This window comes from Polynucleobacter sp. 30F-ANTBAC (assembly GCF_018882385.1).
GTDB lineage: Bacteria > Pseudomonadota > Gammaproteobacteria > Burkholderiales > Burkholderiaceae > Polynucleobacter.
This window is the reverse complement of the sequence record NZ_JACVON010000001.1, coordinates 454,970-512,640: the sequence shown is the minus strand read 5'-3', so window position 1 is coordinate 512,640 and position 57,671 is coordinate 454,970. Positions and strand designations below refer to the sequence as shown.

Below are 57,671 nucleotides of genomic sequence, written 5' to 3'. Positions count from 1 at the left end.
ATTGCTTCACTCTTAGATAAAGCGCTTCAAGCAAAACCTGAAGTAGTGGGTTTAGCAGAAAAATGGGCGGGTTATTTTGTAGTCTTTTTAATGACTGTTTCACTCTTTACTGCACTCACTTGGTTTTACTTAGATGCCAGTCGCGCATGGGAAGTTGCAGTGGCGGTTTTAGTAGCCAGTTGTCCCTGTGCTTTATCTTTAGCAACTCCTGCAGCCATGGCGGCAGCGCAAGGGGCTGTCACAAAATTAGGCTTGTTGGTGGTGCGTGGGCATGTCATGGAAACACTTGCTAAAGCGACAGATTTGGTGCTTGATAAGACGGGCACTTTAACAACCGGTAAGCCTCAGCTTCAGCAAATCCTGCAAGTGCGTTCGGATTACACCCCAGAAGGAGCGCTTGCTATTGCGCTTGCTATGGAGTTGGGCCAAAAACATCCGCTGGCTTTTGCTATCCAACAGGCGGCAGAGAATCAACAAGTCGCACCCGCGATCTTGAGTGATGAGTGTGTCAGTGAGTTGGGTAAGGGGTTGCGTGCGGGAGCTTTACGTTTAGGAAGTCGTGCTTGGGTTGGTTTGGATGCGTCCACACTGACTCGTGATTTAGAAAAGTATCAGCAATCTAGCTTAGTTTATTTAAGTGATGAAAAAGGTTTGATTGCCCTATTTGCTTTATTGGATACGCCACGTGATGGAGCTCAAGAGCTGATTGATGCGGCTAAAAAAAGAGGTATGAAAGTTCACTTGGTGTCGGGTGATGACCCTCAGACAGTAGCTTGGTGGGCTGGTTACTTTGGTATTGATGATTATGTGGGCGGCGCCTTACCGGAAGATAAATTAAGGTTTAGCGAGAAGTTGCAAGCAGAGGGTCAAACAGTTTGGGCTGTTGGGGATGGTGTGAACGATGCGCCATTTTTAGCCAAGGCCAATATCTCCGTGGCAGTTGGAAGTGGTGCGCCATTGGCCCAAGCAGGTGCTGATGCCGTGTTGACAGCAGAGTCATTGAAACCGTTAACTCAAGCTTTAGCGCTTGCCGATAAAACACGCATCATCATGCAACAAAATCTCGCATGGGCATTTGTTTATAACGTTGTGGCCATACCTATTGCCATGATGGGTTGGGTCAATCCATGGATAGCAGGTATTGGGATGTCGTTGTCATCACTTGCAGTGACCTTGAACGCATGGCGTTTAAGAAAACCGGTTAATTAGACTAGACTATCGGTATGGAAAGTCTTTATTTACTCATCCCCATGTCACTCGTTGTGGTGGCGTTTATTGTTTTTGTACTTTATTGGTCTGTGCGAAGCGGGCAGTTTGAGGATTTGGAAGGTCCCGGTCATGCGATCTTGATGGATGATGACAATCCCAAGCCCAAACCTCAGTCAAACTCAAACTCACTATCAAAAGACAACTAAGTCATCCTTCTGTTCTAGACAAAGCGAGACGGCGTAAAAATGAGGTGCTAAGGCCTTCATTAAGCTTAATAAATCGCCACTTCTTCGGTCAAACTTGACCTATATCAAATTCACTTAGAGGCCAAAGTTCGATAATCGCAGAAGGATAAATCGGCCTTCAGGCTTGTAAGGAGAAACCATGGGACTAACCGTGGGTAATACGCAAGACAACTTTAACTATAAAGTTGTTCGCCAATTTGCTTTAGTAACAGTGCTTTGGGGCATTGTGGGCATGTTGGTGGGGGTGATCTTGGCAGCTCAATTGATCTGGCCGGATATCACTTTCAATATTCCATTTTTGAGCTATGGCCGTTTGCGTCCATTGCACACCAATGCGGTTATCTTTGCTTTTGGAGGTAGTGCGCTATTTGCAACTTCTTATTACATCGTTCAGCGTACCTGTCAGGTACGCCTCTATTGCGACAAGTTAGCCTCGTTTACTTTCTGGGGATGGCAAGCTGTGATTGTGGCTGCAGCGATCTCATTACCCCTAGGGTTTTCAACTTCCAAAGAGTATGCAGAGCTCGAGTGGCCAATTGATATTTTGATTACATTGGTTTGGGTGGCTTACGCGGTGGTTTTCTTTGGCACTGTCGTGAAGCGCAAAACAAAACACATCTATGTGTCTAACTGGTTCTTTGGTGCTTACATCTTGACCATTGCCATGTTGCATATTTTCAATAACTTAGAAATGCCAGCTAGCTGGTTCAAGTCCTACTCGGCTTATGCAGGTACTCAGGATGCGATGGTTCAGTGGTGGTATGGTCACAACGCAGTGGGTTTCTTCTTGACGACGAGCTTTTTGGGCATGATGTATTACTTCATTCCTAAACAAGCTGAGCGCCCAATTTACTCCTACCGTTTGTCTATTGTTCACTTTTGGGCTCTGAACTTTACGTACATGTGGGCGGGTCCTCATCACTTGCAACACACAGCATTGCCTGATTGGACGCAGTCTTTAGGTATGGTTTTCTCATTGATCTTGTTGGCTCCATCATGGGGTGGCATGATCAACGGCATCATGACTTTGTCAGGTGCTTGGCACAAGCTACGTCGTGATCCGATCTTGAAGTTTTTGATCACAGCATTGTCTTTCTACGGTATGTCGACTTTCGAAGGTTCAATGATGTCGATTAAGACAGTGAATAGCTTGTCACATTACACCGATTGGACTATTGGCCACGTGCACTCTGGCGCTTTAGGCTGGGTGGGTATGATCACGATTGGTTCGATGTACTACTTGATCCCGCGTTTAGTAGGTGAAAAAGAAATGTACAGCACCAAATTAATCGAATTGCATTTCTGGATTTCTACGATTGGCGTGGTGTTATACATCGCTGCTATGTGGATTGCTGGTGTGATGCAAGGTTTGATGTGGAGAGCTTTCCAGCCTGATGGCACATTAACTTATAGCTTTGTTGAATCTGTTAAAGCAACGTACCCGTTCTATGCAATTCGTTTATTAGGTGGGTTGTGCTACTTAAGCGGTATGTTTGTGATGGCATACAACGTTTACAAAACGATTCAATCGAAGAAGTTTGTTGACGCACCAATTCCAACAGCACAAGCTGCTCACTAAGCCTAGGAGAAAAACATGTCTGAAAAAAATAAATTCTTCTCCCACGCAACGCTTGAAACGAATGTGGGTTGGTTGATTGTTTTAACTGTTTTTGTTGTGGCAATTGCTGGTTTGGTACAGATCGTGCCATTGTTCTTCCAGCACTCAACGACAAAGCCAGCTGAAGGTGTAACGCCGTATTCAGCGTTGCGTTTAGCAGGTCGTGATGTCTACCAACGTGAAGGTTGCGTAGGCTGTCACTCTCAGCACATCCGTACATTGCGTTCTGAGACAGAGCGTTATGGACCTTACTCAACTGCTGGTGAATCTGTTTTTGATCACCCATTCTTATGGGGCTCAAAGCGTACAGGTCCTGACTTGGCGCGTGTCGGTGAGCGTTATTCTGATGATTGGCATCGTACCCATTTACGTAATCCACGTGATGTGGTGCCTGAGTCCAATATGCCAGGCTACCCATGGCTGCAATTTGCCGCGGCTACTAACGTAGGCGATATCTCAGCTCATATGAGAGCTTTAGGTCGCTTAGGTGTACCGTACACAGAAGAGCAAATTGCAAATGGTCCTAAAGAGTTAGAAGGTAAAACTGAAGAAGACGCTTTAATTGCCTATTTGCAAGGATTGGGCACCAATCGTCGTGCAGTTGAACCGGCTAAGACAGTTAGCAAATAACGAATAGCAAAGATCTTATGGAAAATTTAGCACCGTATCTCTCAGCCATATCAACCGTCTTAGGTTTGGTATTTTTTGTAGGGATTGTTTGGTGGGCGTGGTCTTCTAAGCGTAAAGCAGCCAATGAAGAGTCAGCCAATTTGCCATTTGATCTACCTGATGAATTTACGAAGGACAAATCATGAGTGACTTTTTTAGCAGCGGGTGGGGTATCTACATTGCGGTAGTGAGTGGTGTGGGCATCATTTGGTGTTTATATCTTTTATTTTCGCAACGAAAAACAAACGTAACTTACGAGGCTGATGGCAGCGTTGCTGACACTGGTCATGTATGGGATGAAGACTTACGCGAACTGAATAATCCATTGCCACGTTGGTGGATGTGGATGTTTATGCTCTCTTGTTTTTTTGCAATTGGTTATTTGGTGCTTTACCCAGGTATGGGTAGCTATCAAGGCACATTGGGTTACACAACCACTGGTGCGCATGAAGCATCTGTCACGCAAGCCAACCAACAACTCAAGCCTATTTACGCTAAGTACATGGAATTGGATGTTAAGCAAGTGGCAGCCGATCCTCAGGCTCGCGAGATGGGGCAGCGTTTATTCTTGAACTATTGCGCTCAGTGCCACGGTTCAGATGCAGGTGGTTCAAAAGGTTATCCAAACTTAGCCGATCAAGATTGGCTATACGGCGGTGAACCTGACAATATCAAAACAACCTTGATCGCTGGACGTGCTGGCGTGATGCCGGCTTTCAAGCATCTTGAAGGTACTCAAATTCCAGACGTGGCTAACTATGTTCGTAGCTTGTCAGGTTTGGCAGCTGATCAATTGAAGTCAGCACGCGGCGCAGAAGTTTTCAAAACCAATTGTGCGGCTTGTCACGGTGGCGACGGCAAAGGCAATATTGCGATGGGTGCACCTAACTTAACTGACAGAGTTTGGTTATACGGTGGTTCAGAGGCAGCTATTGTTGAAACTTTAAACAAAGGCCGCAATGGAAAAATGCCTGCTCATGAATCAATTTTGACGCCTGAGAAGATCCATTTATTAGCTGCTTATGTTTGGAGCTTATCGAACGTTAAAGATAAAGCAATTAATAAAGCTAGCAACTAATGTCAAAAGATATCATCGATATAGATGCAGACGGCTCACAGGAAACTGTTGAGCTATCTCTCTACGAAGTAAGACGCAAAATCTATCCCCGCTCAGTGAGTGGGGTTTTTGCCAAGTGGCGCCTCTACCTTGTGTTGTTTACTCAAATCTTATTTTATGGCTTGCCTTGGGTCCAGTGGAATGATCGTCAAGCTGTATTGTTTGATTTGGTATCCCGTAAGTTCTATATTTTCGGTTTGGTTCTTTGGCCGCAAGACATTATTTATTTGACGCTATTATTAATTTTGTCTGCTTTAGGATTATTCCTATTCACAGCAGTCGCTGGTCGTCTATTTTGCGGTTACGCTTGTCCGCAAACCGTATATACAGAAGTATTTATGTGGATCGAGCGCAAGATCGAAGGCGATCGTTTTGCGCGTATTCGCTTAGATGGTGAAGAGTGGCCTTGGGGTTTCCGTAAGTGGCGTATCAAGTTAACCAAACACGCACTTTGGATCATCATTGCTCTATGGACTGGCTTTACTTTTGTTGGTTATTTCACGCCAATCAAATTACTTGGTGCTGAAACTTTAGCCTTGACCTTGGGTCCATGGCAGGCTTTTTGGTTATTCTTTTATAGCTTTGCAACTTGGGGTAACGCAGGATTTATGCGTGAACAAGTTTGTAAGTACATGTGTCCTTATGCACGTTTCCAAAGTGTAATGGTCGATAAGGACACCTTTGTGGTGACTTACGATAAAACCCGTGGTGAAAATCGCGGCAGTCGTGCAAAGGCAGCAGATCACAAAGCCTTAGGTTTGGGCGATTGTGTTGATTGCAGTATTTGTGTTCAAGTGTGTCCTACCGGGATTGATATCCGTGATGGCTTGCAATACATGTGCATTGGTTGTGGTGCTTGTATTGATGCTTGTGACCAGGTGATGGATAAAGTGGGTTACGACAAAGGCTTGATTCGTTACACATCTGAACGAGCCATGCTCGAGCACATGGACAACAAGAAAGCCCGACACTACATTTTGAGACCTCGTGTTTTGATTTATATCGGCATCTTATCGGTCTTGATGACAGCATTCGTGGTCTCCTTGTTCTTGCGCAATCCATTGCGCTTGGACGTGATGCGTGACCGTGGTGCATTGGCTCGAGAGGTCGATGGCACGATGATTGAGAACATTTATCGTCTGCAGATCATGAATTCATCTGAAAACCCCATGCGAATCAAAATCCAAGCAACAGGATTACCTAAAATGCTTGTTTTGAATTCTCAAGGTCAAGAAGTCGGTGAGTTGGTGATTAATCCATCAAGTAATCTTTTACTGCCTGTTAAAGTAAGAGTGAATCGAGATGAAGTGGGTACGGGTAACCATCCGATTCATTTCGAAATGGCAGGTCAAGAAGAGGGTCCTATGGCGTCAGAAAAGCCAAGAGGTCGTGATGAAAAATCTAGCTTTATTGTTCCGCGCTAATTGCTGGAAATGAAAGAGGAGTCAGCTCATGTCAAATGAAGTTACTAAACCCTGGTGGAAGCAGTTATGGCCTTGGTTGATCATCAGTGGCCCAGCGATTGGTGCAATTGGTGCTGCGATCACGATCTATTTCGCTTTCACGCAAGACGTGGATCAATCCATCAGGGAAGGCGTTAGTCAACAAGGACTCAAAGTAGAGCAGGTGGCTAAATGACCGTGCGCATTTTGATGTGGATCTTATGGCCGTCATTCTTGGTGGCCGGTGTAGCTGAAGGTATTTTGTTTACGGTTGTATCACCTGAGGATTTGAGTTTCTTTGGCCATCCAATCGAGGCCTCTCATCATGCAATCTATACCATTGGATTTTTTATTCTTTGGCTACTATGCGCACTTTCGAGTGCTTTGAGTATTTTTATCCTTCCCGGATCTTTATCTGATCTAGAAGAGAAAATAGATCGCGGTTCTTTCTAGACAATCCAATCAAACTAAAAAGGCTTAATGAATCTCATTAAGCCTTTTTTATTGGGTCAGTAGAAATAAGATTATTGGGTTATGCGCTGACTGATTTGTGCTCTGCGCAATGGATGGCGCTTGATTTGCCGGCTAGCTCAAGTAAGCCATTCATATCAATTAACTTAATATGTCTTTGCTTAATTTGGATCATCCCGGATTCAGAGAAGCGAGAGAATAAGCGGCTGACAGTCTCGAGCTGAATACCCAAGTAACTTCCAATCTCCTCACGACTCATGCGCAAGTGGTATTCCGTTGGGGAGTAGCCGCGTACGGCTAAGCGGTCGGATAGATTGAGTAGGAAGCTAGCAAGGCGTTCTTCTGCACGCAAACTGCCTAGAGATAAAAGATGGCGCTGATCTTGAGTCAGTTCGCGACTCAAGATTCTATGAAATTGATGTTGCAGGGATGGTATCTGTCTTGCAAGAGTTTCAAAATCACTAAATCGCACAACACAAGCTTCGCTATCTTCGAGGGCAATCGCATTGGATTGGTAGTGATTCTCACCAATCCCATCAAGACCAAGCATCTCTCCTGGTAAGTGGAAGCCTGTAATTTGCTCTCGACCATCCGCTAGGGCGTATTCAGTTTTAAGTGTGCCAAATTTGATACCGTAAACAGCGCTTAAGGGTTCGCCTTGGCGGTAAAGAGATTCACCTTTTTTAAGGCGGACACGCTCGGTGACCAAGGTGTCAATCTTGTTGATATCATCTGATGAAAGTCCAACAGGCAGGCAAAATTGACCCAAAACGCATGTGGAGCATTTATTGGCCGACTCTGGTGTGTTGATACGATTCATGTTGATATGTTTGTTTTAAATCAATATTGAAATATGTATGTGCTCTATTCTACGGCTTACTTGAGCAGATTACCAAAAATTTGAGTTAAATCAATATGATCACTAGCACTTTATTACTAACTGTTTTTTTAGGGGCACTCGTCAGTGGTTGGCATTGTGCTCTGATGTGCGGTGGGATTGCGGCAGCCTCTGAAAAAGTAACAACGATTCAGAAAAGCAATGTCTACACATTGGTGAGGTCGTCTCGATGGGGTTTGGTTTACCAGCAACTCATGATGCACTTTGGCAGAATCACGACCTACATGATTTTGGGTGCTTTAGCGGGGTTGTTGGGCGTGCCAGTTTGGCAGCAAGATTGGTTACCCATCCAAAGGATCCTTTTTGCTTTGGCATCAGTGATTTTTTTATACCAAGGCTATCGGATTTTAAGAAAAAATAAAGCTAAAACAAGTGCTTTCGATAACTGGCTGACTTCAAAAACAGCCTTTTTATGGCAGCGCGTCTCTGGATTGGCTTTGCAAAAAAATGGCTCAAGTGGTTATTTCTCTCGATTTCTCAGTGGTTTAGCGTGGGGTTTGGTTCCTTGTGGCCTGATTTACGGGGTTTTGCCCTTGGCTTTCTTGTCAGGCGATGCGCTTTCTGGTCTATTGCTGATGCTGGCCTTTGGATTGGGGACTTTGCCTAATTTGTTGCTTATTTCCGGCTTGTCGGCTCGGCTAGCGGGTTGGGGGCACCAAAATTGGGCAAGATATGTGGCAGCCTCGTTGATGGTATCGACCGGCTTGATTGGTCTGTACCGAGCGATGACGCTCCCAGAGGCTCTTTTAAAAGGAGGTTTTTGTATTACCTCCACTTTGAATTACAATACGCTACTAGTCGGTTAATAAGAATGATTGAATGTCCGGTGTCTATATGCCGGTCGTCCTTAACCCTAATATAAATACGTTTCCCTTTTTAAATCTATGAATCCAGAACAGCTCAAGCTGGTGCTTGAAACTGCACTCTTATGTGCAGAAGAACCGATGACCATTAACGACTTACGTCGTTTATTCATGGAAGAAATTCCTGTGGAAGACATCAAAACAGCGCTCACAGAAGTTCAGGCGGATTGGTCTGAAAAAGGAATGGAGCTTTTAGAGCTAGCAACAGGCTGGCGTTTCCAGAGTCGCTTGACTATGCGTGAGTATCTAGACCGCTTAACTCCAGAGAAGCCACCCAAGTATTCACGTGCTGTGATGGAAACTTTAGCCATCATTGCTTACCGTCAACCTGTGACGCGTGGCGAGATTGAAGAGATTCGTGGTGTGACTGTGAGCTCTAATATTGTGAAGCAGCTAGAGGACCGTGGCTGGATCGAGGTTGTGGGCCATAAAGAAACCGTGGGTCGCCCAGGTTTGTATGCCACCACTCGACAGTTTTTAAATGATTTAAGTTTGACGACTCTGCAAGAGTTGCCAATGCTCGATGATGCAGATGCTCAAGCAGAATCTTTGGCTCAAAAAGTCATTGAGTTTGAAGGTGAACATCCAGAACTGAAAGATGCTATTGCATCCGATGAACAAGAAGTAACTGATGTGGTTGATACATCAGACGTAACTGAAGACACAGTGCCAGCAACTTCAGAAGAAGCTGACGATGCATCATCAGTTGATAACCCGAATAACGATAAAGCCTAATGACAACACCTGAATTTGAATCTGAACAACCGGCGCAAGTAGAAGGCCCTGCTGATGAGGGTGGAACACCCCGTAAGCGAGTCAGCCGAAGCCCTTATAACAAGACGCGTAAGCCTCGAGCTAAGCCGGAACAAACGGAACAATCAGAAGGAAGCGATGCTTCTTCTGCCATTTCAAGCGAAGCTCCTAGCGTCCATGCAGAAGCTGCTGAAGGCGCATCAGAGGGGGATTCATCTAACGCAAGACCTCCTAGGCAGGGTCAAGGTCGCAATGGCCCACGCGCTCAAAGAGGTAAGCCTCAGCGTGGTGGTGATCGAGCCGGTCGTGGCGAGCGTCCACCCAGAGATTCTCAAGAACAAAAACCACCTAAAGTTGATCCATTATTGGCTGAGGAAAGTAATGCGCTCTTTGCCTCTGTAGTTTCTGGCGAATTTGATGCTTCTTTAGATGCCCCTGAAGTAGAGTCGGAAGTGACTCATGACATGGTGGCGCAAGCTTTAGCCGAGATTGAGGCGGAAGATCACACGTCGGATGGTTCCGATAAAGAGCAAAGTCCTGACGACGACATGATGCCTGGGTTGCAATTCTCGAGCGTGGATGAATTGCCGCTAAGTTTGCGTGATGAAGTGTGGTCAGACCTAGATGATGTCGAAGATGATTTAGATGATGACACCGTCAAGCTTCACAAAGTTTTAGCCGATGCAGGCATGGGATCTCGTCGCGACATGGAAGACCTGATTGTTCAGGGTCGTGTGTCAGTGAACGGCATGCCAGCCCATATTGGTCAGCGAGTTGGTCCTACCGATCAAGTTCGTATCAACGGCAAAATGGTTCACCGCAAGATTCAAACTAAGCCGCCAAGAGTAATTCTGTATCACAAGCCGGCGGGTGAAATTGTGAGTCAATCCGACCCAGAAGGTCGTCCAACTGTTTTTGATCGTTTGCCAAAAGCCAAGCAAGGTCGTTGGATAGCAGTTGGTCGTTTGGACTTTAATACGGAAGGTTTGCTCTTATTTACTACTTCTGGTGAATTAGCTAATCGCTTGATGCATCCCCGTTACGGTGTGGAGCGTGAGTACGCAGCCCGTATCTTGGGTGACTTAGATGCTGAGCAAGAAAAATTACTTAAAACCGGTGTGCAGTTAGATGATGGGGTCGCCCGTTTCTTAAGATTGGTCAATGGCGGTGGTGAAGGTGCCAACCATTGGTATCACGTGGCTCTAACAGAGGGGCGTAATCGTGAAGTGCGTCGTATGTTTGAGGCCGTGGGGCATATTGTTTCTCGTTTGATTAGAACGCGTTACGGTTTATTTGTTTTACCTCCAAGACTGCGTCGCGGTCGTTGGGAAGAAGTTCCGAGTGACCAAATCGTCCAATTGATGAAAATGGCTGGATTAAAAGTTCCTCAAGGCATGGGCGAGAAATTCAAGCGAGATCCTCGCGAGGGTGGCGGTCAACGTGCCCACGCCGGTGGTCAACCTGATCCAATGCAGACGTCGGTCTCTTACTGGGGGTCTAAGGACGCCTTGCGCCAAGCCTCAACAACAACCCGCGGCTTTACCCAAGGGCATGCTTCTGAAAAGGGCAGCAATTACAAAGGCAAGAGCTCTGGGCGCCATGGCGGCCAAGCGGGTTCTGCTGGGCAAGGTGGCAGGGGTGGTCGTGGGCCTGGTGGGCAAGGGGGTTACGCAGGTAAGCCAGGTGGAAGTCGTTCCGGAGGCCAGAACTTTGGTCAACGTCGGGATGAGGATAGCCAAGCTGGCGTTCATCATGGCAGTGGCTTTGCTGGAGCCTCTGATAAGCCTCGTTCAGGTCAGAGATTTGGCAAAAAAGGCCCAGGTCAAGGTCCGTCTAGAGGTGCTCCTAGCCAAAATAGGGGTCCTGGTGGTAAACCAGCCGGTAAATTTGGTAAAAAGTTTACAAAAAGCTGATCAATGAGGGGGTTCCTAGGGGATTTCCCTTGGCACTAAAAGGAACTTCCTATATAATTCAATTCTTTAGTAGTTCCGGCTGAAGTTGCGTTCAACGTAAGTCGGGCATGTTCTCTTTGTTTAGGAATATGGGCTCTATGCCCATTTTTTTTTGGTGAAATGAAACGTAATAGCTTATGGCGAACGAACAAGTTCTGATTGCTGATGCGCTGAAAAGTTTGGGTTACCTACTCGTCGATATTGAGCGAGAAGGTCATGGACTGCTGCGCGTAACGATTGAGAATGTTGATTTCGAGCGACCCATTGATATTACGGATTGTGAAAAAGTAAGTCGTCATCTGAATTACAGCTTGCCTGTAGATAACGTCAACTACGATCGATTAGAGGTTTCTTCACCAGGCTTGGATCGCCCTGTTAAAACAGTTGCTGACCATATCCGTTTTGCGGGTTTGGAAGCGAATGTGAAATTACGGGTGGCACACGCTGGCAGAAAGAATTACGTAGGTGTTTTGCAAGGTTTGATCAGTGGCAACGCTGATTCGGCTGATGCCCAGTTGGGTTTGTTGATAAAGAACCCAGATGGTACTGAAGCCATGTTTGAATTTACTCTAGCCGAGGTTGAAAAAACTCGGTTGGTTCCCGTCGTTGATTTCAAAGGAAGAAAATCATGAGTCGTGAAGTCCTCATGCTAGCTGACGCTTTAGCACGTGAAAAGAACGTTGATAGAGATATCGTATTTGAAGCGCTTGAGATGGCCTTGGCCTCTGCAAGCAAAAAACGCTACGAAGAAGATGTCGATATGCGTGTTTCAATTGATCGCGAATCTGGCGAATATGAAACATTCCGTCGTTGGTTAGTGGTACCTGACGAAGCAGGTTTGCAAGAACCGGATAAAGAGATTCTTTCATTTGAAGCGAAAGAACAAATTGCTGATATCGAAATCGGCGATTACATCGAAGAGCAAGTGGAATCCGTTGCTTTCGGTCGTATTGGCGCACAAACTGCCAAGCAAGTGATCTTGCAGCGCATTCGTGATGCTGAGCGCGAACAAATTTTGAATGACTACCTTGAGCGTGGCGAAAACGTCATGACCGGTACTGTTAAGCGTGCTGATAAAAATGGTTTGATTGTTGAATCAGGCCGTGTTGAAGCTCTTTTACGTCGTGATCAAATGATTCCAAAAGAGAACTTACGTAGCGGTGACCGTGTACGTGGTTTCATTTTGAAAGTGGATCGTGAAGCACGTGGTCCGCAAATCGAACTATCAAGAACAGCCCCTGAATTCTTGATCAATCTTTTTGAAAATGAAGTTCCTGAGATGGAGCAAGGGCTTCTAGAGATCAAGGGCGCCGCTCGTGACCCTGGTATCCGTGCCAAGATTGCTGTAGTGGCTCATGACAAACGTATTGATCCAATCGGTACATGTGTTGGTGTTCGTGGCACACGTGTAACAGCTGTTCGTAATGAAGTGGCTGGCGAAGCAGTAGATATTGTTTTGTGGTCTGAAGATCCAGCGCAATTTGTGATTGGTGCTTTGGCTCCGGCCCAAGTTCAATCGATTGTTGTGGATGAAGAGAAGCATGCGATGGACGTGGTTGTGGATGAAGAGAACTTGGCTATTGCGATTGGTCGCAGCGGTCAAAACGTTCGTCTAGCAAGTGAACTCACTGGCTGGCACATCAACATCATGACACCAGAAGAGTCTGCTCAGAAGACAGAAGAAGAATCTGAAAAGATTCGTGCTGTGTTCATGGATAAATTGGACGTTGACCAAGAGGTTGCGGACATTTTGATTGAAGAAGGTTTCAATAGCTTGGAAGAAGTGGCATATGTACCTCTTTCTGAGATGTTGCAAATTGATGCTTTTGATGAAGATACTGTGAATGAATTGCGTACACGAGCACGTGACTCTTTGTTAACGATGGAGTTAGCAAAAGAAGAGCTCGTTGAAGGTGTTTCGCAAGATTTACGTAGCTTGGATGGTATGACAACTGCCCTTGTTGCAAAGTTAGCAGAAGGTAATGTCCATACCCGTGATGACCTAGCGGAATTGGCTGTTGATGAACTAGTTGAAATGACTGGTGTCAACGAAGAAGACGCAAAAGCTCTCATCATGACAGCTCGTGCTCACTGGTTTAACTGATTCATAAGGGGTTCGCATGGCGACCACGACCGTAGAAGATTTGGCAAAAGAACTGAAGCGCACTCCAGCAGAATTGCTGGAGCAGCTTCAGGCCGCTGGTATTAATAAAAGTTCAGTAGAAGATAAGTTGACAGAAAAAGATAAAACCAAGTTGCTAGAGCACCTACAAGTGGCTCATGGTGCGGATGCAGGGGCACGTAAAAAGATTACGCTGACCAAACGTGAAACAACAGAGATTCGTCAGGCTGACTCAGCTGGCAAAACTCGCACCGTTCAAGTTGAGGTTCGCAAAAAGCGTGTGCTTGTTAAGCGTGATGAATCAGCTCCAGAAGTTGAAGAGGCTCCTGTCCCGGTCGCTGAAGTAGTAGCGCCTGCAGAACCGACTTCCAATGCCAATATTTTGGATGATGCAGAATTAGCAAAGCGTGAAGCTGAGGCGAAACGCCAAGCTGAGTTATTGGCCCGTCAAGAGGCTGATATGAAAGCCGAGATGGAGCGCAAGGCTCGCGAAGAGGCTGAAAAAGCTGCAGCTAAAGCAAAAGCTGAAAAAGTAGTTGAAAAAACTGAGGTAGCCTCAGCTGAAGAAGTTCAAGAAAAAGCAGATATCGCTAAGAAAGAGAAAGCAGATATTGCAGCAGCAGCTAAAGTTCGTGATGACGAATTAGAAAATATTCGTGTGCGTCGCGCTAAAGCTGAAGCGGAAGCATTGGCTATTCGTGAAATGATGAATGCGCCTGCGCGTGTTCTAAAGGCAGCCAAGCCACCAGAAGAAGAGAAAAAAGGAACTCTGCATAAACCAGTTAAAGCTGAGGGTGCGGACGACAAGAAGAAAGATAAACCAGGTGCAGTTAAGCCAGGTACCAAAACAATTAAGTCATCAGAGTCTTCATCAACATGGAATGAAGATGGTAAGAAGCGTCCAGGTGGTTTGAAAACTCGTGGCGACACAACAGGTGGTTCAGGTAACTGGCGTACCGGTGGTGGCAAGAAGCGAAATCAACAGCAAGCCAGTGATGTTCCAACCAACTTCGTGGCACCTACTGAACCTGTTGTTCGTGATGTTCATATTCCAGAAACAATTACTGTTTCCGAGTTGGCTCACAAGATGTCTGTCAAAGCCGCCGAAGTAATTAAGTTGCTCATGGGCATGGGTCAGATGGTAACGATTAACCAAGTGCTTGACCAAGATACAGCGATGATTATCGTTGAGGAGATGGGTCATAAAGCATTTGCAGCAAAATTGGATGAGCCAGATACTGATCTATCAACCGATGATCACGAAGCAGAGATGTTGGCTAGACCTCCAGTTGTAACTGTGATGGGTCACGTTGACCACGGTAAAACATCTTTGTTGGATTCGATTCGTCGTGCCAAAGTAGCCTCTGGCGAAGCAGGTGGTATTACTCAGCACATTGGTGCATATCACGTAGAAACGCCACGCGGCATGATTACTTTCTTGGACACCCCAGGTCACGAAGCCTTTACGGCGATGCGTGCTCGTGGTGCTCAAGCGACAGATATCGTGATTTTGGTTGTGGCTGCAGATGACGGTGTGATGCCGCAAACAAAAGAGGCGATTGCTCACGCAAAAGCAGCAGGTGTTCCTCTAGTTGTTGCAATCAACAAAATTGATAAACCTGAAGCAAACCCAGAGCGCGTCAAGCAAGAATTGGTTGCTGAAGGTGTTGTTCCAGAAGAATACGGTGGCGATGCCCCATTCATTCCTGTTTCAGCGAAAGCGGGTACAGGTATTGATGAATTGTTAGAGAACGTTCTCTTGCAAGCTGAAGTTCTAGAGTTGAAGGCTCCTAGGGAAGCTGCGGCTAAAGGTCTTGTGATTGAAGCGCGCTTGGATAAAGGTAAGGGTCCTGTTGCAACCATTTTGGTTCAATCAGGTACTTTACGTCGTGGCGACATGATCTTGGCGGGTTCTTCATTTGGTCGCGTTCGTGCGATGTTGGATGAAAACGGTAAGCCATGTAATGAGGCTGGCCCATCGATTCCAGTTGAGATTCAAGGTTTGTCAGAGGTGCCTGCAGCAGGTGAAGATGTCATTGCTGTAGCTGATGAGCGTAAGGCTCGCGAAATAGCTTTGTTCCGTCAAGGTAAGTTCCGTGATGTGAAGTTGGCGAAGCAGCAGGCCGTGAAGCTTGAAAACATGTTTGAGAACATGGCTGAAGGTAGTGTTGAAGCAAGATACTTGCCGATCATTATCAAGGCGGACGTTCAAGGTTCTCAAGAGGCATTGGCTCAATCATTGATGAAGTTATCAACTCCTGAGGTGAAGGTTCAAATCGTTCACGCTGCAGTGGGTGGCATTAGTGAAACAGACATTAACTTAGCAGTTGCTTCTAAAGCGGTTGTGATTGGCTTTAACTCACGTGCAGATGCATTGGCTCGCAAGTTAGCTGAAGCGAATGGTGTGGATATTCGTTACTACAACATCATTTATGACGCTGTGGATGAAGTTAAAGCAGCCATGAGCGGCATGTTGACGCCAGAGAAGAAAGAAGAAATTACTGGTTTGGTGGAGATTCGCCAAGTGATCCAAGTTTCTAAGGTGGGTTCAATTGCGGGTTGTATGGTTCTTGAAGGTGTTGTGAAGCGTACTTCACGTGCACGTCTATTGCGTAACAACGTCGTGGTCTGGACAGGTGAGTTGGATTCATTGAAGCGCTACAAAGATGACGTTAAAGAAGTGAAGGGTGGTTTTGAGTGTGGTTTATCACTTAAGAACTACAACGACATTGTCGAAGGCGATCAATTAGAAATCTTTGAAGTGACTGAAGTTGCAAGAACGCTTTAATAGCATTCCAGCAAACATCATTCAAGATAAGCATCGAAAAGCAAAGAGCGAATAACTCATGCCAGTAAAAAACCATCGCAATCAACGTGTGGCTGACCAGATCCAAAGGGATCTGGCTGAGCTTATTCCGCGTGAAGTGCGTGACCCTAAAGCTGGTTTGATTACATTGCAAGCTGTTGAGCTCACAACCGATATGGCTCACGCCAAAGTGTTTTTTACGGTTTTAGGCGCCGAGCCTGAATACGCATTAGCTGCTTTAAGAGAGAAGGCTGGTTACTTGCATTCTTTATTGTTCAAGCGGTTGCATATTCACACGGTTCCCACTTTGCATTTTCATCATGATGAATCTGTGGCTCGCGGTGTTGAGATGTCTCGTTTGATTGATCAAGCGCTTCAAGATAGCGAAAAGTCTTAAATGAAACCCCAGAGTATTCATGGGGTGATTCTTCTGGATAAACCGGAAGGGATTAGTTCACAAACGGCTGTAACGATTGTGAAAAGAGTATTTCATGCTGAAAAAGCAGGGCATACCGGAACGTTGGACCCCATGGCAACGGGCTTATTGCCGGTGTGTTTGGGTGAAGCAACCAAGTATTCGCAAGATTTATTGGATGCTGATAAGACTTACTTGGCAACGATTAAGTTTGGTGAGAAAACTACTACTGGCGATGCTGAAGGTGAAGTAATAGAAACAAGAGATGCTAATTTTGATGTGACTGATTCAGTTCAGTTAGAGAAGAAATTGGCAGAAGCGTTAGAGAAGTTCACGGGAGTGATTGAACAAATTCCACCGATGTATTCGGCTCTAAAGCGTGACGGTAAGCCTCTGTACGAGTATGCCCGAGCAGGTGAAGTGCTAGAGCGTCAAGCTCGAACAATCACCATTTACTCACTTAAGTGGGTATCGGTTAATTGGCCGGTTGCTCAATTGCAAGTGGCATGCAGTAAAGGTACCTATGTCAGAACCTTGGCAGAGGATATCGGCGAATTTTTTGCTTGTGGCGCGCACCTGATTGGTTTGCGTCGTGAGCAGGTAGGACATTTAACTTTGAGCCATGGTGTGACCTTGGATGTGGTTAAAGAAGAAGCAAATAACGAGGTAGCTAAGGCAGCTTATTTATTGCCAGTGGATGCCTTGGTGCAGGAGCTTAACTCTTTGAAATTATCAGATGAAGAAGCTGATCGCTTGCGTTTAGGACAGCGAGTGCCGGTGAGTAAGTCTGGAAGTGAAGAAGAGTTAATGAGGATTTACCGTGGCTCTATAGAGCCTTGTAATTTTATGGGTACAGCAGATTGGCGTAAGGGTGTTTTGCATCCACGTCGTTTGATGGCTCAAGCAGTAGAAGTCATGAATTTAAATAATTGATAAAAGTGAAAGCAGAACTATGAGTATTCGCGCCTTAAGAAATATTGCCATCATTGCCCACGTTGACCACGGGAAAACGACTTTGGTTGACCAGTTGTTACGTCAATCAGGAACATTCCGTGAGAATCAAGCGCTTACAGAGCGCGTTATGGACTCCAACGATATTGAAAAAGAACGTGGTATCACGATCTTGTCAAAAAACTGTGCGGTAGAGTATGAAGGTACCCATATCAATATCGTTGATACCCCAGGACACGCGGACTTCGGTGGTGAAGTGGAGCGCGTTCTCTCTATGGTTGACGGTGTATTGTTGTTGGTTGATGCGGTTGAAGGCCCAATGCCTCAGACTCGCTTCGTGACTAAAAAAGCTCTAGCGCTTGGCTTGAAGCCAATCGTTGTGGTGAATAAAGTGGACCGTCCAGGTGCGCGTATTGATTATGTTGTTAACGCAACATTTGAACTATTTGACAAATTGGGCGCAACAGAAGAACAGTTGGATTTCCCAGTTGTTTATGCCTCAGGCTTGAGTGGTTATGCTGGTTTAACACCAGAAGTGCGCGAAGGCACAATGGCTCCTTTGTTTGAGACTGTTTTAAAGTATGTTCCGATCCGTGATGAAGATCCAGAAGGTCCTCTACAGTTCCAAATCTCATCAATTGATTACAACAGCTACGTTGGCAAGATCGGTGTTGGTCGTATCAGCCGCGGTACAGTTAAAGTAGGTCAATCAGTGGTTTGTCAAAACGGCCCTGATGGCACACCATTCAATGGTCGTGTTAACCAAGTATTAAAATTCCAAGGTTTGGAGCGCGTTCAAGTTGAACAAGCTGCTTCAGGCGACATCGTTCTAATTAACGGTATTGAAGATCTAGCGATCGGTACAACAGTATGTTCACCGGACAAAGTTGAGCCATTGCCAATGTTGAAAGTGGATGAGCCAACCTTGACCATGAACTTCATGGTGAACACCAGCCCATTGGCTGGTCGTGAAGGTAAGTTCATTACAAGCCGCCAGATTCGTGATCGCTTGCAGCGCGAGTTGAAGTCAAACATGGCTTTGCGCGTGAATGACACACCAGACGACACTGTATTTGAAGTGTCTGGTCGTGGTGAGTTGCATTTAACGATCTTGATCGAAAACATGCGTCGTGAAGGTTACGAGTTGGCAGTTTCTCGTCCACGCGTTGTTTTCCATGAAGAAAATGGCGTGAAGATGGAGCCGTTTGAAAACTTAACAGTTGACGTTGAAGACACCACTCAAGGTGGCGTGATGGAAGAGTTAGGTAAGCGTAAGGGTGAGCTTCAAGACATGGTTTCAGACGGTAAAGGTCGTACACGTCTTGAGTACAGAATCCCTGCTCGTGGCTTGATCGGCTTCCAAGGCGATTTCATGACCATGACTCGTGGTACAGGTTTGATGAGTCACACATTCGATGCTTACGGCCCAATGAGAGAAGGTATGGTTGGCGAGCGTCACAACGGTGTATTGATTTCTCAAGATGATGGCGAAGCAGTAGCTTACGCTTTGTGGAAGTTACAGGACCGTGGTCGTATGTTTGTGGTTCCTGGTGATGCGCTATACGAAGGTATGGTTATTGGTATCCATAGCCGTGATAATGATTTAGTTGTGAACCCAATTAAGGGTAAGCAATTAACTAACGTTCGTGCTTCTGGTACAGATGAAGCTGTTCGCTTGGTGCCATCTATTCAGATGTCTTTAGAGTACGCAGTTGAGTTTATTGCTGAAGATGAGTTGGTAGAGGTAACACCAAAGAGCATTCGTATTCGTAAACGTCATTTGAAAGAAAATGAGCGTAAGAAGGCAAGTCGTCCTTCTGGTGTTTAATTAGCGCTAGTTGAGCAAATCCATAAAGCCGCAACCTTCACGTTGCGGCTTTATGATTTTTAAAACAGAGATTAATATAGCCACTCATCATGGATATTAAAAATGGCGTGGGTCCCAGCAAAGTATTTGTCAACAATACGGGGAAGTCCTATGTCTATCTCATCGATTTTTTGACGGAAAAATTCCCGAAAATTTCTAAGTCTGAGTGGGTTGCTCGCATGAATCAGGGTTTGGTTTTGGATGAGGCGGGGACCCCTCAATCGAGTCAAGCTTTATGTCTGAATAATGCTTTTATCTATTACTACCGAAGTCTTGAATCTGAGGAAGTGATCCCGTTTCAAGAGATGATTGTTTATGAAGATGATCACTTGTTGATTGCAGATAAACCTCATTTTTTGCCGGTTACGCCAGCAGGGCACTACCTGCAAGAAACCTTGCTTGTTCGTCTTAAAAATAAAACAGGCTTGCAAGATTTAACCCCCATTCATCGGATTGATCGAGAGACCGCTGGCTTAGTCGCTTTTTCAAAAAGAGTGGAAGACAGAAATCGCTATCAATCTTTATTGAGAGATAGAAAAATCAAAAAATCGTATGAAGCCATTGCGCCTTATCAAGAGCATTTAAAAGATCAGTTTCCAATCGAGCGAATTAGCAGAATTGAAGAGTCTGATATTTTTATTCAGATGCAAGAAGTTCCTGGTGAACCGAATTCGGATTCGATCATTCATCTATTGGAGGTAAGCGAGCCTTGGGCTAAGTATCGATTGGAGCTAGGTAGTGGTAAGAAACATCAGTTAAGAGTTCACATGCATGCTTTAGGTATGCCTATCAAGAACGATAAGATTTATCCGAACATCATTCAGCAACCGGCAGCAGGTAAGGACTATTCGGAACCTCTGCAGTTGCTAGCCAAGCAATTGAGTTTTAGAGATCCCGTGACACAGTTGGAGCATGATTTTCAGAGCCATTTTTATCTCAATTTAAGCGACTTCTCTCCAAATCCCTAATAGCCTATTGACTCAAGCTATTCATATCAATGACAAAGCGATATTTCACATCGCTTTTGAGCATGCGTTCATAAGCATGATTGATTTCTTCCATTTTGATCAGTTCGATTTCAGAGGTGATATTGTGCTTTGCGCAAAACTCAAGCATCTCTTGTGTTTCTTTGATGCCGCCAACCAAGGAGCCTGCTACGCTCTTGCGACCAAAAATTAAAGGCCCAGTATTGAGTTCGGCGTTAGGCCCAATAGAACCCACGATGCACATCGTGCCATCGACCTTAAGCAATTGCATGTAGTGATTAAAGTCATGAGGTACTGGAATAGTATTTAGTAAAAAATCAAATTGATTAGTTTTTGCTTCCATCGCATCAGCATCAGTAGAAATTAATACTTCATCAGCGCCAAGTTTTAGAGCATCGCTAGCTTTATTTTTTGAGGTGGTGATCATGACCGTTTTGGCACCCATAGCATGAGATAGTTTGACACCCATATGCCCAAGACCACCTAACCCAATAATGCCAACCGTCATGCCAGGTTTAACACCCCAATGTCTCAAAGGTGAGTAGGTTGTAATGCCTGCGCATAACAGTGGTGCTGCGCCCGCAGGATCTAAACCGTCTGGAACGGTAAGAACAAAATGGTTATCGACCACAATACTTTGAGAATAGCCGCCATACGTAAAGCCGCCTGGATCATCCGTAGCGCTGTTGTAAGTTGCGGTAAATCCATTAAGGCAATACTGCTCTAAATCTGCTTTGCAGGATGAGCAATGGTGGCAAGAGTCTACAAAACAACCAACTGCTACGCGCTGCCCAATCTTTAGGTGCTTGATATCTGACCCTAGAGCGCTGATTTTGCCAATGATTTCATGTCCAGGAACTATGGGATAGTTACTGTTATTCCAATCATTTCTGGATTGATGAATATCAGTATGACAAACACCACAAAATTCAATATCAATCTGTACATCTTTTGCCCCGACCTTTCGTCGAGTAATTGGATGAGGGGCTAGTGGTGATGTGGCGGATTGTGCGGCATAACTAGATATTGATGACATGAGTATCTCCTAAAGATATATTAACGTTATACCAGTAATGTTAATTTGGCTGTGTTCTACAGCAGAAAAAATAATATTCTAGTGAACTACTTTAGTGAGTTATCCCATTCTTTAAGTCTGGATTAAAGCTCTATGTGGCTCCTCATTAAAACGCACTAAAATCATTGGTAGTAAATTACTAATAAAAAGAGTCCGTGGAAAATAATAAAAGATTAGCTGTCGCCCCGATGATGGATTGGACTGATCGACAGTGTCGAACTTTCCATCGTAGTCTCACTAAAAATGCTGTTCTCTACAGCGAGATGGTGACAACAGGTGCATTGATTCATGGTGATGTCCCGCGCCATTTAGATTTTGATGAGATTCAGCATCCTGTCGTATTGCAGTTAGGCGGTAGTGAGCCTGCTGATTTGGCTAAATCTGCATTATTAGCTCAGCAGTGGGGTTATAACGAGGTTGACCTTAACTGTGGCTGTCCTTCAGAGCGCGTTCAACGTGGCTCGTTTGGGGCTTGCCTAATGGCTGAACCAGACTTGGTTGCTGACTGCGTGAAAGCGATGGTGGATGCTGTGGATATACCAATCACAGTCAAGCACCGAATAGGTTTGAATGACATGGATGTCCTTCATCAGCCTCATGATTACCAATTTACTTTGGACTTTATCTGTAAGGTTGCTGAGGCGGGTGCTAGCCAAGTTACCATCCATGCCCGCAATGCCATCTTAAAGGGCCTTTCTCCCAAGGAGAACCGCACTATTCCACCCCTTCAATACGAGGTCGCTAAACAACTTCGTGTCGATGCGCAAAAGCATTTCCCTCACTTAAAAGTTTTATTAAATGGCGGTCTAGAAACCAATGGCGACATTGCCCGATATTGGCATGACTTTGATGGGTTCATGATCGGTCGGGCGGCATACCATACCCCTGGCATCATGTTGGATTGGGATGAGATGCTAAAAACGGATGGTCAAGCTTTCGGCCATTTTTTTGGCGTGGAGCAGTGGAACCGGATTACAGAAGAGTTGATCCAGCAATGCACCGCTTGGTTGAAGTCTTGCGAGGCTAAACAAGAGCACTTTCATATGGCAGCGATTACCCGTCATATTTTGGGTTTAGCCCATGGTAAGGGCGGTTCGAAGCATTGGCGCAGAAAACTATCCGATTACCGACTTTTGGGGGCAGTCAAGACAGAAGGGGATATCAGAGCCTTTTTTGAAGATGCCAATAAAGAATTACGGATGTATGTTGAACAAGAAGACTCAGACGAGTTATAATCTTTTTTCTCTACGGTGGCTGTAGCTCAGTTGGTAGAGTCCAGGATTGTGATTCCTGTTGTCGTGGGTTCGAGCCCCATCAGCCACCCCAAATAAAAAATGGCCCCTAACCAAGGGGCCATTTGCTTTATAGGCGTTCTTTTATGAGTTTTGATGAAAGTAAATCATTGACGCAATAGTGATTAATCCAAAAGTTATATCTATAAAAACCAATCTTAGAGTTAATTTTTTAACAACACGATTTTCAAAATTCTTAAATTCCTGCCTTATTTGATTTTTTATTTCAAGGAGTAGTTGTTTATATTCTTCATCTGTTTTCATCATGACTAATTCCTTTGGCATTTGATTTCCCGTAATGCAAATAGACAATTAATTTATATTTTTTATAAGTTATTTGCAAATCATCAAAAATGATGTTGAGTAGGGTGTGGGGTCATAAAACGCTTACTCATCGAGTGTTCATGAGAAAATCTCCTCTGTGAAAAAATTCTTTAATCCTTTAGCGCATGCTTTTCTTTGGCTCTTAGCAGTCATCCCGTATTCATGGGTTGTGCGTATAGGCTATGGCATTGCTGCAATAGCACCTAAGTTCTCTAAGTCGCGCGTCAAGATCATCAACGCCAACTTAAAGGCTTGTTTTCCCCATCTAAGCCAAATGGAGCGTGATGCATTGGCAAAACAAAACTGGCGTTTAATGGGTCGAAGTTTTGCTGAGCGTGGTCGCTTATGGTTGGGCTCAGAAAAATCAATTAATGAATTTGTGACTGTTTATCCGCAAGTGGATATGAATGATGGCAAGCCGCGCATTTATGTCAGCATGCATTTGATGGGTATTGAGGCTGGCTTGATTGCGATCACTATGCACTTGAAGAAAATCAAAGCAGCTCCTGGCATTACGCTTTATGTGTTCATGAAAAATGATTACTTTGAGCCGCGCATCAAAAAATGGCGTGAGCGTTTTGGCGCCAAGATGTTGCTACGTGAGCATCATGGTCGTGAGCTATTGCGTGAAGCACGCAAAGGTACTTTTGTTTGTTTATCACCGGATATGGACTTGGGTCGAAAAGATTCTGAGTTCGTGCCGTTTTTTGGTGTCTCGACTAATACAGTTTTATCTGTTTCCAAAATGGCGAGAGTTGCTGGTGCTGAAGTGTGTCCTATCTTTACCGTTCTACGTGAAGATGGTTCAGGCTATGACTGCCATGTCGGCAAGCCTTGGGTGGATTTTCCAACCGATGACGCGGTTGCAGACACTGCGCGAATGAATCAGGCGTTTGAGGATGTGATCAAGCCACGCATCGCGGAGTACTACTGGGTGCACAAGCGATTTAAGAATCGCCCAGAGGGTGAAGCTTCTATTTACTAAGAAGCCCCATCTAAAAATTAGATCAAAGGCCGCCGGGTCGAATTAATCCAACAGCTAAACCTTCCACTGTGATTTCATGGCGACGAGGGTCCACCATGATGTTTTCAAAATCTGGGTTCTCGGCAATCAACTCAATCTTCATGCCGTGAGGGCCTTTCGATTGTGACCAACGTTTCACAGTGACTTCATCGTCTAAACGCGCGACAACAATCTCACCATTGCGAGCTTCAGTGGTTTTTTTAACCGCTAAGTAATCGCCATCCAAAATACCGGCGTCACGCATACTCATGCCGCGCACTTGCAATAAGTAATCAGCACCTTTGGTGAATAAAGATGGATCGCAGGGCACTTGTTTTTGAATATGCTCCACGGCCAAAATCGGAGATCCAGCAGCAACACGACCGATTAAAGGAAGAGTGAGTTGCTGAAGCGCAGCTAGAGGCAGTGTTAACTGCTTCGATAACTTGATACCACGCGAAGTTCCAGGAGTTAGCTCAACATAACCTTTGCGTGCCAGTGCACGTAAATGCTCTTCAGCCGCATTCGCTGATGCAAAACCAAGGCGTGTTGCAATTTCTGCTCGCGTCGGTGGCAAGCCACTACGAGAAATAGCATCTGAAATAAGCCCCAAGATTTCTTCTTGGCGAGCCGTTAGCTTAGGTTTTGCTGTATTTGTATCCATGCTGTGATTCTATACAGTGATTTCATAAGATGCAATACCCATTGATAATGTTTTGTATGAACTCTGGAAATTTATTGGTTTTAGGCATGGGGGGGACGATCGCTGGCTTAGCCACCGATCCTCAGAAGCCTATGTCCTATCAGGCTGGTCAAATTTCCGCCCATGGGTTGATTGAAGCTTTGCAGCTCGATAGCGATATGGGTCCGATAGAAGTCATTCAGGTTGCCAATATGGATAGCCGGCACATGAATGAGGAACTCCTCATGCAGTTAGCCTGGGCTGTTAAAGCCGGTCTAGAGCGAGAGGATGTGGCGGGTATTGTTGTGACTCATGGTACTGACACCATGGAGGAAACGGGTGTTTTTCTTCATGCCACTTTAGGTAAATTGGCCAGTCACTATAGAAAAGCCGTTGTTCTAACGGGTGCCATGTTGCCGGCCAATGCTGAGCATGCAGATGGCCCTACTAACTTAAGGGCAGCGCTTTACCTAGCTAAAGAAGCCAGAGAGACCCAGCAGTTTGGTATTTTGGCGGTTATGGCAGGTAAGCCCTGTTTAGCCAGAGACTTATCCAAACAACATACCCATGCTTTAGATGCCTTGGTGGTCAATGCTCGAGAGTTAGATGGCCCGATTCATAAACGCCAAGCTGATTTGAATTTGCCGACCCAAATGGTTTGGCCCTGGATTGAGATCATCACCAGTCATGGTGGTTCGAGCGGGCGCTTGGTCGATATGCTCACCAGTCAAGGTGTGGAGGGCATTGTGATTGCTGGAACTGGGCAGGGAAGTGTTCATCAAAACCTAGCGCAACACCTAATTTTGGCTGCTGAGGCTGGAATTGCGGTGGTTAGATCATCTAGAACAGGCGCTGGCGCAGTATTTTCTGAGATTCCAGAGCCGGATAGCGCTTGGAATTGGTTGTCAGCCAGGGATTTGAACCCTGCAAAAGCCAGAATTGCACTCCAATTAGCTCTTTTGGAGGCAAATTCGAGGAAAACTGAGGATTGGCAGAGTATTTTTGCTACAATCTAAGGCTGTAGTTTTTTACCTTGTCACACTGGTCAGTCGGCTAAATTCAGTTGATTGAGACGCCCAGGTGACTTTTATCCATAAGGAGTAATTAATGCGTCATTACGAAATCGTTTTTATCGTCCATCCGGACCAAAGCGAGCAAGTACCTGCCATGGTTGAAAAGTACAAAAGTACTATTACAACTCAAGGTGGCAAAGTTCACCGCGTTGAAGACTGGGGCCGTCGTCAGATGGCTTACATGATCGACAAGCTAGCTAAAGCTCACTACGTTTGCATGAACATTGAGTGTGGTCAAGCCACTCTTGATGAACTAGAGCACGGCTTTAAGTTCAACGATGCTGTATTGCGTCACTTGGTTATCAAGACAAAGAAAGCTGAAACAGAGCCTTCAATCATGATGAAACAAGTTGAACGTGAAGAAGCTCGTAAAGCTCTTCAAGCAACGGAGGCGCCTGCTGCCTAATTAGGCACTGAGCGGGTTTGGGTTGAATCATTTCATCCTAACTGCCGCCCTGATTGCTCGGGAAGTTCTGAGATATACCCCAGCCGGAATCCCTGTGATTGAATGCCAACTAGAACATAGTGGCGAAGTTCAAGAAGCAGGTAGTGCCAGGAAAGTCAGAATGAATATCGAAGCAATAGCCATCGGATCAGTTCATGAAAAACTGGGTCAAATGGAATTGGGAAGGTCAGCTAGATTTGAAGGATTCTTAACTCACAAGAACCTGCGCAGTCAGCGACTCGTCTTTCATATCACGCATATTGAATTGTAAAAAGGAAACATCATGGCATTCGTAAAAAAAGGTGATGACCGCAAGAACAAGCGTCCAGCACAAAACCCATTATTCAAACGTAAACGTTTCTGCCGCTTTACAGCTGCTAAGGTTGATCAAATCGATTACAAAGATGTAGACACACTTCGTGACTTCATCGGTGAAAACGGCAAGATCACGCCTGCACGTTTAACTGGTACTAAAGCTTTGTATCAGCGCCAATTAGATACTGCTATCAAACGCGCGCGCTTCTTAGCTTTGATGCCTTTCACTGACCAACATAAGAAATAATCAGGAGTCACTATGCAAATTATTCTCCTAGAAAAAGTAGCTAACCTTGGTAACTTAGGCGACGTTGTTCGCGTTAAAGATGGTTTTGCTCGTAACTTTTTAATTCCACAACGCATGGCTCGCCGCGCAACAACAACAGCAATTGCTGAGTTTGAAGCAAAGCGCGCTGAGTTAGAGAAATTGGCTGCTGAGAAATTGGCTGCTGCAGAAGCTGTTGGCGCTAAGTTAACTGGTTTGGTTCTTCCAATTAAACAAAAGGCTGGTGTTGATGGTCGTTTGTTTGGTTCAGTAACTAACCACGATGTAGCCGATGCTCTTAAAGCTCAAGGTTTCACAGTTGAAAAAGCTTCAGTGCGTATGCCAACAGGTCCTTTAAAGATCGTTGGTGAGCATAAGCTATCTGTCGCTGTTCACACAGACGTAGTTGTAGAAATTACTGTCCAAGTGATTGGTGAGCAGGCTTAATTAATCATCGATACGATATCTCCTGATATCTCATGATTGATACAGCTGTTCAAGCTTTAAAAGTACCTCCGCATTCCGTCGAGGCCGAGCAATCGGTGCTCGGCGGTTTGCTTTTGGACAACTCTGCATGGGATAGAGTTGGGGACGTACTCACAGAAAAAGACTTCTATCGTCCTGACCATGGTTTGATTTACCGAGTGATTGGTAAATTGGTTGGCGAAGGTATGCCTGCTGATGTGATTACTGTTTCAGAAGCCATGAAAACACAAGGTGGTGGCGAGTCAATCGGTATCGACTACCTCAATGCCTTAGCGCAATCTACTCCAAGTGCTTCCAATATTCGTGGTTACGCTGAAATTGTGCGTGACCGCAGCGTTCTTCGTCGCTTGATCCAAACTTCTGACAACATTGCGGGTAGTGCTTTCACCCCTGATGGTCGCTCCGTTCAAACTATTTTGGATGAAGCAGAGTCTAGGATCTTAGCGATTGGTGAAGAAGGTAATCGCGGTAAAACAGATTATTTTGAAATTGCACCTCTTTTAACAGATGTGGTGAACCGAATTGATGAGCTCTACCATCGTCAGGGTTCAACCGATGTAACAGGTGTTGCTACGAGCTTTATTGATTTAGATCGTCAGACCAGTGGTCTGCAAAAGGGTGATCTCGTGATTGTTGCGGGTCGACCTTCAATGGGTAAAACCAGTTTTGCGGTCAATATTGCCGAGAACGTGGCCTTAAAAGAAGGTTTGCCGGTCCTCATTTTCTCAATGGAGATGGGCGCCTCTCAGCTGGCTTCTCGTATCTTGGGTTCAGTGGGTCGTATTGACCAGTCTCGTATGAGAACCGGTAAATTAACCGATGATGAATGGCCAAAGATCACTGAGGCTATTTCTCGGTTGAATGAAACTAACATCATGATTGATGAAACTGGTGCGTTAAGCAGTTTAGAGTTGCGCGCCAGAGCCCGTCGTATTGCGCGTAAATTTGGTACGCTAGGTTTAATTGTGATCGACTACATCCAGTTGATGAGTGGTAACTCTGGTGGCAATGGTGAAAACCGTGCGACTGAAATTTCAGAGATTTCTCGATCACTTAAATCATTGGCAAAAGAATTACAGTGCCCTGTAATTGCTTTGTCACAGTTGAATCGTGGCTTAGAGCAACGACCCAACAAGCGTCCTATCATGTCTGATTTGCGCGAATCTGGCGCTATTGAGCAAGATGCCGACGTGATTCTATTCATCTATCGTGATGAGGTATATCACCCAGACACGACGCCTGAAAAAGGTGTTGCTGAAATTATTGTGGCCAAGCAGCGTAACGGTCCAATTGGAACGATCAAAATGAGTTGGCAAGGTCAATTTACTAAATTTGATAACTTGGCTCTTGGTCAAGGTCAATCATCTGGCGGATACGAGCCGTTCTAAGATTCTGAAGTATCAGTTCTTGGTGATCACGCGCCTAGCTTCGGTGTATCTCTGCGACCAATAGGGTGTTGTGATCTTTTCTAGCCTCACCGTTCCACCTTTGGATGGAGCATGAACAAAACGACCTTTGCCCACGTAAATGCCTACATGTGAATGAGAGCTTCCCTGAGTATTAAAAAAGACCAAGTCTCCTGGAGCAGGCGTTTGATTACCTAAGGATTGTCCCGTCTTCGCAATTTCTGCTGTAGTTCGAGGTAGTTTCTTATTCGCTGCATTGTTGTAAACATAGCCAATTAAGCCGCTGCAATCAAAACCGCCTTTAGGGGTGTTGCCGCCGTAGCGGTAGGGGATGCCTACCAAGCCAATCGCTGCAATTGAGACATCCTCGAGACCTGCTGAAACCTCTTTATCAAAGTCAGGTAGGGATGACATTCTTGGAAAAATGGCACAAGCAGACAGGATGCTTAAACTGGTGCCAATTACCAAGATGCGCTTCATGCAGCTGACCACTCTTAAAAATAAGAGCGAGCTTGATGAATACAGGACTACAGCACTCACCTTTTTAGAGGGCCTCAGCTGCGTGGTCTGCCAAGCGTGAACGCTCACCGCGAGCTAATGTGACATGACCGCTATGACGCCACCCTTTAAAGCGGTCGACCACATACGTGAGTCCTGACGAGCCTTCTGTTAAGTAAGGCGTATCAATCTGAGCAATATTGCCTAAGCAAACAATCTTTGTTCCTGGACCTGCTCGAGTGACTAAGGTTTTCATTTGCTTAGGAGTCAAGTTCTGAGCTTCATCAATGATTAAAAACTTGCTCACAAAGGTTCGACCGCGCATGAAGCTCATGCTCTTGACTTTGATGCGTGAGCGGATCAATTCTTGAGTGGCAGCACGACCCCATTCGCCAGCACCATCCTCATTGCGTTGAAGGACTTCCAAGTTGTCATCAAATGCGCCCATCCAAGGTTGCATTTTCTCTTCCTCAGTGCCTGGTAAGAAGCCAATATCCTCACCGACTGGAACCGTGGCGCGAGTAATGATGATTTCTGTGTAGCGCTTGCTATCGAGGACTTGATCGAGTGCAGCAGCTAAAGCAAGGAGAGTTTTACCTGTGCCAGCTTGACCTAATAAAGTGACAAAATCAACATCAGGATTCATGAGTAAATTCAGGGCAAAATTTTGTTCACGATTACGTGCAACCACGCTCCAAACATTGTTTTTCTGATGAGAGAAATCCTTCAAGGTTTGGAGTAAAGCTGTTTTGCCATGAACCTCTTTAACTTGAGCATAGAAGGGTGTTCCACCATCGCTATTTTCTTGATAGACAAATTGATTCACCATCATTTGAGCAACAGCAGGCCCGGTCACGCGATAGAACATTGTGCCTGATTTGGTATCGCTCCAACTCTCCATGTCTTTGCCGTGCTTGGGCCAAAAATCAACTGGCAACTGAAGTACGCCAGAGTACATTAAGTCACGGTCTTCTAAAACCTGGTCATTAAAGTAATCTTCGGCTGGTAAACCTAGAGCACGAGCTTTGATGCGCATGTTGATATCTTTTGACACCAATACAACTTGACGATCTTTGCGGCTCTTTTGGAGTTCACGTACCACGCCCAAAATCATGTTATCTGCTTTACCGGTCGGCAAACCCTCGGGTAAGCTGATCTCATTCAGTTCAACCTGGAAATAAAGATTGCCTGTGGCCTCCTTATTACCCAGTTTATTTAATGGAATACCGTCTTCTAGAACACCGCTGGTGTTAGCTACCAGCTGGTCAAGCGAGCGGCTGATGGTACGAGCATTCCGAGCCACTTCGCTCATACCTTTTTTATGGTTATCCAACTCTTCGAGAGTCATCATCGGTAGATACACATCGTGCTCTTCAAAACGGAAGAGAGCCGATGGATCATGCATCAGCACATTAGTATCTAGAACGAATAGACGAATCACACCATCATCTGGAATATGGCGGACTCGATTGGATACTTTTGCAACAGATATGCTTGAAACTTTTTTGGATTTATTAGTGGACTGTATTTTCTCGATAGCCAGGTCTGCTAAAGAGTAAGGGCTGTGGGCTTCGCTACTATCCAGAGTCAGGTCTTTACTGGTTTCAATTTCAGTAACTTCTAATTCTTCAACTTCAATATCGGCTTCGATCTCAACCCTCTTAGGGCGCTTTTTTAATTGAGCTTTTGGCTGTTTGCTAATGTTAACTTTATCGGCGGCTTGGGTTGGGATAGGTGGCAATGGCATTCCGAAAGTCTCCTAATAAAGAAAAAACCGCCTACCGGGTGGGGTGGCGGTTATCGAGGTGAAGGTATTTTTTAACATCTATGTAACAAGTTATATTAATTTTTATGACAAAGCAATCATCTCTAAAATAAAGATGATGTTTAGATTACAAAGATTGAGCAGCCTTCAAAACATCCTGAACGTGGCCTGGAATTTTCAAGCCACGCCATTCGTGACGGAGAACACCTGCCTCATCGATCAAGAAGGTGCTTCTTTCGATGCCACGAACTTGTTTACCGTACATGTTTTTCATTTTCATCACGCCAAAGAGTTGGCATAGAACTTCTTCAGTGTCTGATAGGAGCTCAAATGGCAATTCAATTTTGCGCTTGAAGTTTTCGTGAGATTTAAGGTTATCCCTGGAAATGCCCACAATGAGGGTGTTGGCTTTTGTGAAGTCGTCGATGGCATCTCTGAACTCCATCGATTCAACCGTGCAACCCGGGGTTGAGTCTTTAGGGTAGAAATACATGACCACTTTGCGACCCTGGCAAGCGCTTGGAGTGAATACCAAGCCGCTTGTGGCTGGAATTTCAAAGTAAGGAATAGGTTTACCAAGTACAGCAGTCATACAGTCTCCAAAATGCTTAATTATTTGTTTATTACTGTATTTATATCAGAGTTGGCAGGGATGCTCTTTAATTTATGTTTTAGTGATCCATGATTAAGGCTGCTAATACATTGCGCCCTTCAGCCATTAAAACGTTATAAGTTCGGCAGGCAGCTTGTAAGTCCATGGTTTCAATACCAATTTTGGCCTTAATCAGGGGCGCAATCAGCTCTGGTCTAGGGAATTGGATCTTTAAGCCACTGCCTAAAATCACCAAAGCCGGCTTTTTTAAGGCAATCACCTCGAAATCTTCGACGCTAAGGGCTGCAAAGCTCTTGCAAGACCAGGGTGTCACAGGCCCCTCAGGCTGCAATAGGAGGGATGTTTCGTAGCGTGTAGCGTTAATTTCGATGTATCCAGAACCATAGGCAGAGACTGTATTGAGGGTGGGCTGGCGATCTGGCTGTAGTTTCATTTGGGTATCCCCTCAGGCTCTGTCATAATTACAAAATTATAGATAAATTAAGACTTTATGGTCTTCTTATTACATTCTGAGTGGTCATTGTGAAAGAAATCAAAAAATCCTCCAAATTAAATAATGTCTGTTATGACATTCGTGGTCCTGTGCTTGAGCTTGCTCAGCAAATGGAGGAGGAAGGTCAAAAGATCATCAAGCTCAATATTGGAAACGTTGGGGTATTTGGTTTTGACCCTCCTGAAGAGATTCAGTTGGACATGATTCGCAATTTGCCGAATGCTGCAGCCTATTCAGACTCTAAAGGTATTTTCTCGGCTCGCAAAGCCATCATGCATTACTGCCAAGAGAAGGGTATCGATGGCGTTACTCTAGAGGATATTTATACCGGTAATGGTGTGTCAGAGCTAATTGTCTTGGCAATGAATGCATTGCTCAACGTGGGTGATGAAGTATTGGTGCCAGCCCCAGACTATCCGCTGTGGACTGCAGCAGTCAGTTTATCGGGTGGTACCCCGCAACATTATTTGTGTGATGAGTCCCAAGAGTGGGCTCCTGATATTGCCGATATCAAATCAAAGATCACACCTCGTACCAAAGCAATTGTGGTGATCAATCCCAATAATCCAACCGGTGCCTTGTATGGCAATGACGTGCTTGAGCAGATCATTGCTTTAGCTCGTGAGCATGGCTTGATTATTTTTGCAGATGAGATCTACGATAAAACTCTCTTTGATGGTGAGAAGCACACCTCGATTGGCTCTTTATCGACAGATGTCGTCACTGTTACTTTTAATGGTTTATCTAAGAACTATCGTTCTTGCGGTTATCGCTCAGGTTGGATGGTGGTATCTGGTGATAAGAGCGGCGCCAAGGATTACATTGAAGGCCTCAACATGCTTTCATCCATGCGTTTGTGCGCCAATGTGCCAGGTCAGTATGCGATTCAAACAGCCTTGGGCGGTTATCAAAGTATTGATGATCTCGTGGCTGAAGGTGGACGCTTGCGTCGTCAGCGCGACTTGGCTTGGGAACTAGTAACTCAAATTCCAGGTGTCACTTGCGTTAAGCCCAAAGCCGCTTTGTATCTTTTCCCAAAGTTGGATCCAGAGATGTATCCGATTACCAATGATCAAGAGTTCATCGCAGACTTATTGCGCGAGGAAAAAGTGTTGTTGGTTCAAGGTAGTGGTTTTAATTGGGCAAAGCCTGATCACTTCCGGATTGTGTTCTTGCCGCACGAAGACGTATTGCGTGAGGCGATTGCCCGATTAGCTAAATTCTTAGAGCGTTACCGCAAGAAGTTTGGCAAAAAATAATTTAAAAGATTTATTCAATTCACATTTATTAAGTAAGAGTATTTATTCATGAAACCTATTCAAGTTGGTCTTTTAGGCATCGGTACTGTTGGTGGTGGTGTATTCACTGTTTTAGAGCGCAATCAAGAGGAGATCAAGCGCCGTGCCGGTCGTGGCATTCAAATCCACACAGTGGCTGATTTAGATACCAAGCGTGCTGAAGAGCTTGTAAAAGGTCGCGCTAAAGTGGTGAACGATGCCAAGATGGTTGTGAATGATCCTGAGATTGATGTGGTGGTCGAGTTAATTGGCGGTTACGGCATCGCTAAAGAATTGGTATTAGCCGCCATCAACCAAGGTAAACATGTTGTGACAGCGAACAAGGCTTTATTAGCTGTTCACGGTAATGAGATTTTTGCGGCTGCCCAAGCCAAGGGTGTTACTGTTAACTTTGAAGCGGCTGTTGCAGGTGGTATTCCCATCATCAAAGCCTTGCGCGAGGGTTTAACAGCTAATCGTATCGAATGGATTGCGGGCATCATCAATGGCACAACGAATTTCATCTTGTCAGAAATGCGTGACAAGGGTCTTGATTTTGATGTGGTACTCAAGGAGGCGCAGCGTTTAGGTTACGCAGAAGCTGATCCAACTTTCGACATCGAAGGTATTGACGCGGCTCATAAAGCTACCATCATGAGTGCGATTGCATTTGGTATTCCGATGCAATTTGATAAGGCGTATGTGGAAGGCATTACGAAGCTTTCAGCAGTGGATATTAAGTATGCTGAACAGCTGGGCTACAGAATCAAGCTATTAGGTATCACCAAGAAAACCGATGATGGTATCGAGTTACGCGTCCACCCAACATTGATCCCTACAAAGCGTTTAATTGCGAACGTTGAAGGTGCCATGAACGCTGTTCAAGTGATGGGAGATGCGGTTGGTACAACGCTTTACTACGGTAAAGGTGCTGGCGCTGAGCCAACTGCTTCTGCTGTGATTGCTGATTTGGTGGATGTCACACGTCTTCAAACGGCTGATCCTGAGCAGCGTGTACCGCATTTAGCATTCCAACCAGGCTCTGTCGTTAATACAAGCGTTTTACCAATTGGTGAAATTACCACAAGCTATTACTTAAGATTAAGAGTAGCAGATGTTACAGGCGTCCTTGCTGATATCACGCGTATTCTGGCGGACAACGGTATTTCAATTGATGCGATGTTGCAACGTGAAGCTGATGATGGTGAAAACCAAACGGATCTTATTATGTTGACGCATGAGACAAAAGAAAAACGTATTTTGGCAGCGATTGAAAAAATTGAAGCTCTAAAAACGGTTGAAGGTTCTGTGACCAAGATTCGTTTAGAGAATCTTAGTTAACACAACACCAAAGATATACAAAGTAAATTAACAAACCATAAAGACGAACATGCGTTACTTATCAACCCGTGGCCACAATGCCCAGCAAACTTTTTCAGAAATTCTCTTAGGTGGTTTAGCTGCTGACGGTGGTTTGTACTTGCCGGAGAAGTACCCGCAAGTTACCACAGCGCAATTGGATGCTTGGCGCGGTTTGTCCTACGCGGATTTGGCCTTTGAGGTTTTAAGTCTTTATTGTGATGACATTCCTCCAGTAGACCTCAAAGCTTTAGTTAAAAAAACATATACAGCTGAAGTCTATTCAAATGGTCGCGCAGATGATTCTGCAAAAGACATTACCCCGATACATTGGTTGGGGGATGAGGCGGGGACGCGTTTAGGTTTGCTCAGCTTGTCGAACGGCCCAACCTTGGCTTTCAAAGACATGGCAATGCAGCTTTTAGGTAATCTCTTTGAGTACACGCTCAACAAGAGAGGCCAAGAGCTTAACATCTTGGGTGCAACCTCTGGTGATACCGGTAGTGCTGCTGAATATGCCATGCGTGGCAAAAAGGGTGTGCGTGTTTTCATGCTTTCACCAAAAGGCAAGATGAGCGCTTTCCAAGTGGCTCAGATGTATTCTTTGCAAGATGAGAATATTTACAACATTGCCATTGATGGCGTTTTTGATGATGCTCAAGACATTGTTAAAGCGGTTAGTAATGATCATGCTTTCAAAGCCCAGCAAAAAATTGGTACAGTGAACTCGATCAATTGGGCGCGTGTCGTTGCTCAAGTGGTTTATTACTTCCAAGGTTACTTGTTAGCGACTAAAAACAGCACCGAGAAAGTTTCTTTCTGTGTGCCATCTGGCAACTTCGGTAACGTTTGTGCGGGTCACATTGCCCGCATGATGGGCTTGCCGATTGAGAAGTTGGTGGTGGCAACGAATGAGAATGATGTTTTAGATGAATTCTTTAAAACAGGTGTTTATCGTGCACGTCAATCTGCTGAAACTTTTCACACCACCAGCCCATCGATGGATATTTCTAAAGCAAGTAACTTCGAACGCTTTGTTTATGACTTGGTGGGTCGTGATCCAGTTAGAACAGCAAAAATGTTTCAGGATGTTGAAACCAAAGGCGGTTTCGATCTTTCAAAAGATGATGCCTACAAAACAATCAGCCAGTATGGCTTCGTGTCAGGCAAGAGTACGCATGCCAACCGCTTAGAAACCATTCGAGATATTCATGCTAAATACAGCGTGGTGATTGATACTCACACAGCAGATGGTGTTAAGGTGGCTAGAGAGAACCTGCAAGCCAATGTGCCGATGTTAGTTTTAGAAACTGCTTTGCCAATCAAGTTTGCTGAAACCATTCAAGAGGCCTTGGGCCGCTCTCCAGATCGTCCTGCGGCATTCATTGGGATTGAAGATCAGCCGCAAAGGGTTGCTGAAATGCCTGCAGACGTGAATCAAGTTAAAGCGTTTGTGGCTAAGCACACTGGTTTGTAATGGTGTTGATGAGCTCATTTGCTTACCCAGTTATCGGTTTTTCGGCTTATTCAGGAACGGGTAAAACTACACTGATTGAAAAAGTGATTGCTAATTTAACTGCTCGCTCCTTTGTGGTTTCATCCATCAAGCACACGCATCACCACTTCGACATTGATCGTCCTGGTAAAGATTCATACCGACACCGTGAAGCTGGGGCAAGAGAAATATTACTGGTTTCAGATCAGCGTTGGGTGTTGATGCATGAGTTGCATACCTCTCGGGAGCCCAGCATCCAAGAACAGGTCAGTCATCTATCGCCTTGTGATCTAGTTGTAGTTGAAGGTTTTAAAAATGCTGAAATTCCTAAAATCGAATTATGGCGTGCAGAGCATGAGCCTTGCGTAAGTCAGCCGTGCAAAGCGAATACCGATTTAAATATTCAAGCGATTGCTATTCCTGGTGGCCACACGGCTGCTCGACAACCTGTATTGCATCGCGACATTCAGATACTGGACTTGGATAACCACATTGAAATTGCAGACTATATTGTGAAGATTACAGGCTTAGCTGCAAAATTTCCCTCATCCCATTAGACTCACTCTATGACTCAGCCATTCACAGCATCTCATGCAAGTAAGGCGAAGCCTCCTATGAAGACGGCTGCTGAAGCATTGGCGCATTTATTAAATCAGGCCAAGCCTGTCAAAGAGATTGAATGGGTGACCACTCAAGAGGCTTTAGGTCGGGTTCTCGCACAAGATTTAGTGAGCCAAGTGGATGTGCCGCCCATGGATAACACTCAGATGGACGGTTATGCGGTAAGAGTTTCGGATGTCCAGCAGCTTGGTAGCTCTTTAAAGATTGCTCAACGCATTCCTGCGGGACATCTAGGTACTGCATTAAAGCCGGGGACAGTTGCTAGAATTTTTACAGGGGCAACCATTCCAGAGGGTGCGGATGCCGTGGTGATGCAAGAAGTTTGCGAGCTGGATGGGGATCATGTCCGTATTCAGGAGTTGCCAGAAAAGGGACAATGGATTCGTTTACAAGGTGAAGATTTAAGAGCCGGGCAGGTTTGCCTACAGCAAGGTACGTTTTTAAGACCTCAAGAGTTAGGTGTTGCTGCATCAGCTGGTTATGCGCAGCTACCGGTTTATAGAAAAATTAAAGTCGCTGCATTTTTTACTGGGGATGAGTTAACCCTGCCAGGTCAGCCCTTAAAGCCGGGTGGTATTTATAACTCTAACCGTGACACCTTATTAGCTTGTATCCGAGAGCTGGGTTGTGAGGCAACGGACTTGGGAATTGTTCCGGACACGCTGGAAGCGACCAAAGAGGCACTCCGACGCGCTAGTGTGGGGCATGACTTGATCATCACATCCGGCGGTGTCTCCGTTGGTGAGGAAGATCACATCAAACCAGCTGTAACGGCTGAGGGTCGTTTGGATATGTGGCAAATTGCCATTAAGCCAGGCAAGCCATTGGCATTTGGCGCTATTCGACGTACTGATACAGTCAGCGCGCCAGAAACTTGGTTTATGGGGCTGCCAGGCAATCCTGTTTCTAGTTTTGTTACGTTCTTATTGTTTGTTCGACCATTTATCACTCAACTTCAGGGTCGCACCAGTCATGCGATACCAGCAATCATGATGCGTGCTGATTTTGATTGGGAAAAGCCAGACCGTCGTAATGAATTTTTACGGGTGCGTATGAACGAACAGGGTGGCTTGGATCTGTTCCCTAATCAAAGTTCAGGTGTCTTAACTAGCGCCTCTTGGGCCGATGGTCTGATTGATAACCCGCCGTCCCAAGCCATTAAAAAAGGTGACTTGGTTAAATATCTTCCTTTTGCAGGTATGTTTTAATTCTGATTATGAAAATTAATCTCAAGTTTTTTGCATCCTTAAGAGAAGTACTGCAAACTTCACAAGAAACTGTTGAATTGCCTGCGGACGTTATCACTATCATGCAATTAAGAGACTGCCTCATTGCTCGTGGTGAACCTTGGTCTAGTGCGTTAGCTCAGGGTAAATCGGTTCGCGCTGCTTTGAATCATCAAATGGTAGAGGAAGATGCCTCTCTAATAGAGGGAGCTGAAGTAGCTTTCTTTCCGCCTGTGACCGGTGGTTGAAAACCAATACAGCAGAACTCATTAAGAAGAACTAGGAAAATATGCCCGTTCGCGTTCAAACAGAAGACTTTGATCTTTCAACAGAGATTAAACAACTCCGTCAAGGTGATGCCCGCGTTGGAGCTGTCGCTTCTTTTGTGGGAACGGTGAGAGATCAAAATGACGGTGCAGAAGTATCCAAGATGACCTTGGAACACTATCCTGGTATGACAGAAAAGTCTCTTGAAGAGATCATTGATCAAGCCAAAGCGCGTTGGGATATTTATGATGTTTTAATTATTCATCGCATTGGCCCACTCGATATTGAGGATCAAATTGTTTTGGTGGCTGTTACGAGTGCTCACCGGGGTGAGTCATTTGCCGCTTGCGAATTTGTAATGGACTATTTAAAGACACTAGCGCCATTTTGGAAAAAAGAAGATACCGAAGCTGGTGCTAGATGGGTTGATGCCAGGTTGAGTGATGATGAAGCACTCAAAAAGTGGCAGTAATCAGTGGCCATTCTTAAAAATAAACCACTATTACATCAACCGTTTAAAAGGTGGCAATCCGGCAATCAATTTTTTGCCATAAGGTTTTGTCTTTAAGCGCTTATCTAAAACAACTATCTTGGCTTTATCTGTTTCTGTTCTGATGCCGCGACCGACCCATTGTTGTAGTTTCAATGCCACAGCCGGAACGCTGATTTCGTAAAACGGGTTACCTTGATTTTTTTCAAGCCATTCAGCCTTGGCTTCTTCAACTGGCGAATCTGGTGGAGCGAAGGGTAGTTTGGTAATCACCACGACTTCACAGAGCTTACCTGGTAAATCCATACCTTCGCCAAAGCTTTGCATGCCAAATAAGATGCTGCGTTGATTGTTCTCAATCCGTTTTTCATGATTGGCAATCAATTTCGAGCGAGTTTGATCCCCCTGCATCAAGACGTCTTTTAAGAAATCATCCGGTAAGTTTTCATACACTTGTTTCATCTGCTTTTTGGATGTGAACAAAACCAAGGCGCCATGTTTTAAGTCAGTTAACTCGCGCGGAATAGCTTCGGATAGTTCTTGGGTATGACCTTCGGCATTCGCGCTAGGGCATTCCAACATATCAGGAACAGAAAATATGCCTTGCTCTTCATAGTTAAATGGTGACTCAGCTTCAAATGTTCGCGTTTTAGGAAACCAATTCAGGCCTGTTTGTCGAAGGAAGTATTGGAAGTCACCCATGGTTCTGAGGGTTGCTGATGTCAATATAGCGGCAGAACTCTTGGTCCAAAGTGTTTGGGCTAAGTTTTGAGCAGCGCTGATTGGTGAGGCATGCAACTTGAAGTCAAAGCTGGCCCCTAAGTCTTGCCACTCTAACCATTTGGCAATCGGAGGATCCGCTTCTGCCTGCATCAAATGCCAAGTATTGGAGAGGTTTTCTGTTTTTGATTGGTAACTGCCAATTTCTAAGATGGAAGGACTAAAAGACTCTTTATCAATGCTGTTATTTCTTTGATCATTAAGTTGCTGCAGTATTTTGGCAACACGGTTATTCAAGCCGATAGCTAATGGACCAATGACTTCTGCGTAACTAATGAACTCTTGCGAGAGTTCACCATTTTTAAAGCGTTGAATGGTGTTGTCGTGCGAGACCAAATTAGCCATGCGCAGGCTATTGATCATTTCGCGGGTATGCATGATCAAGCTTTCCACTATTTCATGGACCTCTTCAGCAATGTTGCCGCTGGAGTCAGGTAATAAAGCATCAGCACGTAAGACGGCGGCCATGATCTTTTCTAGCCAACGGGTGCTGGCAATCAGGCCAACGGAGGAGGCGAAATGCTTGATACCCACTGAAGGCAAGTTGTGCGCTTCATCAAAAACATACAAAGTCTCAGTGGCATCGGGAAGAATTTTGGAGCCCGATGCGATTGTTGAAATCACCAAATCATGATTGGCAATAATCACATCTGCTTTAACGAGGTCTCTTCGGGCATTGAAGTACGGGCAGACATTGAAGCGCTGGCAATGGCGACCTAGGCATGAGCTGCGCTCTGCAGCAATCCTGCTCCACATGGTATCTGTCACTTCTGAGGGGGCTGTATCTTTTTCACCATTCCAGCTGCCATCATTTAAAGCAATGAGAGCATCCGCAAATCGATCTTTATCTTGCTCTTTCGGTGGGCCGTCCCAGTTGGCATCTTCAAATAAAGCCGATTGCTTTGTCTTACCACTGATTTGTTCGAGTCTGATATTGCAGACATAACGACCTCGACCTTTTGCTAGACCGTAATGAAACTCCACGGGAGATATCTTGCTTAAGGCGGGAAGATCTTTATTCATCAGTTGCTCTTGAAGAGCAATGGTCGCGGTACTAATGATCACGCGGCGCTGAAGTAGTTTGCTGAAAATAATGGCAGGTATCAAGTAACCCAGCGTTTTACCTACGCCTGTTTTACCTTCAATAACGAGAAGGTTATCCCCCTGGCGATCATCTTTAGGGTCTTTAGCAAGATTTAAGGTTTGAGTGATTTCCTCAAACATTTGTTCTTGGCCTAAACGCGGCTTAAAGCCTGGCCAGCTATGTTGAACGGCTTCGTAAAACTCCTGAATTTTGGCTTGTATCTCTTTTAACTCGGCGCGGCTCACTTGAAAAATCCCAATTTATCGTTTTTTGCTAGCTTTTTCACAAGTGATTCGGCTTTAGATGCTTCAGACCGACTTTCAAACGGTTTGTTAGCCAATAGCTTAACCGGACCCCTGCCGCGGGTATATTTAGCACCAAGACCGTCGTTATGGGCTTTAATTCGCTTATCTAGGTCATTGCTAATGCCTGTGTAGAAGCTGCCATCAGCGCATTCCAAGATATATAAAGTCCATGTCATACCCACATGATAAAGGTCTGAGATTTATTTGATCTAAATCACTTGAAATAGGGGGTTTGATGACCATATAGTAATTATTAAATATGGGAGATCACGATGAGATTAGATAAATTAACCAGCAAGTTTCAGGAAGCCTTGGGAGAGGCTCAAAGCTTAGCGTTGGCGTCTGATAATCAGTACATCGAGTCAGAGCATCTGTTACTAGCGATGCTGCAACAAAATGAGAGTACAGCCAAGTCATTAATTAATCGGACAGGTGGCAATGTTGCAGCTTTAGAAAAAGCCGTCCAGACCTTAATTGCCAAATTTCCTCAAGTGCAAGGAACCGGTGGTGATGTTCAGATTGGACGTTCTTTATCGGCACACCTGAACTTAACTGAAAAAGAAGCTAGTAAGCGCGGTGATGATTTTATTGCCGGGGAATTGTTTCTATTAGTGGTTGCTGATGACAAGGGTGAGTTAGGTAAAGCCATCAAGTCAGCAGGTATCAGTCGTAAAACATTAGAGGCTGCTATTGAGGCAGTCCGTGGAGGTCAATCAGTGAATAGTCCCGATGCAGAAAACCAACGTGAAGCTCTTAAAAAATATACACTCGATCTCACTGAGCGTGCGCGCTTAGGTAAGTTAGATCCTGTGATTGGTCGCGATGATGAAATTCGTCGTGCGATTCAAATTTTGCAGCGCCGTACTAAAAATAATCCTGTGTTAATCGGTGAGCCCGGTGTTGGTAAAACAGCTATTGTGGAAGGCTTGGCACAGCGTATTGTGGATGGTGAAGTACCAGAAACATTAAAAAATAAACGAGTGCTGGTTTTAGACATGGCTTTATTGCTGGCTGGTGCTAAATATCGTGGTGAGTTTGAAGAGCGTCTGAAGGCGGTCTTGAGTGATGTGGCTAAAGACGAAGGTCAAACCATTGTTTTCATCGACGAGATCCACACCATGGTGGGCGCTGGTAAGGCTGATGGTGCGATGGATGCTGGCAATATGTTAAAGCCTGCATTAGCGCGTGGCGAGCTGCATTGTATTGGTGCGACAACGTTAGACGAGTACCGTAAATACATTGAAAAAGATGCTGCCCTAGAGCGTCGCTTCCAAAAAGTGATGGTAGGTGAGCCAAGTGTTGAAGACACGATTGCCATCTTGCGTGGTCTACAAGAGAAGTACGAGTTGCATCACGGTGTAGAAATCACCGATCCTGCTATTGTGGCTGCCGCCGAGTTATCGCACCGCTATATTACAGATCGTTTCTTGCCGGATAAGGCGATTGATTTGATTGATGAGGCAGCCTCACGCATCCGCATGGAAATTGATTCCAAGCCAGAAGTTATGGATAAGTTGGATCGCCGTTTGATTCAATTAAAGATTGAACGCGAAGCAGTCAAAAAAGAAAAAGATGAAGCATCTCAAAAGCGCTTAGGTTTGATTGAAGAAGAGATTAAGCGCCTTGGTAAGGAATACGCCGATCTTGAAGAAATCTGGAAATCTGAAAAAGGTGCGGCTCAAGGTACTGCTTCGATCAAGGAAGAGATTGATAAAGTTAAATCAGAGATTACCAAGCTACAGCGTGACGGTAAATTAGAGCAGGTAGCTGAGCTCCAGTATGGCAAATTGCCCGAGTTGGAAGGTAAGTTAAAAACAGCTGCTGTTGCTGAAGAAAAAGGTCAGGTAGCTGGTAAAAATAAACTGCTACGCACCCATGTTGGCGCTGAAGAAATTGCCGAGGTGGTTTCTAGAGCGACGGGGATTCCTGTGTCAAAAATGATGCAGGGTGAGCGTGACAAATTACTCAAAATGGAAGACTTCTTGCACCATCGTGTAGTGGGTCAAGAGGAAGCGATTCGAGCTGTTTCTGATGCGATTCGTCGTTCGCGTGCTGGCCTATCTGATGAAGGTAAGCCTTATGGCTCTTTCTTATTCTTGGGTCCAACAGGTGTGGGTAAGACCGAGTTATGCAAAGCTCTAGCAGAATTTTTATTTGACACAGATGAGCACATGATCCGTATCGACATGAGTGAGTTCATGGAAAAGCATAGTGTGGCTAGATTGATTGGTGCACCTCCAGGCTACGTCGGTTACGAAGAGGGTGGTTATCTCACTGAATTGGTTCGCCGTAAGCCTTATAGCGTCATTCTTTTAGATGAGGTTGAAAAAGCGCACCCTGATGTTTTCAATGTGCTGCTGCAAGTGCTTGATGATGGTCGTATGACCGATGGTCAGGGTCGTACGGTAGACTTCAAAAATACGGTGATTGTGATGACCAGTAATTTGGGCTCTCAAATGATTCAGTCGATGAGTGGTCAGCCACAAGATAAGCTCAAGGCTGCCGTGATGGGGGAAGTGAAAGATCATTTCCGTCCAGAGTTCCTAAATCGCATTGATGAGATGGTGGTATTCCATGGTTTGGATCAAAAGAACATTGCTTCAATCGCCAAAATCCAGCTCAAGCGTTTAACGGATCGCTTAGCAAAAATGGAGATGGTTCTTGAAGTGAGTGATGCTGCTTTGGCTAAGGTGGCTGAGGCTGGCTACGACCCAGTATTTGGTGCAAGACCACTCAAGAGAGCGATTCAGCAATATATTGAAAATCCAATTGCACGATTGATCTTGGAAGGTAAGTTTGGTCCTAAAGATATCGTGCCGGTAGATGTCGATAAAAATGGGGGCTTCTTATTTGATCGCGTTGTTCACTAAAGATCTTTCAGGAAGATATCCCTAACCCCTTTTAAAGGTGGTTGAGTTGAAGAAGTAGTAATATAGGCCGATGACAATTCGCAAAGACGCGGAGATCATCGGCCTCATCAGTTTGGCTCATGGATCCTCTCATTTTTACCATTTAATACTAGCGCCATTATTCCCATGGTTGAAAATTGAGTTTGGCTTAAGCTATGCTGAACTCGGTTTTTTGATGACTGTATTTTTTATCATTTCGACGATCATGCAAGCGGCAGCTGGATTTTGGGTTGATCATTCAGGCCCTTTAAAAGTTCTATTTTTTGGCGTTGCGATGTTGGCAGTATCCGCAGTAGTTTTAGCATTTTCCAATGGTTATTGGACTCTTTTGATAGGTGCCTGTATTGCTGGTATGGGCAATGGTGTTTTTCATCCAGCCGACTACACGCTGATTAATCACCGGATCTCCCCTGAACGTTTACCTCACGCCTATTCTATGCATGGTATTTCTGGCGCATTAGGTTGGGCCGCTTCTCCAGTTGTGTTGGTAGGCATTACTGCTTTTGCAGGATGGCGACAAGCTTTGTTGGTGGCATCTTTGATGGCTTGTTTCATATTGATACTGCTATTTTGGAGACGCCACGTATTAATGGGATCTCAAGAGGAGCGTCATCAAGAAGCTAGGGCGAGATCGAATGCATCGGCATTTTCATTTGATTTCCTGAAGTTGCCAGTGGTTTGGATGTGTTGGGGATTTTTCTTCTTGAGCGCTTTGGCTTTAAGTGGGATACAAAGTTTTGCGACAACTGCTATGCAAGTTTTATATGATCTGCCGCTGGCTATCACTTCAACAGCCATTACAACGTATATGTTGGGAAGTGCGGGGGGTATGTTTTTAGGAGGATTTGTTGCGCGACGTGTTCGCTTTCCTGAGAGGGTGATTGCCGTTGGTTTAGTTCTAGGTAGTGCCATTGCCATATTAATTGCTATGGCTCTCGTTTCTGGGTCAACGATGATGAGTTTGTTTGCTGTTATGGGCTTTTGTGTCGGAATGGCAGGGCCATCAAGAGATTTAATGATTCGTTCAGCAACTCCAAAGGAAGCATCGGGTCGAGTATTTGGTATGGTTTATTCGGGTTTAGATTTAGGCTTGGCGATTGGTCCGTTAATTTTCGGGTTATTGATGGATTGGAGCTTAGCACCAGGCGTATTCATCTTAATTGCATTATTTTTACTATTATCTTTATTGACTGCTTACCGTGTTAGTGGCAATACCCGCGCCACGCAACTTAAGCCTATCTTAAAATAATTAATAATAGTGAACTGCTCCACTATTACAAATTAAAAAATACTTATTCATGATGAGGTATCGATGAGCTCTAATGTTTCTTCTAATTTAATTAATTTTGCGACAACCGATATTTGTGACGCGAATGAAGATTTGATTACTCTGGGAGTATTGCGTGTCGTTGCACCACTTTTTAAATCCTATGGTGGTCTTGATAAATTTCAAGGTTCAGCAGTGACCCTCAAGGTATTTGAAGACAACACTTGGGTTAGGACACTTCTAGATGAACCAGGTCAAGGAAGGGTGTTGGTGATCGATGGTGGCGGCTCATTACGTTGCGCTTTAGTGGGTGGTAATTTGGGTGTTCTAGCCGAGAAAAATGGTTGGGCGGGCATCTTGGTTAACGGCTGTGTTCGCGACACCCAAGAGTTGCAGGGCTCCAAGGTTGGCATCAGAGCTTTAGCCGCTCATCCTCAGAAGAGCGTTAAGCGCAATATTGGAGAGCGGGATCTGATCATTGATATGGCGGGGACTGTTGTTAAGCCGGGGGATAGGATCTATGCGGATGAGGACGGAATTTTAGTCTCTGATAAAGCCCTAATTTAAGTCATTTCATGTAATTGACTAAGTGTTGCAAGCTATGAACTTGTTCACCACAATATGAAATATTAAAAATAAGCCATTGAATTTAATGGCTTATTTTAATTTATTTGCTTTTATATAAAGCTTGCTTTGTTTCTCTTAAATACATAAACTCTTATATAAGACATAAGACTTCAGTGCGTGCAACACAGGGGACTTATAAAGATTTTTATTGTTTTAAATAGGGAGAGAAACATGTCAACACGTCAACAAGAAATCGATGCATTGCAAAAAGATTGGGACACCAACCCACGTTGGAAAGGTATTAAACGAGGTTATACAGCTGCTGATGTTGTTCGTCTTCGCGGTTCTTTCCCAATCGAGCACACATTAGCACGCCGTGGTGCAGAAAAGCTATGGGGCTTAGTAAATAACGAGCCATACGTTAACTGTTTAGGCGCTTTGACAGGTGGTCAAGCGATGCAACAAGTTAAAGCGGGTGTAAAAGCTATTTATTTGTCAGGCTGGCAAGTTGCTGCTGACAACAATACATACTCATCTATGTACCCAGATCAATCTTTATACCCAGTTGATTCAGTACCTAAAGTTGTTGAGCGTATCAACAATACATTCCGTCGTGCTGATGAAATTCAATACTCAAAAGGTATCGAAAAAGGTGACAAGGGTCATATCGACTGTTTCGCTCCTATCGTGGCTGACGCTGAAGCTGGTTTCGGTGGCGTATTGAATGCATTTGAATTAATGAAAGCCATGATCAAAGCCGGTGCTGCTGGTGTTCACTGGGAAGACCAATTGGCTTCAGTAAAGAAGTGCGGTCACATGGGTGGTAAGGTTTTAGTTCCAACACAAGAAGCTTGTCAGAAATTGATCGCTGCTCGTATGGCTGCTGACGTTTGTGGCGTACCAACATTGGTGATTGCACGTACGGATGCTGAAGCTGCTGACTTGATCACATCAGACTACGATGAAAACGACAAGCCATTCTTGACGGGTGAGCGCACGGCTGAAGGTTTCTACAAGACTAAAAAAGGTATCGACCAAGCTATCTCACGCGCGATTGCTTATGCTGAATATGCTGACTTGGTATGGTGTGAAACTGGTACGCCTGACCTTGAGTTTGCTCGCAAATTTGCTGAAGCTGTTCACGCGAAGCACCCAGGTAAGATGTTGGCATACAACTGCTCACCATCATTCAACTGGAAGAAAAACTTGGATGACGCAACAATTGCTAAATTCCAACGTGAGCTTGGTGCGATGGGTTACAAGTATCAGTTCATTACATTGGCTGGTATTCACTCTATGTGGTACAACATGTTTGACTTGGCTCAAGACTACGTTGCTCGTGGCATGTCAGCTTATGTTGAAAAAGTTCAAGAGCCTGAATTCGCAGCTCGTGATCGTGGTTATACATTCGTTTCACATCAGCAAGAAGTTGGTACTGGTTACTTCGACGAAGTAACCACAGTGATTCAAGGTGGTGCTTCATCAGTTACAGCATTGACAGGTTCTACTGAAGAAGAGCAGTTCCACTAAGCAAGTCATTGACTCTGGCGTACCCCGCCTTTGTTGATTAGCCCGGCCAAAAGCCGGGCTTTTTGTTTTTGAGCGAAAATACCAAAATGAATTCAAATTGTCCTTTATGTACGACAGATGGTGGCGAGCTTCTTTGGAAGAACGATGAGATGCGCGTCATTTTTGCTAATGAGCCGGACTATCCTGGTTTTTGCCGTGTGATCTGGAATGAGCATGTGGCTGAAATGAGTCAACTCTCAGTGGACCAAAGGGCGCGCCTTCATCACATCGTCATGTTGGTTGAAAAAGCCATCATTGACGTGATGCATCCCGATAAAGTGAATTTAGCCGCTTTGGGCAATATGGTTCCTCATTTGCATTGGCACATCATTCCAAGATACCAATTGGATGTTTGCTTCCCCGGTTCTGTTTGGTCTGAAAAATTAAGACCTTCTAACCAAGAGCATTTGATCAAGCAACAAGCCAATACTGTACTTTTAAAGAAAAAAATACAAGATGTATTGGGAGTGCTTTAAGTGGCGATGAACCCTGAGAAGCGTCGGGCTTTTTTTGAAGCTCTCAAAGGTAATAACCCCAAGCCAACTACTGAATTGGAGTATTCCACGCCTTTTGAATTATTGGCTGCGGTCCTCCTATCTGCTCAAGCAACGGATATCTCAGTTAACAAAGGTACTAAGGAATTATTTCCAGTTGCCAATACCCCCGAAAAAATCTATGCCCTTGGTGAAGAAGGATTAATACCTTTTATCAAGCATATTGGTTTATATAAAACAAAAGCAAAGCATTTAATCGAAACCTGTCGGTTATTGATCGAAAAACACAATAGTGTGGTTCCTGAAGATAGGGAAGCGTTGGAGGCTCTGCCAGGTGTTGGTCGAAAAACCGCTAATGTGATTTTGAATACCGCTTTTGGTCATCCCACCATGGCAGTGGATACCCATATTTTTAGGGTATCTAATCGCACGGGTTTAGCTCCCGGTAAAGATGTTTTAGCAGTGGAGATAGCTTTGCTCAAGCGTGTGCCCAAAGAGTATTTAATTGATGCGCATCATTGGTTGATCTTGCATGGCCGTTACACTTGTAAGGCAAGAAGTCCTGCTTGCAGTCTATGTATCGTGGAACCCCTGTGTTCATTTAAAGAGAAAAATTTCTCATCATGAGTTTATTTAATCCAAGTCGTGAAGAGGTGCGCCAGTTTTTTTGTGAAGCTTGGGCGAAACAAATTAATTCTGGCATCCTGACCCCATTAGAGTCGATTGCGGCTAAGTGGATGGTGGAGCATCCTGAGTATCATGAGATATTGGGGCAGTTGGAAATGGCGCAGGCAACTGATTACACGCCTGAAAAAGGGCAGACCAATCCTTTTCTTCATTTAGCTATGCATTTGTCAATCACTGAGCAGGTGCAAATTGATCAACCCGTTGGTATCCGAGAAGTCAGCCGTCAGCTAATGACTAAACTAGACTCTGAACACGAAGCACAGCATCGCATGATGGAGTGCTTGGGGCAAGTCTTATGGCAAGCGCAAAGGGATGGCACCCCGCCTGATATGCAGGCGTACATTGAATCGATAAAAACCTTGTTATAAATTATTTTTTTCTTTTAAGATTCGCCATAACGTTGTTCTGCTAACGCCAAGTTCTTTGGCTAGCTCCGTCTTACTCTTTTTTGATTGACTCATCACAGCCATCAAATAGTCATCATTTTTTTCAGTGTTTACTAAATTGATCTTTTCATTACTCACTCGGGCAGCATAGATTTCTGGGAACTCAATTTTTAGGATGCTTAAGTCAATCTCAGATGTTTTATTGTATTGACTTAGGAAAACAGCATATCGTTCCATAATATTCTCAAGCTCTCTGACATTGCCTGGCCAGTTATATTCAATCAGCAAATGACTGATTTGAGCCAAGGCTTCATCAGCTGGGATCGAAGAGCCTAATTTTCTTAGAGAGTGAAATAAAAACTGCAAAGCAAGGAATGAAATATCTTCTTTCCGCTCTCGAAGGCTCGGAAGTTTGATATGAAGAATGTTCAATCGGTAATACAGATCATCTCTGAAGTTAACTTTTTTAATTTCATCGAGTAGATTCCTGTGTGTGGCACTAATGACGCGCACATCAACTGGAATGGGTATGGAGCTACCTAATCTCACCACTTCTTTTTCTTGAATAACACGTAGCAGTCTGGTTTGAAGTGCAGAAGGCATATCTCCGATTTCATCTAAGAAAATAGTGCCACGATGTGCTGATTCAAATAAGCCAATCTTGCCACCTTTTTTGCTGCCTGTAAAAGCGCCTTCTTCATATCCAAACAATTCGCTCTCTAAGAGTGGTTCGGGTAGGGAGGCACAGTTGATCGCAACAAAGGGGGACTCTTTTCTGGAGCTGGCGTTGTGTATCGCTTGAGCAAATAATTCTTTACCGGTACCACTCTCGCCGGTAATTAAAATTGTTGAGTCTGTCTTAGAATAGCGCTGCGCAGTTTGTTTGGTGGCATTAAATTCCACACTATTGCCGTTAATGTTTTCAAAGCGATATTTAGCTGTTAGTGAGCTTTTCTTGAGTTGAGTTCTAAGCGTTGATTCGGTTTTTTTGATGGAACTATCGTCTTGTAAAACTGTGACAACACCAAAAAACATTTCGTTCTCTATGATGGCTACTGATTTAGCAACCAGTACTTTTCCTTTGACTTGAATAACTTCTTCTTTATTCTTTTTATTTTTGAGAACTTCACTGATGGCAATCTCCGGTGCGATGTCATCAACAAATTGACCAATACAGTCTTTTTCTTGCTTGCCAATCACTTGGCACATGGATGGGTTAATAGCCGTCACCATACCGTTTGCATCTACCGCAATAATGGCATCTCTTAAGTTGTATAGAATGCTGTTGACTTGATCATATCGCCCCCCCTCAAGAATTGATAATCGACCAAGTTCAATGGCATGATTGAGGGCATTGCTAACGGTTTCTGATGAATACATCAAAATGCCTTGTAAGCCATTTTCATTAGCTAAGTCGACCACAAGGCTCGAGCCAACAATCACTTCAATACCATCATTAGCAAGCCTATGAAAGCAATGTCGACCATCCTCAATGGTTCCATAGGTTCTTTGTGTGATATCCAGTTTAAGAAGGTCTTTAATATCGTCTAGTTCATGAATCGTATTTTTGAAACTTACGACACCTATTCTTTCCGAGATTTGCTTGGCCTTAATCAGAGCCATCATCACATCATGGCTACTGACTTTAATTTCAACGACTGGGGTCTTAAAGTCGCTCCGAATGTACTCTGCATTAGCGCCGGCAGATACGAAAACATCGGCTAATCCTTTTTCCTCGATTTCTCGAGCTTTCTCTACTGCTTGATGAAGCACTAGGTCATAAACAGTGATTTCTGCTTTATCAGCAAAATTGTGCGCGACTAACTTTATTAAGCGACTAAGACCGGTGTAACTAAATACTGCTATGCGGGGCAATCTGTTCATATTGTTTCAATCTGTTTCAAATAGTGTTAACAAATTGAAACACATTGAAACAATTTTGTCTTGAATAAACAGCAAAGTTAGTGGAAAGCCCTAACATATAACGTTTAATTTTATGAGCTTATTTTTATTAATTTATATATAAATCAATAGGTTAAATAGATTTCTAATCTATTGGCACACTTTTTGCTGTATAGGACATATGATGAATAAAACTAACCAAGTCTTAAGCGGATTAACTCTTTTAGATCTGACTCATATGCTATCAGGTCCTTATGCGACGATGATGCTAAGTGATCTAGGGATGACAACCATCAAGGTTGAGCCTTTGGATCATGGCGAAGCGACAAGAGCTCTCTTAGCAAAAGATCCTAATAATTCTGCTGATGGTATGGGGGCGTACTTCTTAACACTCAACCGCGGCAAGAAGAGTGTTTGTATTGATCTCAAAAGTCCAGAGGGTCTTGAGGTTTTCTATGAGTTAGTCAGGGTTGCTGACGTTGTTGTTGATAATTTTTCAGTGGGTGTTACTCAACGTTTGGGTATCGATTACGAAAAATTATCATCTATTAATCCTAAAATTATTACTTGTTCTATCAGTGGTTTTGGCTCAACGGGTCCTGATCCACTTCGTCCTGCGTTTGACCAAGTCGTTCAAGCCATGGGTGGTGGTATGTCAATCACTGGTTTGGACAAAAATTCACCGATGCGTTCAGGTATTCCAATTGGTGATCTAGGTGGTGGTGTATTTGGTGCAATGGGTGTTTTAGCAGCACTAACTCAGCGCGCCAGCACTGGCAAAGGTCAACATGTGGATGTTTCCATGTTAGATGCTCAGATTTCATTGTTGAACTACATGGCAACCATGTATTTCCTTTCTGGAAGTGTTCCGGAACCTATTGGTAACAGTCACTTTGTGCATGTCCCATACAACTCCTATCCAACAAGTGATGGCCATTTAATTATCGCTTGTATTGGTGATGCATTTTGGGGCAGATTTATCAAAGTCTTGCCATTAGAAGATTTTCTTGATGAGAAGTATCACCAGCAACCCGTTCGATTGGCTGCTAAAGCACAAATTGATGCCGCCATTGCGGAAAATCTCAAGCTTCAGCCAACTGCTTATTGGCTAAAGTTATTCCAAGAAGCAAAAATTCCTTGCGGGCCTGTGAATCGTTTTGATCAGGCGCTCAGTGATCCTCAAGTGTTAGCAAGAAATATGGTGATTGACGTGAAGCTGGAAAACGGCCAAACCGTAAAAATGCCAGGTATACCAATGAAGTTCTCTTCATCAGTTGAGGAGACTCCTGATGCGCCGCCTAAATTGGGTGTGCACACCGATGAGGTGCTTAGAGAGATGTGTGGCATGAGTGATGAGCAATTGACAAGTTTAAAAGTTAAAAAAATTATTCAATAACTAAATGTGGTACTAAGGAGCAATTAAATGAGTCAGACAAGTAGTTATCGCTTAGGTGTTGATGTGGGAGGGACCTTCACGGACCTTATCTTGATTGATGAGTCAACTGGTCAAACCTATGCAGCTAAAGTCCCATCAACACCTCATGATTCTTCTGAAGGTGTTTTAAATGGCATTAAAAAAATCTGTGAACAAAATGGCTTAAAGACCGAAGATATTAATCGCGTCATGCACGGTACCACTGTTGCTACCAATGCTGTTTTAGAGGGTAAGGGCGCGCGAGTTGGTTTGGTAACAACCGAAGGCTACCGTCAGGTTCTACAAATTGCTCGTTCATTTGTTCCTGGTGGTTTGGGTGGTTGGGTTATTTATAACAAAAAACCATTGTTAGCCCCGCTTGAATGGACCATTGAAGCTGATGAAAGAATTGATTCACGCGGTAATGTATTAAAGCCGCTCAATGAGGAAAAACTTAAAAAAGATCTTCTCAAATTAGTTGATTGCAAAATTGAGGCGTTAACTATCTGCTTTATGAATGCTTACTCAAGTGGTATTCACGAAGATCAAGCTAGAAAAATTGCTGAACAAGTCCTCCCTGGTATTCCAGTCTCAATCTCTAGCGAAGTTATTCCAGAGATGTATGAGTACGAGAGAACTGAAACGACGGTTGTGAACTCATATGTTCGTCCAGTTGTTTCAAAGTACATGAAAAATCTTCAGACTGAACTTAATAAGTCGATGAAGAATCTTCATCTACATATTTTAAGATCCGATGGTGGTTTATCAACCATTCAAGGCGCACGAGATAACCCAGTTAACTTGCTAATGTCCGGACCTGCTGGCGGTGTTTCTGGTGCGCAATGGATTGCAAAGCAATCTGGCTACATGAATTTATTGACATTCGATATGGGGGGTACCTCAACGGATGTGGCCTTGATTCAAGATGGCGTGGCACAAACTAGACGTGAAACACGAGTAGGGGATATCACTGTGAGAGCCCCCTCTATTGACGTAAGAACAGTTGGTGCTGGTGGCGGATCGATTGCCTATGTACCAGAATTAACAAAAGCATTACGTGTGGGTCCGCAAAGTGCCGGCGCTAGTCCTGGCCCAGCTGCTTATTGCAAAGGTGGAGAGAAACCTACTGTGACGGATGCAAACGTGACATTGGGTTATTTGCCAAGCAATTCAGCGCTTGGTGGTGACATGAAGATTGATAAATCTCTAGCAGAAAAAGCTGTTAAAACAGTCGCCGATCCTTTAGGTAAGTCAGTACATGAAACTGCTGAAGGCATTATCAAAATTGTTAATGAAAACATGTTTGGTGCATTACGTTTGGTGTCCATCGAACAAGGCTACGACCCACGAGATTTTGCACTGATCGCTTTCGGTGGTGCGGGCCCATTGCACGGTAACGCTCTTGGTAAGTTAATGGGCTCATGGCCAGTCATTATTCCACCAGGACCTGGTGTTCTATGTGCTTATGGTGATGCAACAACGCGCTCAAGAGATGAGTTCTCTCAGACATTTATTCGTCGCTATGATGAGACTACCGATTCTGAGGTGGGCGGCATACTTGAAACTTTGGCGGCGAATGCTAGAAAGTCGTTAATCGAAGAAGGTATTTCAATTGAGAATCAACAGTTGATCTATCAGATTGATTTGCGATATCGCGGCCAGGGTATGCAATTACCAATTGCTGTCTCTGCTGATGAATTCAAAAATGGTGGTTTAAGTAGTATTGCTAAGATATTTGATGATAAGCATACTCAACTTTACACATTCTCTTTGGATGTGGTTAAAGAGATCGTCAACCTTCGAGCAATTGTTTTGGGTCCTGAAACAAAAGTTAAAGCAACTAGAAACGCAATTGGTTCTAAGAATCCAGCAGCAGACGCTTTGATAGCTAGCTCTGAAGTTTATGTGGATGGTGCGCTTCAAAAAGCAAATATTTATCGCCGCGATCGTTTGGTTGCCGGTAATCATATTGTTGGTCCAGCCATCATTACTCAAATGGATACAACCACTTTAGTTCTTCCTGATCACACCGGTGTTGTTGATGAGGTTGCCAATATTCTGATTTGGCCTAATGAAAAAATTAGTGCGAAGAAAGGTTAAGCATATGTCAGCGAGAATTATAGAAACGAATAAAGTAAAAATTGAAGCAACTGAAGTTGATTCAATTAACTTGGATATTATTGAAAATGCATTAAGAAATGCTCGTTCAGAGATGGATGCAGTTCTTTTCAGAACGGCGATGTCGCCAGGTATTCGTGAACAGCATGATGCTTTTCCTATGATTGCAAATCATGATGGAAAAATGGTGGTTGGACAATTTGGTTCATTCATCCATGGCTTTCTTGAGGGTTATGACGGTACAGTTGAAGAGGGTGATGTCTTTTTGACAAATGACCCTTATTCAACTAATGGTGCAGTTAGTCACTTAAATGACTGGCTAACATTGATGCCTATTTTTGATGGTGGCAAATTGGTCAGTTGGGCAGCCATGTTTGGTCATATGACGGATAACGGCGGTAAAGTTCCTGGTAGTTTACCAACTGATGCGATGCAAATTTTTGAAGAAGGTTTGCAAATCCCTCCAGTAAAAATTATTCGTGGTGGCGAGCTTAACTCAGAATTGCTCAATGTATTAGTTAGAAATTCTCGAGTTCCAGATTGGAATAGAAGTGACTTTAATGCCATTATTGCTGCTCTAAGATTGGCTGAGCGTCGCGTTCGTGAAATTATTCAACGCTTTGGTGTGGGCTCTTACATGGCTGCTACCAATGAAATGCTTGATCGTAATAAGAGAGCAATGAGTGCCATTATTAAGATGGTTATTCCTGAGAAAAAGGCTTATTTCGAAGATTACATCGATGATGATGGCATTGGCATGGGTCCTTACAAGATTGCATGCAGTCTATGGCGTGAAGGTGATATTGCTTACTTTGACTTCGAGGGTACAGATCCTCAGTCAATGAGCTCGATTAACTTTTACCTAAATGAAGAAATGTTCAAGATGTTCTTGGGCGCATTCTTTATTAATCTATTCGATCCTCAAATCTTGTTTAATGATGGCTTCTATGAGTTGGTAGATGTCAAAATTCCAGATGGCAGCATTCTAAAGCCTAAGAGACCGGCGGCCCTCTCATGCAGAACCCACTTATTAGGTCGAATTTTTGACATTATGGGTGGCGTTCTAGGTATGGGAGCGCCAGATGCTCTTAACGCTGCTGGATTCTCAGATAGTCCGCACTTGATGTATTCAGGCTACGATAGCCGTGATGAATGGTATCAATTATTCCAAATTGGTTTCGGAGGAATTCCTGGTCGACCAGCCGGTGATGGTCCTGATGGACATTCATTATGGCCTTCATTTACCAATGTGCCAAATGAATACTTAGAGAGCTATTTCCCACTCAGAATTTTGAGATATGAGTCTATCGCTGACTCAGGTGGCGCTGGTCTTAACCGTGGCGGTAATGGCGTTTCTGTTCTTTATGAATTTTTAGAGCCAGGTCAGATCTCTATCCATGATGATCGTTGGTTAACGTATCCATGGGGTGTTAATGGTGGTTTGCCAGGTGGTAGAAGCTCCAAGAAATTAGTCAGAACCGATGGTTCAGTTGAGTGGTTGCCTTCTAAGTGCGATCGTATTTTTGTAGAAAAAGGCGATCAACTTTATTACAACACTTGGGGTGGCGGCGGTTGGGGAGATCCTCTTAAGAGAGATCCACAAAAGGTGGCCGATGACTTTAATAGAGGTCTAGTAACTATTGATGGGGCTAAAAACTACGGCGTTGTTTTGACGGCTGATGGTGTTGTTGATGTACCAAAAACACAAGAACTACGTCAGAAGATTGAAAAAGAGCGCAAGCCAATCGAGTTATTTAATAGAGGTGGAACGATCGAAGAAATCAAGGCTCGTTGCTTTGAAGAGACTCATCTTATGCCGCCTAAATCTCCAACTTTTAAAGTGCGAGCTCAAGTTAAATAAAGATGCTAATGAATAAAATAATTGTTAACGAGGTTGGCCCTCGGGACGGTTTGCAGAATCAAACTGTTCTGGTTGGTGTTGATGAGAAGTATCAGTTAATTCAACAACTAATGGCTGCAGGAATAAATCATATTGAGGTGGGAAGTTTTGTATCTCCCAAAGCTGTGCCTCAAATGGCTACAACCAAAGACTTGGTTGCCCAAATTGGGCAGCCACTGCCTGTGGGTATGTCTGCTTTGATACCGAACGTTAAAGGATTAGAGTTAGCTATTGAAAGTGGTGTTCAAGAGGTGGCTGTGGTTTTATCAGCCACAGAGACGATGAATCAGAAAAATATCAATATGTCGCTTCAAAAAACGATTGATGTTTGTTCTGAAATTGTTACCACTGCCAAAAAATCAAACTTAAGAGCGAAGGCCTATATTGGTGTAGCTTTTGTCTGTCCATTTGAAGGAGATGTGCCTTTGCCATGGTTGCTTGATTTGACAAAAATGATGCAACAGTCTGGTGCCGATGAGATTGTTATTGCTGACACTATTGGTGCCGCATCTCCATCTTTGGTCAAAACTACCATGGATCTCTTGGTTGCGCACTTGGGCTCTGAAATTCTTTCTGGGCACTTTCATGACACTCGCGGTATGGCTATAGCCAATTGTTATGCGTCGATTGAGGCAGGAATTCGTAAATTTGATAGCTCGATCGGTGGGATGGGTGGCTGTCCATTTACACCGAATGCTTCTGGTAATTTAGCAACAGAAGACTTAGTGCTTTTAGCTCAACAATGTGGTTATGAAACCAATATTGATTTATCCAAATTGATTACGGCTATTGAATATGCATCTAAGATCACGAATAAGTCTTTGGGTGGTAGAAGCTACCCTTGGCTACAGCGTAATTATGGGGCGCAAGGAAAGGTAGGGTCATGCTAATGTTCCAAAAATTATTTACGCCACGTGTATTGTCCATACTGAGTTCGATTTTCCCAATTGCGGTCGTTGTTCTTTTGGTATTAGCAGCACTATTTGTTAAGCCAGTGGTGTCAGTGCCTCACTTAAATCCTTTACCCATTCATCCAAGAGATGCCTTCTATACCGGTACTGCCAACGCTCAAGGTTCTGTTTGGATGGCTGGTCGTGATGGCAAAGTTATTTTTAGTGAAAAAAATCTATCTAACTGGCAAATTCAAGAGTTACCGTTGTCATCTAATTGGCAATCGATTGAGGCTTTTGCTGAATCCAGTCTTATCGCTGTAGGTAATGCTGCTGCTGTTGCTGTGACCAATGATCTAGGTAAGACCTGGAAGTCTATTAAATTGCCAGAAGACTTGGGACTAGGTGCTATTAAGCTTATTCAAGTTAAGCACCATGCAAATTACGGACTCTGGATTCTTGGGGAATTTGGAACCATTTTGCGCAGCAGTGATGGCGGTCAATCTTGGAAAAGAATGAACATCAAATCAGATGTTGCCTGGAAT

57 protein-coding genes and 1 tRNA gene (2 of these 58 running past the window's edge) are annotated in these 57,671 nt (G+C 44.3%); 47 read left to right on the top strand and 11 right to left on the bottom strand.

Going from position 1 to position 57,671, the window contains the following annotated elements; translation table 11 throughout:
- From ICN28_RS02175 to ICN28_RS02135, 9 genes are all read left to right on the top strand, one after another.
- Positions 1 to 1,209 carry the final stretch of a heavy metal translocating P-type ATPase gene (locus ICN28_RS02175; RefSeq protein ID WP_216285890.1) on the top strand. It extends 1,272 nt beyond the left edge of the window, so 1,209 of the gene's 2,481 nt are visible here — the last part of the coding sequence; the start codon falls outside the window, past its left edge; it ends in the stop codon at positions 1,207 to 1,209.
- A gap of 14 nt (positions 1,210 to 1,223) precedes the next feature.
- On the top strand, positions 1,224 to 1,415 hold the full coding sequence (gene ccoS / locus ICN28_RS02170; RefSeq protein WP_216285889.1) for a cbb3-type cytochrome oxidase assembly protein CcoS: 192 nt from the start codon (positions 1,224 to 1,226) through the stop codon (positions 1,413 to 1,415).
- Between the two features lie 178 nt (positions 1,416 to 1,593).
- Positions 1,594 to 3,033, top strand: coding sequence for a cytochrome-c oxidase, cbb3-type subunit I (gene ccoN, locus ICN28_RS02165; protein ID WP_216285888.1), 1,440 nt, complete (start codon positions 1,594 to 1,596; stop codon positions 3,031 to 3,033).
- A gap of 15 nt (positions 3,034 to 3,048) precedes the next feature.
- Entirely contained in the window at positions 3,049 to 3,702 is a 654-nt protein-coding gene (ccoO, locus tag ICN28_RS02160) for a cytochrome-c oxidase, cbb3-type subunit II (RefSeq protein ID WP_216285887.1), read from the top strand.
- Between the two features lie 17 nt (positions 3,703 to 3,719).
- Entirely contained in the window at positions 3,720 to 3,887 is a 168-nt protein-coding gene (locus ICN28_RS02155) for a cbb3-type cytochrome c oxidase subunit 3 (protein ID WP_216285885.1), read from the top strand.
- Positions 3,884 to 4,819, top strand: coding sequence for a cytochrome-c oxidase, cbb3-type subunit III (ccoP, locus tag ICN28_RS02150; protein WP_216285883.1), 936 nt, complete (start codon positions 3,884 to 3,886; stop codon positions 4,817 to 4,819). Before ICN28_RS02155 ends, ccoP begins: the two co-directional genes overlap by 4 nt.
- Positions 4,819 to 6,282 carry a cytochrome c oxidase accessory protein CcoG gene (gene ccoG, locus ICN28_RS02145; RefSeq protein ID WP_216285881.1) on the top strand — a complete coding sequence of 488 codons (1,464 nt, stop codon included), beginning with the start codon at positions 4,819 to 4,821 and terminating at the stop codon, positions 6,280 to 6,282. Before ccoP ends, ccoG begins: the two co-directional genes overlap by 1 nt.
- 28 nt (positions 6,283 to 6,310) lie before the next feature.
- A complete protein-coding gene (locus tag ICN28_RS02140) occupies positions 6,311 to 6,496 on the top strand; it encodes a hypothetical protein (RefSeq protein ID WP_216285879.1) in 186 nt (61 codons plus the stop codon).
- Positions 6,493 to 6,753: a hypothetical protein gene (locus ICN28_RS02135; protein ID WP_216285877.1), complete on the top strand. Its 261-nt coding sequence runs from the start codon at positions 6,493 to 6,495 to the stop codon at positions 6,751 to 6,753. Before ICN28_RS02140 ends, ICN28_RS02135 begins: the two co-directional genes overlap by 4 nt.
- A 79-nt stretch (positions 6,754 to 6,832) precedes the next feature.
- On the opposite strand, the gene ICN28_RS02130 is transcribed toward ICN28_RS02135, so the two are convergent.
- On the bottom strand, positions 6,833 to 7,591 hold the full coding sequence (locus ICN28_RS02130) for a helix-turn-helix domain-containing protein (RefSeq protein ID WP_216285875.1): 759 nt from the start codon (positions 7,589 to 7,591) through the stop codon (positions 6,833 to 6,835).
- Positions 7,592 to 7,686: 95 nt separating this feature from the next.
- Here ICN28_RS02130 and ICN28_RS02125 point away from each other — a divergent pair, with 95 nt between their 5' ends.
- The 10 genes from ICN28_RS02125 (at position 7,687) to ICN28_RS02080 (ending at position 20,366) form a co-directional block, all read left to right on the top strand.
- Positions 7,687 to 8,475 carry a sulfite exporter TauE/SafE family protein gene (locus tag ICN28_RS02125; RefSeq protein ID WP_216285873.1) on the top strand — a complete coding sequence of 263 codons (789 nt, stop codon included), beginning with the start codon at positions 7,687 to 7,689 and terminating at the stop codon, positions 8,473 to 8,475.
- A gap of 78 nt (positions 8,476 to 8,553) precedes the next feature.
- Positions 8,554 to 9,267, top strand: coding sequence for an SMC-Scp complex subunit ScpB (gene scpB / locus ICN28_RS02120; protein ID WP_216285871.1), 714 nt, complete (start codon positions 8,554 to 8,556; stop codon positions 9,265 to 9,267).
- Positions 9,267 to 11,198 (top strand): 23S rRNA pseudouridine(2605) synthase RluB, encoded by a 1,932-nt coding sequence (gene rluB, locus ICN28_RS02115; RefSeq protein WP_216285869.1) that lies wholly within the window; start codon positions 9,267 to 9,269, stop codon positions 11,196 to 11,198. Before scpB ends, rluB begins: the two co-directional genes overlap by 1 nt.
- A 176-nt stretch (positions 11,199 to 11,374) precedes the next feature.
- Positions 11,375 to 11,869, top strand: coding sequence for a ribosome maturation factor RimP (gene rimP / locus ICN28_RS02110; protein WP_216285868.1), 495 nt, complete (start codon positions 11,375 to 11,377; stop codon positions 11,867 to 11,869).
- On the top strand, positions 11,866 to 13,341 hold the full coding sequence (gene nusA / locus ICN28_RS02105) for a transcription termination factor NusA (protein ID WP_216285866.1): 1,476 nt from the start codon (positions 11,866 to 11,868) through the stop codon (positions 13,339 to 13,341). The genes rimP and nusA overlap by 4 nt, the downstream gene beginning before the upstream one ends.
- Before the next feature lie 16 nt (positions 13,342 to 13,357).
- Positions 13,358 to 16,147, top strand: a complete 2,790-nt coding sequence (infB, locus tag ICN28_RS02100; RefSeq protein ID WP_216285864.1) for a translation initiation factor IF-2 — start codon at positions 13,358 to 13,360, stop codon at positions 16,145 to 16,147.
- 58 nt (positions 16,148 to 16,205) lie between these two features.
- Positions 16,206 to 16,562, top strand: coding sequence for a 30S ribosome-binding factor RbfA (rbfA, locus tag ICN28_RS02095; RefSeq protein WP_216285862.1), 357 nt, complete (start codon positions 16,206 to 16,208; stop codon positions 16,560 to 16,562).
- On the top strand, positions 16,563 to 17,513 hold the full coding sequence (gene truB / locus ICN28_RS02090; protein WP_216285860.1) for a tRNA pseudouridine(55) synthase TruB: 951 nt from the start codon (positions 16,563 to 16,565) through the stop codon (positions 17,511 to 17,513).
- A gap of 25 nt (positions 17,514 to 17,538) precedes the next feature.
- Positions 17,539 to 19,359, top strand: coding sequence for a translational GTPase TypA (gene typA, locus ICN28_RS02085; RefSeq protein WP_216286844.1), 1,821 nt, complete (start codon positions 17,539 to 17,541; stop codon positions 19,357 to 19,359).
- Positions 19,360 to 19,448: 89 nt separating this feature from the next.
- Positions 19,449 to 20,366 (top strand): pseudouridine synthase, encoded by a 918-nt coding sequence (locus ICN28_RS02080; RefSeq protein ID WP_216285857.1) that lies wholly within the window; start codon positions 19,449 to 19,451, stop codon positions 20,364 to 20,366.
- Between the two features lie 4 nt (positions 20,367 to 20,370).
- Here ICN28_RS02080 and ICN28_RS02075 read toward each other — a convergent pair whose 3' ends face one another.
- Positions 20,371 to 21,420 (bottom strand): NAD(P)-dependent alcohol dehydrogenase, encoded by a 1,050-nt coding sequence (locus ICN28_RS02075; protein ID WP_216285855.1) that lies wholly within the window; start codon positions 21,418 to 21,420, stop codon positions 20,371 to 20,373.
- A 194-nt stretch (positions 21,421 to 21,614) separates the two neighbouring features.
- On the opposite strand from ICN28_RS02075, the gene dusA reads away from it, so the two are divergent.
- Together dusA and ICN28_RS02065 are read left to right on the top strand one after the other, a co-directional pair.
- Positions 21,615 to 22,694, top strand: a complete 1,080-nt coding sequence (gene dusA / locus ICN28_RS02070; protein WP_370626428.1) for a tRNA dihydrouridine(20/20a) synthase DusA — start codon at positions 21,615 to 21,617, stop codon at positions 22,692 to 22,694.
- 15 nt (positions 22,695 to 22,709) lie between these two features.
- Positions 22,710 to 22,785, top strand: a tRNA-His gene (locus tag ICN28_RS02065).
- A gap of 50 nt (positions 22,786 to 22,835) precedes the next feature.
- On the opposite strand, the gene ICN28_RS02060 is transcribed toward ICN28_RS02065, so the two are convergent.
- Positions 22,836 to 23,018, bottom strand: coding sequence for a hypothetical protein (locus ICN28_RS02060; protein WP_216285853.1), 183 nt, complete (start codon positions 23,016 to 23,018; stop codon positions 22,836 to 22,838).
- Between the two features lie 154 nt (positions 23,019 to 23,172).
- Between ICN28_RS02060 and ICN28_RS02055 the strand changes: the two genes are divergently transcribed.
- On the top strand, positions 23,173 to 24,060 hold the full coding sequence (locus tag ICN28_RS02055) for a lipid A biosynthesis acyltransferase (protein WP_216285851.1): 888 nt from the start codon (positions 23,173 to 23,175) through the stop codon (positions 24,058 to 24,060).
- Between the two features lie 22 nt (positions 24,061 to 24,082).
- Here ICN28_RS02055 and lexA read toward each other — a convergent pair whose 3' ends face one another.
- A complete protein-coding gene (gene lexA / locus ICN28_RS02050) occupies positions 24,083 to 24,742 on the bottom strand; it encodes a transcriptional repressor LexA (RefSeq protein ID WP_216285850.1) in 660 nt (219 codons plus the stop codon).
- Between the two features lie 56 nt (positions 24,743 to 24,798).
- Between lexA and ICN28_RS02045 the strand changes: the two genes are divergently transcribed.
- The 6 genes from ICN28_RS02045 (at position 24,799) to dnaB (ending at position 28,732) form a co-directional block, all read left to right on the top strand.
- Positions 24,799 to 25,776: an asparaginase gene (locus ICN28_RS02045; RefSeq protein WP_216285849.1), complete on the top strand. Its 978-nt coding sequence runs from the start codon at positions 24,799 to 24,801 to the stop codon at positions 25,774 to 25,776.
- 91 nt (positions 25,777 to 25,867) lie between these two features.
- Positions 25,868 to 26,239 (top strand): 30S ribosomal protein S6, encoded by a 372-nt coding sequence (gene rpsF, locus ICN28_RS02040; protein WP_216285848.1) that lies wholly within the window; start codon positions 25,868 to 25,870, stop codon positions 26,237 to 26,239.
- A gap of 22 nt (positions 26,240 to 26,261) precedes the next feature.
- Complete coding sequence (priB, locus tag ICN28_RS02035) at positions 26,262 to 26,549, top strand: primosomal replication protein N (RefSeq protein ID WP_216285847.1); 288 nt, start codon at positions 26,262 to 26,264, stop codon at positions 26,547 to 26,549.
- Positions 26,550 to 26,561: 12 nt separating this feature from the next.
- Positions 26,562 to 26,840 carry a 30S ribosomal protein S18 gene (gene rpsR, locus ICN28_RS02030; protein WP_216285846.1) on the top strand — a complete coding sequence of 93 codons (279 nt, stop codon included), beginning with the start codon at positions 26,562 to 26,564 and terminating at the stop codon, positions 26,838 to 26,840.
- Between the two features lie 12 nt (positions 26,841 to 26,852).
- A complete protein-coding gene (gene rplI / locus ICN28_RS02025) occupies positions 26,853 to 27,305 on the top strand; it encodes a 50S ribosomal protein L9 (RefSeq protein ID WP_216285845.1) in 453 nt (150 codons plus the stop codon).
- Positions 27,306 to 27,337: 32 nt separating this feature from the next.
- Positions 27,338 to 28,732, top strand: a complete 1,395-nt coding sequence (gene dnaB, locus ICN28_RS02020; protein WP_216285842.1) for a replicative DNA helicase — start codon at positions 27,338 to 27,340, stop codon at positions 28,730 to 28,732.
- Between the two features lie 12 nt (positions 28,733 to 28,744).
- Here the strand turns inward: dnaB and ICN28_RS02015 are convergent, their stop codons facing one another.
- The 4 genes from ICN28_RS02015 to ICN28_RS02000 all read right to left on the bottom strand — a co-directional run bounded on the left by ICN28_RS02015 (position 28,745) and on the right by ICN28_RS02000 (position 32,059).
- A complete protein-coding gene (locus tag ICN28_RS02015; RefSeq protein WP_216285840.1) occupies positions 28,745 to 29,230 on the bottom strand; it encodes a C40 family peptidase in 486 nt (161 codons plus the stop codon).
- 64 nt (positions 29,231 to 29,294) lie between these two features.
- A complete protein-coding gene (locus ICN28_RS02010; protein ID WP_216285839.1) occupies positions 29,295 to 30,995 on the bottom strand; it encodes a PhoH family protein in 1,701 nt (566 codons plus the stop codon).
- A 145-nt stretch (positions 30,996 to 31,140) separates the two neighbouring features.
- The gene (locus ICN28_RS02005) at positions 31,141 to 31,605 is read right to left on the bottom strand and encodes a peroxiredoxin (RefSeq protein ID WP_216285836.1); all 465 of its coding nucleotides are present in this window, start codon (positions 31,603 to 31,605) and stop codon (positions 31,141 to 31,143) included.
- 79 nt (positions 31,606 to 31,684) lie between these two features.
- Positions 31,685 to 32,059: an Mth938-like domain-containing protein gene (locus tag ICN28_RS02000; protein ID WP_216285835.1), complete on the bottom strand. Its 375-nt coding sequence runs from the start codon at positions 32,057 to 32,059 to the stop codon at positions 31,685 to 31,687.
- Between the two features lie 89 nt (positions 32,060 to 32,148).
- On the opposite strand from ICN28_RS02000, the gene ICN28_RS01995 reads away from it, so the two are divergent.
- The 7 genes from ICN28_RS01995 to moaE are packed head-to-tail and all read left to right on the top strand — an operon-like array spanning position 32,149 to position 38,836.
- Positions 32,149 to 33,378, top strand: coding sequence for an aminotransferase class I/II-fold pyridoxal phosphate-dependent enzyme (locus ICN28_RS01995; protein WP_216285834.1), 1,230 nt, complete (start codon positions 32,149 to 32,151; stop codon positions 33,376 to 33,378).
- A 48-nt stretch (positions 33,379 to 33,426) separates the two neighbouring features.
- Entirely contained in the window at positions 33,427 to 34,737 is a 1,311-nt protein-coding gene (locus tag ICN28_RS01990; RefSeq protein ID WP_216285833.1) for a homoserine dehydrogenase, read from the top strand.
- A gap of 49 nt (positions 34,738 to 34,786) precedes the next feature.
- The gene (thrC, locus tag ICN28_RS01985; RefSeq protein WP_216285832.1) at positions 34,787 to 36,232 is read left to right on the top strand and encodes a threonine synthase; all 1,446 of its coding nucleotides are present in this window, start codon (positions 34,787 to 34,789) and stop codon (positions 36,230 to 36,232) included.
- An 8-nt stretch (positions 36,233 to 36,240) separates the two neighbouring features.
- On the top strand, positions 36,241 to 36,807 hold the full coding sequence (mobB, locus tag ICN28_RS01980; protein ID WP_255536084.1) for a molybdopterin-guanine dinucleotide biosynthesis protein B: 567 nt from the start codon (positions 36,241 to 36,243) through the stop codon (positions 36,805 to 36,807).
- Positions 36,808 to 36,864: 57 nt separating this feature from the next.
- Positions 36,865 to 38,079: a gephyrin-like molybdotransferase Glp gene (glp, locus tag ICN28_RS01975; protein WP_216286842.1), complete on the top strand. Its 1,215-nt coding sequence runs from the start codon at positions 36,865 to 36,867 to the stop codon at positions 38,077 to 38,079.
- 8 nt (positions 38,080 to 38,087) lie between these two features.
- On the top strand, positions 38,088 to 38,345 hold the full coding sequence (gene moaD / locus ICN28_RS01970) for a molybdopterin converting factor subunit 1 (protein WP_216285830.1): 258 nt from the start codon (positions 38,088 to 38,090) through the stop codon (positions 38,343 to 38,345).
- A gap of 41 nt (positions 38,346 to 38,386) precedes the next feature.
- On the top strand, positions 38,387 to 38,836 hold the full coding sequence (gene moaE, locus ICN28_RS01965) for a molybdopterin synthase catalytic subunit MoaE (RefSeq protein ID WP_216285829.1): 450 nt from the start codon (positions 38,387 to 38,389) through the stop codon (positions 38,834 to 38,836).
- A gap of 30 nt (positions 38,837 to 38,866) precedes the next feature.
- Here the strand turns inward: moaE and dinG are convergent, their stop codons facing one another.
- Entirely contained in the window at positions 38,867 to 40,963 is a 2,097-nt protein-coding gene (gene dinG, locus ICN28_RS01960) for an ATP-dependent DNA helicase DinG (protein ID WP_216285828.1), read from the bottom strand.
- The gene (locus tag ICN28_RS01955) at positions 40,960 to 41,199 is read right to left on the bottom strand and encodes a GIY-YIG nuclease family protein (RefSeq protein WP_216285827.1); all 240 of its coding nucleotides are present in this window, start codon (positions 41,197 to 41,199) and stop codon (positions 40,960 to 40,962) included. The genes dinG and ICN28_RS01955 overlap by 4 nt, the downstream gene beginning before the upstream one ends.
- 96 nt (positions 41,200 to 41,295) lie before the next feature.
- Here ICN28_RS01955 and clpB point away from each other — a divergent pair, with 96 nt between their 5' ends.
- From clpB to ICN28_RS01920, 7 genes are all read left to right on the top strand, one after another.
- Positions 41,296 to 43,893 (top strand): ATP-dependent chaperone ClpB, encoded by a 2,598-nt coding sequence (gene clpB, locus ICN28_RS01950; protein ID WP_216285826.1) that lies wholly within the window; start codon positions 41,296 to 41,298, stop codon positions 43,891 to 43,893.
- A 70-nt stretch (positions 43,894 to 43,963) separates the two neighbouring features.
- Positions 43,964 to 45,181: an MFS transporter gene (locus ICN28_RS01945; RefSeq protein WP_216285825.1), complete on the top strand. Its 1,218-nt coding sequence runs from the start codon at positions 43,964 to 43,966 to the stop codon at positions 45,179 to 45,181.
- A 90-nt stretch (positions 45,182 to 45,271) separates the two neighbouring features.
- Positions 45,272 to 45,766 carry a ribonuclease E activity regulator RraA gene (gene rraA / locus ICN28_RS01940; RefSeq protein ID WP_216286841.1) on the top strand — a complete coding sequence of 165 codons (495 nt, stop codon included), beginning with the start codon at positions 45,272 to 45,274 and terminating at the stop codon, positions 45,764 to 45,766.
- A gap of 231 nt (positions 45,767 to 45,997) precedes the next feature.
- On the top strand, positions 45,998 to 47,296 hold the full coding sequence (gene aceA / locus ICN28_RS01935; RefSeq protein WP_216285824.1) for an isocitrate lyase: 1,299 nt from the start codon (positions 45,998 to 46,000) through the stop codon (positions 47,294 to 47,296).
- Between the two features lie 86 nt (positions 47,297 to 47,382).
- A complete protein-coding gene (locus tag ICN28_RS01930) occupies positions 47,383 to 47,811 on the top strand; it encodes an HIT family protein (RefSeq protein WP_216285823.1) in 429 nt (142 codons plus the stop codon).
- A gap of 6 nt (positions 47,812 to 47,817) precedes the next feature.
- A complete protein-coding gene (nth, locus tag ICN28_RS01925) occupies positions 47,818 to 48,456 on the top strand; it encodes an endonuclease III (RefSeq protein ID WP_216286840.1) in 639 nt (212 codons plus the stop codon).
- Complete coding sequence (locus ICN28_RS01920) at positions 48,453 to 48,884, top strand: DUF1841 family protein (protein ID WP_216285822.1); 432 nt, start codon at positions 48,453 to 48,455, stop codon at positions 48,882 to 48,884. Before nth ends, ICN28_RS01920 begins: the two co-directional genes overlap by 4 nt.
- Here ICN28_RS01920 and prpR read toward each other — a convergent pair.
- Complete coding sequence (gene prpR, locus ICN28_RS01915; protein ID WP_216285821.1) at positions 48,879 to 50,786, bottom strand: propionate catabolism operon regulatory protein PrpR; 1,908 nt, start codon at positions 50,784 to 50,786, stop codon at positions 48,879 to 48,881. The two genes, ICN28_RS01920 and prpR, sit on opposite strands and share 6 nt — an antisense overlap.
- A gap of 199 nt (positions 50,787 to 50,985) precedes the next feature.
- Between prpR and ICN28_RS01910 the strand changes: the two genes are divergently transcribed.
- The 5 genes in view from ICN28_RS01910 to ICN28_RS01890 are tightly spaced (at most 27 nt apart) and all read left to right on the top strand, a layout consistent with a single transcriptional unit that may run on beyond the window.
- Complete coding sequence (locus ICN28_RS01910; RefSeq protein WP_255536082.1) at positions 50,986 to 52,200, top strand: CaiB/BaiF CoA-transferase family protein; 1,215 nt, start codon at positions 50,986 to 50,988, stop codon at positions 52,198 to 52,200.
- A 27-nt stretch (positions 52,201 to 52,227) separates the two neighbouring features.
- On the top strand, positions 52,228 to 54,318 hold the full coding sequence (locus ICN28_RS01905) for a hydantoinase/oxoprolinase family protein (RefSeq protein ID WP_216285820.1): 2,091 nt from the start codon (positions 52,228 to 52,230) through the stop codon (positions 54,316 to 54,318).
- Between the two features lie 4 nt (positions 54,319 to 54,322).
- Positions 54,323 to 56,197 (top strand): hydantoinase B/oxoprolinase family protein, encoded by a 1,875-nt coding sequence (locus tag ICN28_RS01900; protein WP_216285819.1) that lies wholly within the window; start codon positions 54,323 to 54,325, stop codon positions 56,195 to 56,197.
- A gap of 8 nt (positions 56,198 to 56,205) precedes the next feature.
- Positions 56,206 to 57,126 carry a hydroxymethylglutaryl-CoA lyase gene (locus tag ICN28_RS01895; protein WP_216285818.1) on the top strand — a complete coding sequence of 307 codons (921 nt, stop codon included), beginning with the start codon at positions 56,206 to 56,208 and terminating at the stop codon, positions 57,124 to 57,126.
- A protein-coding gene (locus tag ICN28_RS01890; RefSeq protein WP_216285817.1) for a YCF48-related protein crosses the window boundary here: on the top strand, positions 57,126 to 57,671 show its 5' portion. Its footprint extends 477 nt past the window's final position; the window shows 546 of its 1,023 coding nt (coding positions 1-546); its start codon is at positions 57,126 to 57,128; its stop codon lies beyond the right edge, outside the window. The genes ICN28_RS01895 and ICN28_RS01890 overlap by 1 nt, the downstream gene beginning before the upstream one ends.

Coding starts and splice junctions, on each gene's coding strand:
- ccoS (WP_216285889.1), top strand. CDS start 1,224: ATGGAAAGTCTTTATTTACTCATCCCCATGTCACTCGTTGTGGTGGCG.
- ccoN (WP_216285888.1), top strand. CDS start 1,594: ATGGGACTAACCGTGGGTAATACGCAAGACAACTTTAACTATAAAGTT.
- ccoO (WP_216285887.1), top strand. CDS start 3,049: ATGTCTGAAAAAAATAAATTCTTCTCCCACGCAACGCTTGAAACGAAT.
- ICN28_RS02155 (WP_216285885.1), top strand. CDS start 3,720: ATGGAAAATTTAGCACCGTATCTCTCAGCCATATCAACCGTCTTAGGT.
- ccoP (WP_216285883.1), top strand. CDS start 3,884: ATGAGTGACTTTTTTAGCAGCGGGTGGGGTATCTACATTGCGGTAGTG.
- ccoG (WP_216285881.1), top strand. CDS start 4,819: ATGTCAAAAGATATCATCGATATAGATGCAGACGGCTCACAGGAAACT.
- ICN28_RS02140 (WP_216285879.1), top strand. CDS start 6,311: ATGTCAAATGAAGTTACTAAACCCTGGTGGAAGCAGTTATGGCCTTGG.
- ICN28_RS02135 (WP_216285877.1), top strand. CDS start 6,493: ATGACCGTGCGCATTTTGATGTGGATCTTATGGCCGTCATTCTTGGTG.
- ICN28_RS02130 (WP_216285875.1), bottom strand. CDS start 7,591: ATGAATCGTATCAACACACCAGAGTCGGCCAATAAATGCTCCACATGC.
- ICN28_RS02125 (WP_216285873.1), top strand. CDS start 7,687: ATGATCACTAGCACTTTATTACTAACTGTTTTTTTAGGGGCACTCGTC.
- scpB (WP_216285871.1), top strand. CDS start 8,554: ATGAATCCAGAACAGCTCAAGCTGGTGCTTGAAACTGCACTCTTATGT.
- rluB (WP_216285869.1), top strand. CDS start 9,267: ATGACAACACCTGAATTTGAATCTGAACAACCGGCGCAAGTAGAAGGC.
- rimP (WP_216285868.1), top strand. CDS start 11,375: ATGGCGAACGAACAAGTTCTGATTGCTGATGCGCTGAAAAGTTTGGGT.
- nusA (WP_216285866.1), top strand. CDS start 11,866: ATGAGTCGTGAAGTCCTCATGCTAGCTGACGCTTTAGCACGTGAAAAG.
- infB (WP_216285864.1), top strand. CDS start 13,358: ATGGCGACCACGACCGTAGAAGATTTGGCAAAAGAACTGAAGCGCACT.
- rbfA (WP_216285862.1), top strand. CDS start 16,206: ATGCCAGTAAAAAACCATCGCAATCAACGTGTGGCTGACCAGATCCAA.
- truB (WP_216285860.1), top strand. CDS start 16,563: ATGAAACCCCAGAGTATTCATGGGGTGATTCTTCTGGATAAACCGGAA.
- ICN28_RS02080 (WP_216285857.1), top strand. CDS start 19,449: ATGGATATTAAAAATGGCGTGGGTCCCAGCAAAGTATTTGTCAACAAT.
- ICN28_RS02075 (WP_216285855.1), bottom strand. CDS start 21,420: ATGTCATCAATATCTAGTTATGCCGCACAATCCGCCACATCACCACTA.
- ICN28_RS02060 (WP_216285853.1), bottom strand. CDS start 23,018: ATGATGAAAACAGATGAAGAATATAAACAACTACTCCTTGAAATAAAA.
- lexA (WP_216285850.1), bottom strand. CDS start 24,742: ATGGATACAAATACAGCAAAACCTAAGCTAACGGCTCGCCAAGAAGAA.
- ICN28_RS02045 (WP_216285849.1), top strand. CDS start 24,799: ATGAACTCTGGAAATTTATTGGTTTTAGGCATGGGGGGGACGATCGCT.
- rpsF (WP_216285848.1), top strand. CDS start 25,868: ATGCGTCATTACGAAATCGTTTTTATCGTCCATCCGGACCAAAGCGAG.
- rpsR (WP_216285846.1), top strand. CDS start 26,562: ATGGCATTCGTAAAAAAAGGTGATGACCGCAAGAACAAGCGTCCAGCA.
- rplI (WP_216285845.1), top strand. CDS start 26,853: ATGCAAATTATTCTCCTAGAAAAAGTAGCTAACCTTGGTAACTTAGGC.
- dnaB (WP_216285842.1), top strand. CDS start 27,338: ATGATTGATACAGCTGTTCAAGCTTTAAAAGTACCTCCGCATTCCGTC.
- ICN28_RS02015 (WP_216285840.1), bottom strand. CDS start 29,230: ATGAAGCGCATCTTGGTAATTGGCACCAGTTTAAGCATCCTGTCTGCT.
- ICN28_RS02010 (WP_216285839.1), bottom strand. CDS start 30,995: ATGCCATTGCCACCTATCCCAACCCAAGCCGCCGATAAAGTTAACATT.
- ICN28_RS02005 (WP_216285836.1), bottom strand. CDS start 31,605: ATGACTGCTGTACTTGGTAAACCTATTCCTTACTTTGAAATTCCAGCC.
- ICN28_RS02000 (WP_216285835.1), bottom strand. CDS start 32,059: ATGAAACTACAGCCAGATCGCCAGCCCACCCTCAATACAGTCTCTGCC.
- ICN28_RS01990 (WP_216285833.1), top strand. CDS start 33,427: ATGAAACCTATTCAAGTTGGTCTTTTAGGCATCGGTACTGTTGGTGGT.
- thrC (WP_216285832.1), top strand. CDS start 34,787: ATGCGTTACTTATCAACCCGTGGCCACAATGCCCAGCAAACTTTTTCA.
- mobB (WP_255536084.1), top strand. CDS start 36,241: ATGAGCTCATTTGCTTACCCAGTTATCGGTTTTTCGGCTTATTCAGGA.
- glp (WP_216286842.1), top strand. CDS start 36,865: ATGAAGACGGCTGCTGAAGCATTGGCGCATTTATTAAATCAGGCCAAG.
- moaD (WP_216285830.1), top strand. CDS start 38,088: ATGAAAATTAATCTCAAGTTTTTTGCATCCTTAAGAGAAGTACTGCAA.
- moaE (WP_216285829.1), top strand. CDS start 38,387: ATGCCCGTTCGCGTTCAAACAGAAGACTTTGATCTTTCAACAGAGATT.
- ICN28_RS01955 (WP_216285827.1), bottom strand. CDS start 41,199: ATGACATGGACTTTATATATCTTGGAATGCGCTGATGGCAGCTTCTAC.
- clpB (WP_216285826.1), top strand. CDS start 41,296: ATGAGATTAGATAAATTAACCAGCAAGTTTCAGGAAGCCTTGGGAGAG.
- ICN28_RS01945 (WP_216285825.1), top strand. CDS start 43,964: ATGACAATTCGCAAAGACGCGGAGATCATCGGCCTCATCAGTTTGGCT.
- aceA (WP_216285824.1), top strand. CDS start 45,998: ATGTCAACACGTCAACAAGAAATCGATGCATTGCAAAAAGATTGGGAC.
- ICN28_RS01930 (WP_216285823.1), top strand. CDS start 47,383: ATGAATTCAAATTGTCCTTTATGTACGACAGATGGTGGCGAGCTTCTT.
- nth (WP_216286840.1), top strand. CDS start 47,818: ATGAACCCTGAGAAGCGTCGGGCTTTTTTTGAAGCTCTCAAAGGTAAT.
- ICN28_RS01920 (WP_216285822.1), top strand. CDS start 48,453: ATGAGTTTATTTAATCCAAGTCGTGAAGAGGTGCGCCAGTTTTTTTGT.
- prpR (WP_216285821.1), bottom strand. CDS start 50,786: ATGAACAGATTGCCCCGCATAGCAGTATTTAGTTACACCGGTCTTAGT.
- ICN28_RS01910 (WP_255536082.1), top strand. CDS start 50,986: ATGATGAATAAAACTAACCAAGTCTTAAGCGGATTAACTCTTTTAGAT.
- ICN28_RS01905 (WP_216285820.1), top strand. CDS start 52,228: ATGAGTCAGACAAGTAGTTATCGCTTAGGTGTTGATGTGGGAGGGACC.
- ICN28_RS01900 (WP_216285819.1), top strand. CDS start 54,323: ATGTCAGCGAGAATTATAGAAACGAATAAAGTAAAAATTGAAGCAACT.
- ICN28_RS01895 (WP_216285818.1), top strand. CDS start 56,206: ATGAATAAAATAATTGTTAACGAGGTTGGCCCTCGGGACGGTTTGCAG.